Origin of the sequence: Ciceribacter thiooxidans, from assembly GCF_014126615.1 — a bacterium.
GTDB lineage: Bacteria > Pseudomonadota > Alphaproteobacteria > Rhizobiales > Rhizobiaceae > Allorhizobium > Allorhizobium thiooxidans.
In genome coordinates, this window is the sequence record NZ_CP059896.1 from 57,672 (window position 1) to 114,377 (window position 56,706).

Annotated in this window: 51 protein-coding genes and 4 pseudogenes (2 of these 55 running past the window's edge); 40 read left to right on the plus strand and 15 right to left on the minus strand. The window is 61.6% G+C overall.

Going from position 1 to position 56,706, the window contains the following annotated elements; all coding sequences use genetic code 11:
- From rlmN to H4I97_RS00220, 4 genes are all read left to right on the plus strand, one after another.
- On the plus strand, positions 1-1,084 hold the 3' portion of the coding sequence (rlmN, locus tag H4I97_RS00205) for a dual-specificity RNA methyltransferase RlmN (protein ID WP_378143165.1). The gene continues 116 nt to the left of window position 1, outside the view; only the last 1,084 of its 1,200 coding nucleotides appear in the window; its start codon lies off the left edge, out of view; its stop codon occupies positions 1,082-1,084.
- 135 nt (positions 1,085-1,219) lie between these two features.
- Positions 1,220-2,173, plus strand: coding sequence for an ABC transporter substrate-binding protein (locus H4I97_RS00210; RefSeq protein ID WP_182305989.1), 954 nt, complete (start codon positions 1,220-1,222; stop codon positions 2,171-2,173).
- Positions 2,174-2,255: 82 nt separating this feature from the next.
- Positions 2,256-3,137, plus strand: coding sequence for an ABC transporter permease (locus tag H4I97_RS00215; protein WP_182305990.1), 882 nt, complete (start codon positions 2,256-2,258; stop codon positions 3,135-3,137).
- Positions 3,134-3,928 carry an ABC transporter ATP-binding protein gene (locus tag H4I97_RS00220; protein ID WP_182305991.1) on the plus strand — a complete coding sequence of 265 codons (795 nt, stop codon included), beginning with the start codon at positions 3,134-3,136 and terminating at the stop codon, positions 3,926-3,928. Before H4I97_RS00215 ends, H4I97_RS00220 begins: the two co-directional genes overlap by 4 nt.
- A 68-nt stretch (positions 3,929-3,996) precedes the next feature.
- Here the strand turns inward: H4I97_RS00220 and H4I97_RS00225 are convergent, their stop codons facing one another.
- Together H4I97_RS00225 and H4I97_RS00230 are read right to left on the minus strand one after the other, a co-directional pair.
- On the minus strand, positions 3,997-4,638 hold the full coding sequence (locus tag H4I97_RS00225) for a LysE family translocator (RefSeq protein WP_182305992.1): 642 nt from the start codon (positions 4,636-4,638) through the stop codon (positions 3,997-3,999).
- Between the two features lie 77 nt (positions 4,639-4,715).
- Positions 4,716-5,579: an SDR family NAD(P)-dependent oxidoreductase gene (locus tag H4I97_RS00230; RefSeq protein WP_182305993.1), complete on the minus strand. Its 864-nt coding sequence runs from the start codon at positions 5,577-5,579 to the stop codon at positions 4,716-4,718.
- A 203-nt stretch (positions 5,580-5,782) separates the two neighbouring features.
- Here H4I97_RS00230 and H4I97_RS00235 point away from each other — a divergent pair, with 203 nt between their 5' ends.
- Positions 5,783-7,006: an argininosuccinate synthase gene (locus tag H4I97_RS00235; protein WP_182305994.1), complete on the plus strand. Its 1,224-nt coding sequence runs from the start codon at positions 5,783-5,785 to the stop codon at positions 7,004-7,006.
- Positions 7,007-7,058: 52 nt separating this feature from the next.
- Here the strand turns inward: H4I97_RS00235 and H4I97_RS00240 are convergent, their stop codons facing one another.
- Positions 7,059-8,252: a multidrug effflux MFS transporter gene (locus H4I97_RS00240; protein WP_182305995.1), complete on the minus strand. Its 1,194-nt coding sequence runs from the start codon at positions 8,250-8,252 to the stop codon at positions 7,059-7,061.
- A 262-nt stretch (positions 8,253-8,514) separates the two neighbouring features.
- Here H4I97_RS00240 and H4I97_RS00245 point away from each other — a divergent pair, with 262 nt between their 5' ends.
- The 4 genes from H4I97_RS00245 to H4I97_RS00260 all read left to right on the plus strand — a co-directional run bounded on the left by H4I97_RS00245 (position 8,515) and on the right by H4I97_RS00260 (position 15,039).
- Positions 8,515-10,602, plus strand: coding sequence for a M3 family metallopeptidase (locus H4I97_RS00245; RefSeq protein ID WP_182305996.1), 2,088 nt, complete (start codon positions 8,515-8,517; stop codon positions 10,600-10,602).
- Positions 10,603-10,729: 127 nt separating this feature from the next.
- Complete coding sequence (locus H4I97_RS00250) at positions 10,730-12,310, plus strand: alkaline phosphatase D family protein (protein ID WP_182305997.1); 1,581 nt, start codon at positions 10,730-10,732, stop codon at positions 12,308-12,310.
- Between the two features lie 187 nt (positions 12,311-12,497).
- A complete protein-coding gene (gene typA / locus H4I97_RS00255) occupies positions 12,498-14,330 on the plus strand; it encodes a translational GTPase TypA (RefSeq protein WP_182305998.1) in 1,833 nt (610 codons plus the stop codon).
- Between the two features lie 202 nt (positions 14,331-14,532).
- Entirely contained in the window at positions 14,533-15,039 is a 507-nt protein-coding gene (locus H4I97_RS00260) for a GNAT family N-acetyltransferase (RefSeq protein WP_182305999.1), read from the plus strand.
- Positions 15,040-15,058: 19 nt separating this feature from the next.
- On the opposite strand, the gene H4I97_RS00265 is transcribed toward H4I97_RS00260, so the two are convergent.
- Entirely contained in the window at positions 15,059-15,679 is a 621-nt protein-coding gene (locus H4I97_RS00265) for a hypothetical protein (RefSeq protein WP_182306000.1), read from the minus strand.
- 188 nt (positions 15,680-15,867) lie between these two features.
- Here H4I97_RS00265 and ppa point away from each other — a divergent pair, with 188 nt between their 5' ends.
- The gene (gene ppa, locus H4I97_RS00270; protein WP_182306001.1) at positions 15,868-16,401 is read left to right on the plus strand and encodes an inorganic diphosphatase; all 534 of its coding nucleotides are present in this window, start codon (positions 15,868-15,870) and stop codon (positions 16,399-16,401) included.
- 4 nt (positions 16,402-16,405) lie between these two features.
- On the opposite strand, the gene H4I97_RS00275 is transcribed toward ppa, so the two are convergent.
- Positions 16,406-16,720 (minus strand): DUF167 domain-containing protein, encoded by a 315-nt coding sequence (locus H4I97_RS00275; RefSeq protein ID WP_182306002.1) that lies wholly within the window; start codon positions 16,718-16,720, stop codon positions 16,406-16,408.
- Entirely contained in the window at positions 16,717-17,007 is a 291-nt protein-coding gene (locus tag H4I97_RS00280) for a YggT family protein (RefSeq protein ID WP_129333917.1), read from the minus strand. Before H4I97_RS00280 ends, H4I97_RS00275 begins: the two co-directional genes overlap by 4 nt.
- Before the next feature lie 147 nt (positions 17,008-17,154).
- Here H4I97_RS00280 and H4I97_RS00285 point away from each other — a divergent pair, with 147 nt between their 5' ends.
- Entirely contained in the window at positions 17,155-18,402 is a 1,248-nt protein-coding gene (locus tag H4I97_RS00285) for an MFS transporter (RefSeq protein ID WP_182306003.1), read from the plus strand.
- On the opposite strand, the pseudogene H4I97_RS00290 reads toward H4I97_RS00285, so the two are convergent.
- The 6 genes and pseudogenes from H4I97_RS00290 to hemC form a co-directional block, all read right to left on the minus strand.
- Positions 18,387-19,117: pseudogene (locus H4I97_RS00290) on the minus strand (glutamine amidotransferase). The gene H4I97_RS00285 and the pseudogene H4I97_RS00290 overlap by 16 nt on opposite strands.
- Positions 19,107-19,583 carry a tellurite resistance TerB family protein gene (locus H4I97_RS00295; RefSeq protein ID WP_182306004.1) on the minus strand — a complete coding sequence of 159 codons (477 nt, stop codon included), beginning with the start codon at positions 19,581-19,583 and terminating at the stop codon, positions 19,107-19,109. The pseudogene H4I97_RS00290 and the gene H4I97_RS00295 overlap by 11 nt, the downstream one beginning before the upstream one ends.
- 10 nt (positions 19,584-19,593) lie before the next feature.
- Positions 19,594-21,162, minus strand: coding sequence for a heme biosynthesis protein HemY (locus H4I97_RS00300; protein WP_182306005.1), 1,569 nt, complete (start codon positions 21,160-21,162; stop codon positions 19,594-19,596).
- A gap of 10 nt (positions 21,163-21,172) precedes the next feature.
- Positions 21,173-22,404, minus strand: a pseudogene (locus tag H4I97_RS00305) (COG4223 family protein).
- Between the two features lie 79 nt (positions 22,405-22,483).
- Entirely contained in the window at positions 22,484-23,218 is a 735-nt protein-coding gene (locus tag H4I97_RS00310; protein ID WP_182306006.1) for a uroporphyrinogen-III synthase, read from the minus strand.
- A gap of 4 nt (positions 23,219-23,222) precedes the next feature.
- A complete protein-coding gene (hemC, locus tag H4I97_RS00315) occupies positions 23,223-24,152 on the minus strand; it encodes a hydroxymethylbilane synthase (RefSeq protein ID WP_182306007.1) in 930 nt (309 codons plus the stop codon).
- A gap of 72 nt (positions 24,153-24,224) precedes the next feature.
- On the opposite strand from hemC, the gene tsaD reads away from it, so the two are divergent.
- Genes tsaD through H4I97_RS00340 form a run of 5 tightly spaced genes read left to right on the plus strand, consistent with a single transcriptional unit; the run spans position 24,225 to position 27,723 of the window.
- A complete protein-coding gene (gene tsaD, locus H4I97_RS00320) occupies positions 24,225-25,322 on the plus strand; it encodes a tRNA (adenosine(37)-N6)-threonylcarbamoyltransferase complex transferase subunit TsaD (protein ID WP_182306008.1) in 1,098 nt (365 codons plus the stop codon).
- Entirely contained in the window at positions 25,319-26,308 is a 990-nt protein-coding gene (locus tag H4I97_RS00325; RefSeq protein WP_182306009.1) for an NAD(P)H-dependent glycerol-3-phosphate dehydrogenase, read from the plus strand. The genes tsaD and H4I97_RS00325 overlap by 4 nt, the downstream gene beginning before the upstream one ends.
- Before the next feature lie 27 nt (positions 26,309-26,335).
- Positions 26,336-26,629 (plus strand): YciI-like protein, encoded by a 294-nt coding sequence (locus H4I97_RS00330; protein ID WP_182306010.1) that lies wholly within the window; start codon positions 26,336-26,338, stop codon positions 26,627-26,629.
- A gap of 6 nt (positions 26,630-26,635) precedes the next feature.
- Entirely contained in the window at positions 26,636-27,067 is a 432-nt protein-coding gene (locus H4I97_RS00335) for an EVE domain-containing protein (RefSeq protein WP_182306011.1), read from the plus strand.
- Positions 27,068-27,075: 8 nt separating this feature from the next.
- Complete coding sequence (locus H4I97_RS00340) at positions 27,076-27,723, plus strand: class I SAM-dependent methyltransferase (protein ID WP_182306012.1); 648 nt, start codon at positions 27,076-27,078, stop codon at positions 27,721-27,723.
- A gap of 17 nt (positions 27,724-27,740) precedes the next feature.
- Here the strand turns inward: H4I97_RS00340 and H4I97_RS00345 are convergent, their stop codons facing one another.
- Positions 27,741-28,091 carry a hypothetical protein gene (locus H4I97_RS00345; protein ID WP_182306013.1) on the minus strand — a complete coding sequence of 117 codons (351 nt, stop codon included), beginning with the start codon at positions 28,089-28,091 and terminating at the stop codon, positions 27,741-27,743.
- Positions 28,092-28,391: 300 nt separating this feature from the next.
- On the opposite strand from H4I97_RS00345, the gene sdhC reads away from it, so the two are divergent.
- From sdhC to H4I97_RS00430, 17 genes and pseudogenes are all read left to right on the plus strand, one after another.
- The gene (gene sdhC, locus H4I97_RS00350) at positions 28,392-28,787 is read left to right on the plus strand and encodes a succinate dehydrogenase, cytochrome b556 subunit (RefSeq protein WP_182306014.1); all 396 of its coding nucleotides are present in this window, start codon (positions 28,392-28,394) and stop codon (positions 28,785-28,787) included.
- Positions 28,788-28,797: 10 nt separating this feature from the next.
- Complete coding sequence (gene sdhD, locus H4I97_RS00355; protein WP_182306015.1) at positions 28,798-29,178, plus strand: succinate dehydrogenase, hydrophobic membrane anchor protein; 381 nt, start codon at positions 28,798-28,800, stop codon at positions 29,176-29,178.
- A 6-nt stretch (positions 29,179-29,184) separates the two neighbouring features.
- A complete protein-coding gene (gene sdhA, locus H4I97_RS00360; RefSeq protein WP_182306016.1) occupies positions 29,185-31,029 on the plus strand; it encodes a succinate dehydrogenase flavoprotein subunit in 1,845 nt (614 codons plus the stop codon).
- 17 nt (positions 31,030-31,046) lie between these two features.
- A complete protein-coding gene (locus tag H4I97_RS00365; RefSeq protein ID WP_182306017.1) occupies positions 31,047-31,826 on the plus strand; it encodes a succinate dehydrogenase iron-sulfur subunit in 780 nt (259 codons plus the stop codon).
- A gap of 203 nt (positions 31,827-32,029) precedes the next feature.
- The gene (locus H4I97_RS00370; RefSeq protein WP_182306018.1) at positions 32,030-32,551 is read left to right on the plus strand and encodes a protease inhibitor Inh/omp19 family protein; all 522 of its coding nucleotides are present in this window, start codon (positions 32,030-32,032) and stop codon (positions 32,549-32,551) included.
- A 50-nt stretch (positions 32,552-32,601) separates the two neighbouring features.
- A pseudogene (zapE, locus tag H4I97_RS00375) lies at positions 32,602-33,764 on the plus strand (cell division protein ZapE).
- 178 nt (positions 33,765-33,942) lie between these two features.
- Positions 33,943-34,905: a malate dehydrogenase gene (mdh, locus tag H4I97_RS00380; RefSeq protein WP_182306019.1), complete on the plus strand. Its 963-nt coding sequence runs from the start codon at positions 33,943-33,945 to the stop codon at positions 34,903-34,905.
- A 31-nt stretch (positions 34,906-34,936) separates the two neighbouring features.
- Positions 34,937-36,130 carry an ADP-forming succinate--CoA ligase subunit beta gene (gene sucC, locus H4I97_RS00385; protein ID WP_182306020.1) on the plus strand — a complete coding sequence of 398 codons (1,194 nt, stop codon included), beginning with the start codon at positions 34,937-34,939 and terminating at the stop codon, positions 36,128-36,130.
- Between the two features lie 17 nt (positions 36,131-36,147).
- Entirely contained in the window at positions 36,148-37,050 is a 903-nt protein-coding gene (gene sucD, locus H4I97_RS00390) for a succinate--CoA ligase subunit alpha (RefSeq protein WP_182306021.1), read from the plus strand.
- Positions 37,051-37,214: 164 nt separating this feature from the next.
- Positions 37,215-40,244 (plus strand): 2-oxoglutarate dehydrogenase E1 component, encoded by a 3,030-nt coding sequence (locus tag H4I97_RS00395; RefSeq protein ID WP_182306022.1) that lies wholly within the window; start codon positions 37,215-37,217, stop codon positions 40,242-40,244.
- Between the two features lie 16 nt (positions 40,245-40,260).
- Positions 40,261-41,490, plus strand: a complete 1,230-nt coding sequence (gene odhB, locus H4I97_RS00400) for a 2-oxoglutarate dehydrogenase complex dihydrolipoyllysine-residue succinyltransferase (RefSeq protein ID WP_182306023.1) — start codon at positions 40,261-40,263, stop codon at positions 41,488-41,490.
- 167 nt (positions 41,491-41,657) lie between these two features.
- A complete protein-coding gene (locus tag H4I97_RS00405; RefSeq protein ID WP_182307495.1) occupies positions 41,658-42,299 on the plus strand; it encodes a LysE family transporter in 642 nt (213 codons plus the stop codon).
- Between the two features lies 1 nt (position 42,300).
- On the plus strand, positions 42,301-42,795 hold the full coding sequence (locus H4I97_RS00410) for a hypothetical protein (protein ID WP_182306024.1): 495 nt from the start codon (positions 42,301-42,303) through the stop codon (positions 42,793-42,795).
- Positions 42,792-43,544: an SDR family oxidoreductase gene (locus H4I97_RS00415; protein WP_182306025.1), complete on the plus strand. Its 753-nt coding sequence runs from the start codon at positions 42,792-42,794 to the stop codon at positions 43,542-43,544. The genes H4I97_RS00410 and H4I97_RS00415 overlap by 4 nt, the downstream gene beginning before the upstream one ends.
- A 24-nt stretch (positions 43,545-43,568) precedes the next feature.
- Positions 43,569-44,975, plus strand: a complete 1,407-nt coding sequence (gene lpdA, locus H4I97_RS00420; protein ID WP_182306026.1) for a dihydrolipoyl dehydrogenase — start codon at positions 43,569-43,571, stop codon at positions 44,973-44,975.
- 113 nt (positions 44,976-45,088) lie between these two features.
- Positions 45,089-45,589, plus strand: a complete 501-nt coding sequence (locus H4I97_RS00425) for a cytochrome b (RefSeq protein WP_182307496.1) — start codon at positions 45,089-45,091, stop codon at positions 45,587-45,589.
- A 143-nt stretch (positions 45,590-45,732) separates the two neighbouring features.
- Positions 45,733-46,124, plus strand: a pseudogene (locus H4I97_RS00430) (DUF2867 domain-containing protein).
- Here the strand turns inward: H4I97_RS00430 and H4I97_RS00435 are convergent.
- Together H4I97_RS00435 and H4I97_RS00440 are read right to left on the minus strand one after the other, a co-directional pair.
- Positions 46,114-47,208 carry a TraB/GumN family protein gene (locus H4I97_RS00435; protein ID WP_182306027.1) on the minus strand — a complete coding sequence of 365 codons (1,095 nt, stop codon included), beginning with the start codon at positions 47,206-47,208 and terminating at the stop codon, positions 46,114-46,116. The pseudogene H4I97_RS00430 and the gene H4I97_RS00435 sit on opposite strands and share 11 nt — an antisense overlap.
- A gap of 80 nt (positions 47,209-47,288) precedes the next feature.
- Positions 47,289-48,224, minus strand: coding sequence for a tyrosine recombinase XerC (locus H4I97_RS00440; protein ID WP_182306028.1), 936 nt, complete (start codon positions 48,222-48,224; stop codon positions 47,289-47,291).
- A 136-nt stretch (positions 48,225-48,360) separates the two neighbouring features.
- On the opposite strand from H4I97_RS00440, the gene H4I97_RS00445 reads away from it, so the two are divergent.
- The 7 genes from H4I97_RS00445 to atpD form a co-directional block, all read left to right on the plus strand.
- Positions 48,361-49,257 carry a GNAT family N-acetyltransferase gene (locus tag H4I97_RS00445; RefSeq protein ID WP_182306029.1) on the plus strand — a complete coding sequence of 299 codons (897 nt, stop codon included), beginning with the start codon at positions 48,361-48,363 and terminating at the stop codon, positions 49,255-49,257.
- A gap of 73 nt (positions 49,258-49,330) precedes the next feature.
- Positions 49,331-51,532 (plus strand): primosomal protein N', encoded by a 2,202-nt coding sequence (locus H4I97_RS00450; RefSeq protein WP_182306030.1) that lies wholly within the window; start codon positions 49,331-49,333, stop codon positions 51,530-51,532.
- Between the two features lie 111 nt (positions 51,533-51,643).
- Entirely contained in the window at positions 51,644-52,027 is a 384-nt protein-coding gene (locus H4I97_RS00455) for an AGROH133_08824 family phage infection protein (protein ID WP_182306031.1), read from the plus strand.
- A gap of 259 nt (positions 52,028-52,286) precedes the next feature.
- Entirely contained in the window at positions 52,287-52,853 is a 567-nt protein-coding gene (locus tag H4I97_RS00460) for a F0F1 ATP synthase subunit delta (RefSeq protein WP_182306032.1), read from the plus strand.
- Positions 52,853-54,382: a F0F1 ATP synthase subunit alpha gene (gene atpA, locus H4I97_RS00465; RefSeq protein ID WP_112686481.1), complete on the plus strand. Its 1,530-nt coding sequence runs from the start codon at positions 52,853-52,855 to the stop codon at positions 54,380-54,382. Before H4I97_RS00460 ends, atpA begins: the two co-directional genes overlap by 1 nt.
- A gap of 29 nt (positions 54,383-54,411) precedes the next feature.
- Complete coding sequence (locus H4I97_RS00470) at positions 54,412-55,290, plus strand: F0F1 ATP synthase subunit gamma (protein ID WP_182306033.1); 879 nt, start codon at positions 54,412-54,414, stop codon at positions 55,288-55,290.
- Positions 55,291-55,388: 98 nt separating this feature from the next.
- Positions 55,389-56,706: the 5' portion of a F0F1 ATP synthase subunit beta gene (atpD, locus tag H4I97_RS00475; protein ID WP_182307497.1), read on the plus strand. Its footprint extends 71 nt past the window's final position; only the first 1,318 of its 1,389 coding nucleotides appear in the window; the start codon lies at positions 55,389-55,391; its stop codon lies off the right edge, out of view.

The window sequence follows — 56,706 nt, forward strand, 5'->3', positions numbered from 1 at the left end:
GATGCGCGTCGCGCAGATCTGGAACTGGATCTACGTCCGCGGAATCTCCGACTTTGACGCCATGAGCAATGTCGCGAAGGACATGCGCGAAATGCTGAAGGCGAACTTCACCGTAGCCCGGCCGGAAATCGTCGAGGAGCAGGTCTCGAACGACGGCACCCGCAAATGGCTGCTGCGCTTTCCGCCACGTGGAGCTGGTCGCCCCGTCGAAGTTGAAACCGTCTATATTCCCGAAGAGGGCCGCGGGACACTCTGTATCTCGAGCCAGGTTGGGTGCTCGCTTACCTGTTCTTTCTGCCACACCGGAACGCAGAAACTGGTCCGAAATCTCACCTCCGAAGAAATCCTTTCGCAATTGTTGCTCGCGCGGGATCGTCTTGGCGATTTTCCCGATCGTGACGTGCCCGTCGGTGCCATGGTGCCTTCCAGTGATCGCAAGATCACCAACGTGGTCATGATGGGCATGGGCGAGCCGCTCTACAACTTCGAAGAGGTCAAGCGTGCGCTGCTGATCGCTTCCGACGGTGATGGCCTCTCGCTTTCCAAACGGCGCATCACGCTTTCCACTTCCGGCGTGGTGCCGGAAATCTATCGCACGGGCGAGGAGATCGGCGTCATGCTCGCGATCTCGCTGCACGCCGTGCGCGACGAACTTCGCGATATGCTGGTTCCGATCAACAAGAAGTATCCTTTGAAGGAGCTGATCGCCGCCTGCCGTGCTTACCCGGGTCTTTCGAACGCACGCCGCATTACCTTCGAATACGTGATGCTTAAGGACGTCAACGACAGCCTCGAGGACGCGAAGGGACTGGTGCAGCTGCTGAAAGGCGTCCCGGCCAAGATCAACCTGATTCCGTTCAATCCGTGGCCTGGCACGAACTACCAGTGTTCCGACTGGGCGCAGATCGAAAAATTCGCCGATTTCATAAATCAGGCAGGTTACGCCTCGCCGATCCGCACGCCACGTGGCCGTGACATTCTCGCTGCCTGCGGTCAGCTCAAGTCCGAGTCTGAGCGCATGCGCAAGACCGATCGACTGGCGTTCGAGGCGATGATGATCGCCAATCACGGCGAAGACGACTAAAAAACGCTCCGGCAGAACGGAAAGCCCGCGTTTTGGTGCTTGATTCCGTATTCCGCCGCTTGGATCGCGATTGATTTCATCCGATCATCTGCCTAAGAAGGCCGCCAGTAAGCGACAGAGATTGGAGATGAACTCATGCGCGCTCTCGTACTTGCCCTCGTAGCTGCCACGGCCCTTGCCATGCCGGTCCGTGCAGATGAAGTGACGGTTGCCGTCACGGCCATCGTCGAGCACCCGGCGCTTGACGCCGCACGCGACGGTGTCAAGGAAGCCCTGGCGGAAGCCGGCTTCAAAGAGGGAGAGAACCTCAAGTTCCTCTATGAGTCGGCGCAGGGTAATCCGGGCACTGCCGCCCAGATCGCTCGGCAGTTCATCGGCGAAAGCCCGAACGTGATCGTTCCGATCTCCACCCCTTCGGCACAGGCCGTCGTGGCCGCCACCCGTGACATTCCCGTCGTCTTCACGGCGGTGTCCGATCCGCTCGGCGCACAGCTGGTCAAGGACATGCAGAAGCCCGGCGGCAACGTGACTGGTCTCTCCGACATGTCCCCCGTCGCCGATCACGTTGCGCTGATCAAGGAAATCACGCCCAACGCCAAGACCATCGGGTTCGTCTACAATTCTGCGGAAGCCAACTCCGTCTCGACGCTTGCCGCACTCAAGGCGGAAGCCGAGAAGGCAGGCCTCGAAGTCGTCGAATCGGTGGCTACCAAGTCGGCGGAAGTGCAGGGGGCGACACGCGCGCTCGTCGGCCGCGCCGACGTCATCTACATCCCGACTGACAACACCATCGTTTCGGCTTTCGAGGCTGCCGTCGGTGTCGCCGTCGAAGCAAAGATCCCGCTCTACGCCGGCGATACGGATTCGGTTGCCCGCGGCGCAGTTGCTGCTCTCGGCTTCAACTATTTCGATGTCGGCAAGCAGACCGGTGAGATCGTCGCACGCGTCCTCAAGGGCGAGGCTCCCGGCGACATTCCGGTTCGCGTCGCGGCCGGCACGGATCTCGTCATCAACAAGTCCGCCGCCGTCAAGATGGGTGTCGAGCTTCCGGAAAGCATCGTGAAGCGGGCGACGAAGGTCATCGAATAACTCAATCATTGCGAGGCCGCCGCAAAGGCGGCCTTGCTCATTGCCCGTGCACAGGTGCCGGGTTGAACAAGGACTGTCCGCCGTGAGCCAAATCGCCTTCTGGGGTGCCGTCGAGCTCGGCCTGGTCTTCGCCTTTGTTGCCATCGGCGTATATCTGGCCTTCCGCGTCCTCGATTTTCCTGACCTCACCGTCGATGGGTCGTTTCCCCTCGGAGCAGCTGTAGCCGCCGTTCTCATCATCGCAGGGCTCAATGCGTGGCTTGCAACGGCCGTTGCGATGGCTGCCGGTTCTGTCGCCGGATTGGTCACCGCGGTGCTCAACGTTCGCTTCAAGATCCTCAACCTGCTGGCCTCGATCCTGACGATGATCGCGCTGTTCTCGGTCAATCTGCGGGTCATGGGCAAGCCGAACGTTGCGTTGCTCAACCAGGACACGATGCTCACGCCCTTCTACGGGCATGGACTTGCCGACTATTACGTCCGGCCGCTGTTTCTCTTTGTGCTTGTCGGCGTTGCGGTTCTTCTCGTTTGGCGCTTTCTGGAAAGCGACGCCGGACTCGCGATGCGGGCGACCGGCGCCAATTCCCGCATGGCTCGTGCGCAGGGTGTGCAAACCGGTAACCAGATCTATCTCGGCATGGCGATATCCAACGCGCTCGTCGCGCTCGGTGGGGCGTTGTTTGCGCAGACCAACGGCTTTGCCGACGTCACCGCCGGTGTCGGCACCATCGTGGTGGGCCTCGCCGCCGTCATTATTGGCGAAACCCTGTTCGGGAACCGTGGTCTGCTGATAGCGCTCATCGGCTGCATTGTCGGTTCGATCGCTTACCGCCTCGCCATTCAGCTCGCGCTGTCCTCCGACGTGCTCGGTCTGAAGGCGTCCGACCTCAACTTCGTCACTGCTGTTCTCGTGGCCGTCGCGCTTGTTCTTCCGAGACTGCGTCGCGGAGGAGCCTCGTCATGATCTCGCTCGAAAACATCCAGGTCGTTTTCGGCCGCGGTACGCCGCTTCAGAAGCAGGCGCTTTCGGGCGTCAGCCTCGCCATCGAAACAGGCTCGTTCGTCACCGTCATCGGCTCCAACGGCGCTGGCAAGTCGACACTGCTCGGAGTATTGGCCGGAGATGTTCTTCCGACCGGTGGTCGCGTCACCATCGGCAACGCCGATGTGACCCGGAAGACGACAGCGCAGCGCGCTGGACTGGTCGCACGCGTCTTTCAGGACCCGCTGGCCGGAAGTTGTGGTGCGCTCCGCATCGCCGAGAACCTCGCTCTTGCGGCCATGCGCGGCAGGCGGCGCGGACTGGCAGACGCTCTCGGTGGTAATCGCCGGGCAGAGTTCAGAGATCGCATCGCTGCACTCAATCTCGGCTTGGAAAGCCGCATGGGCGACCGCATGGATCTGCTCTCCGGCGGACAGCGGCAGGCCGTGTCGCTAGTCATGGCGACGCTTGCCGGCTCGGAAGTCCTGCTGCTCGACGAGCATACGGCGGCGCTCGATCCGGGCATGGCCGAGTTTATCATGGAACTCACCCAGTCGATCGTCGCGGAGCGCAAGCTGACGACCCTGATGGTCACGCACTCCATGCGCCAAGCACTGGACTACGGCACCCGCACGATCATGCTGCACGCCGGTGAGATTGTGCTCGACGTGTCCGGTGACAGCCGCAAGGACCTGCAGGTCGAGGACCTCATCGCCATGTTCCGCAAGATTCGCGGGCAGACGCTGGATGACGACGAGCTGCTGATCGGCTGATTTCGCCCGGCGGTGGTCTTTTCGAGAATGGCACCTGGCTTCAGCCCGGCGCCATTTTCATTTGGCCTTCAACGTGCCTGGGTAAAGAAGATCTTCACGGCGAAGATCGAAAAGACGCCGGCGAAGGTGTAGTCAATGGCACGCAGTACCTTTCGGTTCGTCTGCAGCCATGCCGACAGTCCGTCTGCCATGAAGATGATCGCAAGCCCGATCGGCAGTGACAGGATGATCGACCATATGCCGAGGAAAAGAAGTTTGCCGGTGACATGCGGGTCGCTGGCGCTGACGAACTGCGGCAGGAAGGTCATGAAAAAGATGATGACCTTGGGGTTCAGCAGATTGACCCATAGGCCGTTCAGGAACGCCTTTACCGGAGCCGACTGGCGGTCGCCGTCGGCGCGAACGACGAAATTCGAACCATGGCGCACCGCCTGGATGGCAAGCCACAGCAGATAGCCCGCGCCGCCGGTCTTCAGGATGGTGAACGCCATCGGCGAGGCGACGATCAGTGCTGAAATGCCGAAGGCGACCAGTATCGTGTGAATGGAAATCCCGAAGCTCGTGCCGGCGAGCGTCATTAGCCCTGTCGCGCGACCGTCTCGCAGCGAACGGCTGATCCACAGCGTCATGTCGGGCCCGGGCGTGATCGCAAGCAGGAAGATCGCAAGGCTGAAGGCGAGGATGGTGGCAAAGCTCGGAATGAAGTCCATCAGAAGGTCCGCAATGAGGAAAGCCCGGAAGGCGACGCTATCGCATCATCCATACCGGGCCCGGGATCGCTTGCCAATCAGCTTTGCTTCTCGACGAGATGGGCCTTGAAACTGTCTGCGTAATCGGCGTGCCAGCGGGAGAGGGGCGGGCGGTTCTCCACGATGTCTCCTGCCGCCCAGAGCATGCGTATTTCGTCGGTGCGGCGATCAACCTCGTTGTCCGGGCACAGAATGTAGAAATCGCCCTTCGAGAGGCTGTCCATCATGAAGTCGACCGTCTGTTCCGGCGTCCAGGCGCCGGCCGGCTTTTCAGTCCGCCCGTTTGCAGTGAGTGGCGTGAAGACGAAGCCGGGGACGAGCAGATGAGCCGAGACATGGCAACCTTGCGTATTTCGCAGCTCGTGCTGCAGCGCTTCGGTGAAAACTTTCACGCCTGCCTTAGAGACGTTGTAGGCCGGATCTCCGGGCGGCGTGGTGATGCCCTGCTTCGAACCGGTGTTGATGATGAGTGCCGGTTCTCCGTGGGAGATCATGCCGGGCCCGAAGGTGCGGCTGCCATTGACGACACCCATCAGGTTGACGGCGAGCACATTGTCCCAGTTGGCCTGCGGCCCGAAGATGGCGCTGCCCGGCTGGATCCCCGCGTTGTTCATCAGCACGTGGACTCGACCGAAACGCTGAACCACGGTGCGCTCCAGCGCCTCGAGTTCCTCCCGCTTCGACACGTCTGTCGGAATGGCAACCACGTCGGTCGCTCCGCTATGGGAGAGCGCTGCGACTGCGGCTTCAGCTTCGGCCAGTCGCTCGCCGACGAGATCGGCGATTACCACGCACATGCCGAGGCGTGCAAAGTACTTGGCAGCGGCCAAACCGATCCCCGACGCCCCGCCGGTGACCACAGCGAGATTCCCCTTCTTGAACGCCGCGTGAAGTCTTGTCATGCAAATCTCCTCAGCTCTTCGGGTGAAGGGGTGATATGGCCTATGGCGACCGGAAGGTCAAATCTCCAATTTGACGCGTGCTCCGTTCAACGCCAGTCGCTCTTGTCAGGCGTCGGTTCCCCTTGCACGTGGCGATAATCTCGCTAAAAGTGCCGCCAAATACGCACTCTGCTCACTGCTATCCGATACAAGTGGAACTCGACATGGCACTTCCGAAAGACGTCAAGAAGGTCGTTCTCGCCTATTCCGGCGGCCTCGACACATCCATCATCCTGAAATGGCTGCAGACCGAACTCGGCGCTGAAGTCGTCACTTTCACTGCCGATCTCGGTCAGGGGGAGGAACTGGAACCGGCGCGCAAGAAGGCCGAGATGCTGGGCATCAAGGAGATATTCATCGAGGACGTCCGCGAGGAATTCGTCCGCGATTTCGTCTTCCCGATGTTCCGTGCCAATGCCGTCTATGAAGGCGTCTACCTGCTCGGCACGTCGATTGCTCGCCCGCTGATCTCGAAGCATCTGATCGAGATCGCAAAGAAGACCGGCGCGGATGCCATCGCCCATGGCGCCACCGGCAAGGGTAACGACCAGGTTCGCTTCGAACTCTCGGCCTATGCGCTGAACCCCGACATCAAGATCATCGCGCCGTGGCGCGACTGGGCGTTCAAGAGCCGCACGGACCTCCTGAACTTCGCCGAACAGCACCAGATCCCGGTCGCCAAGGACAAGAAGGGCGAGGCTCCCTTCTCGGTCGACGCCAACCTTCTGCACTCCTCCTCCGAAGGCAAGGTTCTGGAAGACCCGGCGCAGGAAGCGCCCGAATACGTGCATATGCGCACGATCTCGCCGGAAGCCGCACCCGACAAGGCCACCGTCATCAAGATCGGCTTCCGCAAGGGCGATGCCTGCTCCATCAACGGTGTCGAGATGAGCCCGGCAACGCTGCTCGCCGAGTTGAACAATTATGGCCGCGACAACGGCATCGGCCGCCTCGACCTCGTCGAGAACCGCTTCGTCGGCATGAAGTCGCGCGGCGTCTACGAAACGCCCGGCGGCACCATCCTTCTGGCTGCGCACCGTGCGATGGAATCCATCACGCTCGACCGTGGCGCCGCCCACCTCAAGGATGAGATCATGCCGCGCTATGCCGAGCTCATCTATTACGGCTTCTGGTTCTCGCCGGAACGCGAAATGCTCCAGGCGCTCATCGACAAGAGCCAGGAACATGTCGAAGGCGAAGTCACGCTGAAGCTCTACAAGGGCAATGTCATGGTCATCGGCCGCGAGAGCGACAAGTCGCTCTATTCCGACAAGCTGGTGACGTTCGAGGACGACCAGGGTGCCTACGACCAGAAGGACGCCGCCGGCTTCATCAAGCTCAATGCGCTGCGCCTGCGCACGCTCGCCAAGCGTAACCTCGGTAACTGACCGATTCCGAACCTGCGAAAAGCCTGCCGCGCGAGAGCGTGGCAGGCTTTTTTCATGCCATTCTGCGGCTTGCGCGGAGAAAGCCGAGATAGGCGAGGATTGCGATAAACTCCATTGCCGGAATGACGATCCCGAACGCCCGCAGCGGATCGCCGATCAGCGCTCCTGCAAGACCACCGAGAAAGCCGGAGCCCATCTGCACGAAGCCGATCAGGGCCGCGGCCGAACCGGCGATCGCCGGATGCGGCTGCAGCCCCGCGGTCGTGATGTAGGGAATCACGAAGGCCATGCCAAAGGCGCAGATGGCGACCGGTACCATGATGGAAAGGAAGCTCGGGTCGACAAAAGCGACCGAAAGGGCAATGCATGCACCTCCGGTTCCGGCGAGTGCCAAGCCGGTCAGAAGCGCTCGTCGCTCACCGAGGCGTGGTGAGAGAATCCGGAGCGCGACAGATCCGAAAAAGAAGGAGCCGGTTTGCATCAGCATTCCAAATCCGAATTCGGCCGGACTCAGACCGACTCTCTTGATCAGGATGAAGGGCAGCATCGTCGCCTGCGCGTAGAGGGCGCCCACCGTGCCGGCGAGCACGAAGGCTGCGAGAAGCACCCGCATGTCTGTAACGAGCGTGGCATATGCGCCGAGAAGACGGGACGGCTTGATAAGTGCACGATCTGCAGTCGTCGTCTCGCGCATCAGGAAGGCAACGACGAGCCAGCTGAGGATGCCGAAGCCCACCATCAGGAAGAACACGGCCTGCCATCCGGAAAGGGCGAGGGCGAGGCCGCCAAGGGTCGGACCGGCCGCCGGGCCGATCGCCAGCATGATGCCGATCATGTTGAGGATGCGTGCGGCCTCCGGGCCGGTGAACTGATCCCGCACGATCGCACGCGAGACCGTGATGCCGACCGATGCCCCGACGCCCTGAACGAGCCGGCCGGCAAGTAGCAGTTCGACGGATAGTGCGAAGGCCGCAAGCAGGCTTCCCAGCAGATAAACGCCGAGAAAGGAGAGCGTGGCGATCCGCCGCCCGAAGGCGTCCGAGACCGGTCCCGCGAGCAGCTGTGCGAAGGCAAACCCAAAGAAATAGAGTGAAAGGCTGAGCTTGATGGCGGCGTCCGATGTGCCGAAGGCATGCACGAGTTCGGGCATGGCCGGCGTATAGATCGCCATCGAAACGGGGCCGATGGTCGTCAGCAGCGCGCCGATCAACGACGTTCGGCTTTCGCTCATTCGCTTTGGTGCCATTGCTCTCTGACCGGTGAACACGTTGCGCGGGAGGAGCGCCGCTGGAAAAAGGCGCAAGTGTGCGGACCATAAGCCTCCCGCCCAGATTTGACGAGAGGCAAATGACAGGGCCTCGCGCGCCTCCGGCTGGTTCGGAAGAACCGCCTACCGTGACGGGTTTTGTGCCTGCCGGTCCTTGCCAAGGCAGCGCTCGCCGCCCCATATCGGTAGACATGTCCAACCCGCCGGTCGGCCGCGAGCGACCAGATGAAGGGAATACGAGATGGCTGCAGCTTCTTCGCTCAATACCGCGCTCACCGAATGGAACGGGTTCCAGGGATTGCCCCGGTTCGAGGCGGTGTCCGACGGCGATTTCGCGCCGGCCTTCGAGGCGGCTTTCCTGGAGCATGATACGGAAATCGAGGCGATTGCCGGCAATCCGGAACCCCCGACGTTTGCAAATACGGTCACGGCGCTGGAGATCGCCGGAGAAAGTCTTTCCCGGATTTCGGCGCTGTTTTGGAATCGCGCGGGAGCCCACACCAACGAAACGATCCAGGCGCTCGAGCGAGAGATCGCGCCAAAGCTGTCGCGTCACTATTCGAAGATCGGGATGAATGTTGCGCTCTTCGCGCGCATCGACACGCTTTGGCGGGAGCGCGAGACGCTGGATCTGTCGGTTGAGGAGACGCGTGTCCTCGAGCGGCATTGGAAGGGCTTCGTCAAGTCCGGTGCCTTGCTCGCCAAGCCACAGCAGCAGAGGCTTGCCGAGATCAACGAACGACTGGCGGGCCTGGGGGCCCGGTTTGGGCAGAACGTGCTGGCCGACGAGAAGAACTGGTCGCTGATCTTGTCCTCCGATGCGGAGCTTTCCGGCCTGCCGGATTTCCTGAAGGATGCGATGGCGGCTGCTGCCCGCGAACGTGGGGCGGAGGGCACGTACGCCGTTACTCTTTCTCGCTCGATCATCGAACCGTTCCTCACCTTTTCCGAGCGGCGCGACCTGCGCGAACAGGCCTTCAGGGCCTGGACCGCTCGTGGAATGAACGAGGGTGAAACCGACAATCGCGGCATCGTGCGGGAGACGCTCTCGCTTCGGCAGGAACTGGCCGACCTGCTCGGCTATGCCGACTTCGCCGAGTTCAAGCTGGACAATACGATGGCGAAAACGGCTGGTGCCGTGAACCATCTCCTGATGACGGTTTGGGAGAAGGCTGTCCGCCGTGCCGGAGAAGAGGAGGCGGACATTGTCCGCCTGATCGCCGGAGAGGGGCGCAATCACGAGGTCATGCCCTGGGACTGGCGCCATTACGCAGAAAAGATCCGGGCGCAGAAGTTTGATTTTTCCGAAGCCGAACTGAAGCCCTATCTCCAGCTCGAGAAGATCATTGATGCCTGCTTCGATGTGGCCGGCCGGCTCTTCGGCATCATCGCAGCCGAAAAGAAGGGAATTCCGGCCTACCATCCGGACGTCCGCGTCTTCGAGATCCGCGACCGGAGCGGGACGCTTGTCGCACTCTTCCTCGGCGATTATTTCGCCCGCCCCTCCAAGCGGTCGGGCGCATGGATGAGCGCCTTCCGCTCCCAGCACAAGCTGACGATGAAGAACGGCACCACAGGTGAAATGCCGATCATCTACAATGTCTGCAATTTCGCGAAGCCTGCAGAAGGCAAGCCGGCGCTGCTTTCGCTCGATGACGCACGCACGCTGTTTCACGAATTCGGCCATGCCCTGCATGGCATGCTGTCAAACGTAACCTATCCTTCGGTCGCCGGCACAGGCGTTTCGCGTGACTTTGTGGAGCTGCCGTCGCAGCTCTATGAACACTGGCTGACCGTTCCGGAAATCCTGAAGCGCTACGCTGTCCACTACGAGACCGGCGAGCCGATGCCGAAATCGCTCCTCGACAAGGTGCTGGCGGCCCGTACGTTCAACGCTGGCTTCAACACCGTGGAGTTCACATCCTCTGCCCTGGTCGACATGGCGTTCCACACGCGGACAGCAGTCGACGACCCTATGGCTGTGCAGGAGGACGTCTTGAAGGAGATCGGCATGCCAAGTTCGATCGTGATGCGGCACGCCACGCCGCACTTTCAACACATCTTCGCCGGCGGCTATTCGGCAGGCTACTATTCGTACATGTGGTCGGAAGTTCTCGATGCGGATGCGTTCGCGGCCTTCGAGGAAACCGGTGACGCCTTCGACACGGCGATGGCCAAGAAGTTGAAGGACAACATCTATTCGGTGGGCGGTTCGGTCGATCCGGAGGACGCTTACCGGGCATTCCGGGGCAAATTGCCGGAACCTGACGCGATGCTGCGCAAGAAGGGACTGGCGATGATGGAGGAAATCCACGGCAGCGACGCCTGAACTGCCGCGGGTGTGTCACAGAACGGTGACGTAAGTTTCATCTGCGGATCAAGTGACTGACATGAAACTCTGATTGTTTCCGCCGGCGGGCGATGGTCGCCCGCCAGCCAAAACGAGGAGAGGTTTCATGACGCAGTCACTGAAGGCGCTGTCGCGTCGTTCGTTTCTTCTGTCGGCAGGCGCGACCGGCATCGTCGCCGGGTCGGGCCTGCCACTGCCGTTCTATGCCCGTGCCGCGGAGCGTCCGGTCTTCACGCACGGTGTCCAGTCGGGCGACGTCGACGTCTCTTCGGGTATGATCTGGGGCCGGGTTGATCGTCCCTCGCGGATATTCATGGAGTACGCAACGAACGAGAGCTTCTCCAACGCTGTCAAGCTGGCACCGCTCGATGCACTGCCGGAAAGCGATTTCGCCGTAAAGCGCCTGTTGACGGAACTGCCTTCTGATCAGGACATCTTCTACCGTTTCGTTGCGGCCGACCTGTCTTCGATCAACACACTCTCCGAGCCCGTTACGGGTCGCTTCCGCACAGCGCCGGCCTCGAAGCGCTCCGTGCGTTTTGCCTGGTCGGGAGATACCGCGGGGCAGGGCTGGGGCATCGACGAAACCGGCATGAAGACCTATTCAACGATGGCCAAGTATCAGCCGGACTTCTTCATTCACTCCGGTGACACGATCTATGCAGACGGCGCGATGAAGGACGAGGTCGCGCTCTCCGACGGCAGTCTCTGGAAGAACACCGTGCTGATCGACGAAAAGCGCAAGGTAGCCGAAACGCTGGCCGAGTATCGCGGGCAGTGGAAGTACAACATGCTGGATAGCCACGTCCGTGACTTCAATGCCGTCTGTCCGACGTTCTTCCAGTGGGACGACCACGAGGTCGTCAACAACTGGTCCGCGTCGAAGGATTTGACGAGCGACGATCGGTATACCGAGAAATCCGTTGCCCTTCTCTCTGCCCGCGCGGCGCGCGCTTTCCACGAGATGACGCCGATCCGCTATACACCTGCCGAGCCGGGGCGGGTATACCGCAAGATCGCCTACGGCCCGCTCGTCGACGTTTTCTTCATTGACCTGCGCTCCTACCGCGGCCCCAATCACGACAGCATGGAAAACGAGCTTTCGCCCGAGGCCCGGATCATGGGCGTCGAGCAGGCCAACTGGCTGAAGCGCGAGCTCGCCGCTTCGAAGGCAACCTGGAAGGTGATCGCCTGCGATATGCCGATCGGCGTCATCGTCTGGGACGACTCCAAGAACCGAAAGGGGGCAGAAGCGATCGCGCAGGGTGACCACGGTTCCGCAAAGGGACGTGAGCTCGAGATTGCCGACCTTCTGCGCTACATCAAGACGGCCGGCATCACCAACACCGTGTGGCTGACCGCCGACGTGCATTACACGGCTGCACACTATTACAACCCCGACAAGGCGCAGTTCCAGGATTTCGAACCGTTCTGGGAGTTCGTTTCCGGTCCGCTCCACGCAGGCACGTTCGGACCCAATGACCTCGACATGACGTTCGGGCCGGAACTGAAGTTTGTGAAGGGGCCGACGGCCGAACGGGGCCAAAACCTGCCGCCGTCGATGGGACTGCAGTTCTTTGGCCTCGTCGACATCGACGGGCAGAGCGAGCAGCTGACGGTCCGCCTCATGGATCGTGACGACAACGAGCTCTACAAGGTAACGCTCGATCCGGTCCGCAACGCCTGAGCTCTGCGGCAGGGTCGCCTCGGCGGCCCTGCCTTCCATCTCGATCGACAGTGAGAGGGTTTCCGAGAAAGGCATCAGCCAGGGCCTTTGCCTTTTTTTCTTTCGCAAATGCAAAAAACACGGTATGAGCGCGCCAAACAAACAAGGCGCCCCGTCCATTTCGCGCCCAGCCCCAGAGATACCTGATATGAAACTTCGCAATATCGCCATCATTGCGCACGTCGACCATGGGAAAACGACCCTTGTGGACGAGCTCCTGAAGCAGTCCGGTTCGTTCCGCGAAAACCAGCGCGTCGCCGAACGCGTCATGGATTCGAACGATCTGGAAAAGGAGCGCGGCATCACCATTCTCGCGAAGGCGACTTCGGTTGAATGGAAGAACACCCGTATCAACATCGTCGACACCCCCGGCCACGCCGACTTCGGCGGCGAAGTCGAGCGCATCCTGTCCATGGTGGACGGCGCGATCGTTCTGGTCGACGCTTCGGAAGGTCCGATGCCGCAGACCAAGTTCGTCGTCGGCAAGGCGCTGAAGGTCGGTCTTCGGCCGATTGTCGCGATCAACAAGATCGACCGTCCGGACGGTCGCCACGAAGAAGTCATCAACGAAGTCTTCGACCTGTTCGCCAATCTCGACGCGACCGACGAACAGCTCGACTTCCCGATCCTCTACGGTTCGGGTCGCGACGGCTGGATGAACGTCAACCCAGAAGGCCCGAAGGACCAGGGTCTGGCTCCGCTGCTCGACCTCGTGCTGGAACATGTTCCGGAGCCGAGCGTCGGTGACGAAGACGGTGCCTTCCGCATGATCGGCACGATCCTCGAAGCCAACCCCTTCCTCGGCCGCATCATCACCGGCCGCATCCATTCGGGTTCGATCAAGCCGAACCAGGCCGTCAAGGTTCTCGGCCAGGACGGCAAGACGATCGAAACGGGCCGCATCTCCAAGATCCTCGCCTTCCGCGGCATTGAGCGCCAGCCGATCGAGGAAGCCCATGCAGGCGACATCGTCGCGATCGCCGGCCTGTCCAAGGGCACCGTTGCCGACACCTTCTGCGATCCGTTGATCACCGAGCCGCTCACCGCCCAGCCGATCGATCCGCCGACCGTTACCATGTCCTTCCTAGTCAACGACAGCCCGTTGGCCGGCACCGAAGGCGACAAGGTCACCAGCCGCGTCATTCGCGATCGCCTGTTCAAGGAAGCCGAAGGCAATGTCGCACTGAAGATCGAAGAGGCCGAAGGCAAGGATTCCTTCTTCGTGTCCGGTCGTGGTGAATTGCAGCTGGCCGTCTTGATCGAGACCATGCGCCGCGAAGGCTTTGAACTTGCCGTTTCGCGTCCGCGCGTCGTCATGCACAATGACGAGACGACTGGCCAGCTCATGGAACCGATCGAGGAAGTCGTCATCGACGTCGATGAGGAACATTCCGGTATCGTCGTGCAAAAGATGTCCGAGCGTAAGGCCGAAATGGCCGAGCTTCGGCCTTCCGGTGGCAACCGCGTCCGTCTGGTCTTCTTCGCGCCGACCCGCGGCCTCATCGGCTACCAGTCGGAACTGCTGACCGATACCCGCGGTACGGCGATCATGAACCGCCTGTTCCACGACTATCAGCCCTACAAGGGTCCGATCGCCGGCCGTACCAACGGCGTGCTGCTGTCGAACGGCGCCGGCGAGGCTGTCGCCTATGCCATGTTCAATCTCGAGGACCGCGGTCCGATGATGATCGAGCCGGGCGAGAAGGTCTATGCCGGCATGATCATCGGTATCCACACGCGTGACAACGACCTCGAAGTCAACGTTCTTAAGGGCAAGCAGCTCACCAACATCCGTGCCGCTGGCAAGGATGAAGCGGTCAAGCTGACCCCGCCGATCCGCATGACCCTCGACCGCGCGCTCTCCTGGATCCAGGACGATGAACTGATGGAAGTCACGCCGAAGTCGATCCGCCTGCGCAAGACGTATCTCGACGCCAACGACCGCAAGCGTTTCGAGAAGGCACGTGCCGCACAGGCTTAATGAGCTTTCTCTAATATAAATCATTAACCCCGGTTTAAAAAACCGGGGTTTTTATTTGTGGTTACGAATTCTCCGGTCTTGTCGCAGCGTTTAAAAAAGCGTTAAATTTCTGCCTACGGTCCAGATGACAAGTCTGCCGGCAATGCTGCGTTCGCTCGAAGGGCGGATCGTGAGATTGTCCAGACGGGACGAGAGTGACGTTATGAAGACGTTGTCGATTGATGTTCGGCCTGCGGAACCGCAGGACGCTGCAGCCATCGCGGAGGCGCATCGCCTCTCGTGGCAGCATGCTTATGCCGGCCTCATTCCGCATCGTGCCCTGGCCAAGATGATCGAGCGTCGTGGCGAGACCTGGTGGCGCAAGGCCACGCGTGGTCCGGCGACCATCCTCGTGGTCGATGTTGCGGGCACGATTGCCGGGTACGCGACGGTCGGCCTCAATCGCTCCCGAGCCTTGCCGCAGGAAGGCGAGATCTATGAGATCTACATCCGCCCGGAATACCAGGGGATCGGCCTCGGTTACCTCCTTTTCGGCGAAGCGCGTCGCCTCCTGAAATCGCTCGGCTGCTCAGGTCTCGTCGTCTGGTGCCTCGAGGAGAGCGCCCATGCCTCGCAGTTCTTCCGCTCGAACGGTGGTGTGGACGCCGTCGAGGGCATGGAGGATTTCGGCGACGTGCAGCTGAAGAAGCTGGGTTTCATCTGGCACTAAATCTGGTGGAGGTCGCAGCTTACTGTGCAGTCTCCGGCCAAACGTGTGTCGGTTCACCGCTCTTTTCGCCGCGTTTCCCGAACCATGTGCTTCTATCGCTGCCACAGGTAAATCCCGGCACCTGTTCGTCGGCCACTCGACGGGCGAGTTCGTTGGCCTTCGGATTGGACAGCGCATCCACGTAGCCGACGACGCAGCCGAGGCCGTCGTCCGGCTGGGCGACACGGGAAATGACGAGGACCTGGCCGTTGCTTTCCTTGGTCGGCATTCCGGCTTGATCGTCGATGTTTTCAATGAACCAGCGGAGGATGGTCGCGAAAGGCCTGCCCCCGGTGTCGCGCCTCCATTCGATCTTGCTGCCGACATGGTTGAAAACCGTGAAGGACTCGAAGACTTCGTTCTCCAGTTTCTTGTCGACTGCGCCGTAGAGGGTGCTCTGACGGAGATCGCTCTCGGCGAAGTGCACGTCATATCCGTCATACCCACGACATAGCAGGCTGGCGCCCATCTCGTCCTCTGCGACCGTGCGGCATTTGTCGAGGTCGAGGTCCGTATAGGCGCTGTCGTTGGCCTGTGCCGCATGGGTGATCACCGGCCAGATCAGCGCTGCCGCCAGCAATGTGGAAATAGGTGGTTTCATCGTGCATCCCCCGTTTATGCCGTTATAACAGTCATGCTGCGGTTGGCGCGAGATGCCGTAGAAAAAACAGTGGGCCTGGCAGGCCGCGCGCGGCGACGGCGGATGAGACGTTCTCCCAAAGCCGTGTTGCATTGCGCAATGATTCCCATTAGGACAGCCGGGATTTCAACCTACCCATGGGGTTATACATGCGCATCGATGCAATTGCCGTTGGCAAGAACCCGCCCGACGACATCAACGTCATCGTCGAAGTTCCGGTCGGTGGTCATCCGATCAAGTATGAAATGGACAAGGATGCCGGCGCGCTCATCGTTGATCGCTTCCTCTACACTCCGATGACCTACCCGGGCAATTACGGCTTCGTGCCGCACACATTGTCCGACGACGGCGACCCGATCGACGTGCTGATCTGCAATACCCGCCCGCTGCTGCCCGGCTGCGTCATCAATGTCCGCCCGATCGGCGTGATGATCATGGAAGACAATTCCGGCAAGGACGAGAAGATCATCGCGGTCCCGTCCCACCAGCTGACCCAGCGTTACGACAAGATTGAGAACTATACCGATCTGCCGGAAATCACACTGAAGCAGATCGAGCACTTCTTCGAGCACTACAAGGATCTCGAGCCCGGCAAATGGGTGAAGATCGGCGGCTGGCAGGACGTCAGCGTCGCCAAGCAGCTCATCCTCGAAGCCGTGCAGCGCGCCAAGACCTCCAAGTAAGCGTTCAGCGCGTCAACAGCGCCTCGACCTTCTCTGCCAAGTCCTTCGGATCGCCGTCGATCCGGAGGACTTTTTGTCTGGCGGTATCGCCGGAGATCACCGAAATTGAGGATTTCGGCACACCGACCGCCTTCGCGAGGAGAGCGATGAGGGCTTTGTTGGCCTTTCCTTTTTCCGGAACCGCCGTCACCTTCGCCTTCAGATGCGCTTCGTCGTTGGCATTGACCTCGACGCCGTCCACCTGGTCACGGCCGGCGTTCGGCGTCAGCCGTACGGACAGCCGCAAATGGTCGCTGTGGATGCTATATGGGAGCTTCAAGCGAAGATCGGATAAATGCTCGTCCACATCAGGGACCGGATGAAAAAGATGATCAGCAGGACGATGATCGGCGAAATGTCGATGCCACCCAGATCAGGCAGTACGCGTCGGATAGGGCGCAATGCCGGCTCGGTCACATTGTAGAAGAACGTTCCGAGTGAATTGACGAAACGATTGCTCGAGTTGATCACGTTGAAGGCGTAGAGCCAGGAGAAAATGGCACTCCCGATGAGGACCCAAGTGTAAAGGCTGAGGGCCAAATCGATCGTTTGAAACAACGCCAGCATAATCGTCTCCATTTCAAGGTTGACAGAGATGTAGACATTGGCAGCTTATCGGGCAAGTGCCGCAGGCAGACACAGGGGGAATCATGCTTAATGGTCCCGCTGATTTTTCGGCCGAGTCCCACCTTCCGAAAGGATCGCTTCCCGACCATGTCCGCACATCCGTCCGGCGACCGCTTCGCAGCCTTCAGGCATGCCTCCTATCTCCGCTTCTTCCTCTCGCGGTTCCTCGCGGCCTTCGCGACGCAGATTCTCAGCGTCTCGGTCGGCTGGCAGATGTATGACGAGACGAAAAGCGCCTTCTATCTCGGATTGATCGGTCTTTTCCAGTTTCTGCCAGCGCTGCTTCTCATCCTTGTGACCGGTTCAGTCGCGGACCGTTACAACCGCCGGGCCATCGTCGCGATCTGCATGATCGTCAGCGCCCTTTGCGGCGCGTCTTTTCTTGCAATCACACTGATGGATGCCTTTTCGCCGGTTCTGGTGTTCGCAATCCTGGTCGTCTTCGGCATCGAGCGCGCGTTCAATGCGCCGGCGACGCAATCGCTGGCCCCCAACCTCGTCCCCGAGGAGGATCTGCCGAATGCGGTGGCGTGGAACTCCACGTCCTGGCAGACGGCTTCGATTCTCGGGCCGGTCGCGGGCGGCCTGCTTTACGGCGTGAGCCCCGTGGTCGCCTACTCGGTCGCATTGGCGTTCTTTTCAACAGCAGCGCTTCTTGTCTTCCTGGTCGAGCGACCGGCGCAGAGAATTTCCAACAAGGCAGTGACCTGGACGACCGTGCTTGCGGGATTCCGCTTCATCTGGAGCGAGAAAGTCGTTCTCGGCGCGATTTCGCTCGATCTCTTTGCGGTGCTGCTCGGGGGCGCTGTCGCCCTCATGCCAATCTTTGCGCGTGATATCCTCGTGCTTGGACCGTGGGGACTCGGGCTGCTGCGTGCGGCTCCCGGCATCGGCGCCATTCTCGTCGCGATCGTTCTCGCGGGCTTCCCGATACGCCACAATGCCGGTCTGTTCATGTTCGTAGGCGTCGCACTGTTCGGTGTCGGCACGATCATCTTCGGCCTCTCGGAAACAGCCTGGATTTCCATTTTGGCGCTCATGCTGATGGGGGCCGCCGATATGGCGTCGGTCTATGTCCGCGAGACGCTGATCGCGCTCTGGACGCCCGATGACGTGCGAGGCCGCGTGAATGCGGTCAATATGGTCTTCGTCGGCGCTTCCAACGAGCTGGGTGAGTTCCGTGCCGGCACGATGGCCTCGCTGGTCGGGGCCGTGCCCGCTGTCGTGATTGGTGGACTGGGAACGCTTGCTGTGGCGATCCTTTGGGCTGGCGGTTTCCCGCAACTGCGACGCATCGACAGCCTCGACGCGCCGATGCGTCAGGATACCCGCTGAGGCTTTCGCTCGAAGACGAGCTCGAGGAAATCGGAGAGCCATGCCCTGAGGGGGCATCGAAGATCATGCGGCCTTCGAGATGGTCGCGCCCGGGCTGTGCGTTCGGCATGACGAAGCGATGGGCGCCATGGACGACCCAACGCTGCATCATGGCGCGGGTGAGTTCCGCATGAAACTGCAGGCCCCAGGCATGCTCGCCGTAACGGATCGCCTGATTGCGGTAGAGGTCACCCTCGGCGAGCAGTTCGCATCCATGCGGCAGGTCGAACCCTTCGCGGTGGAAGTGATAGACCATTTGCGGCCAGCGCATGAGCAGGCGGCCGTGCTCGGTTGGACGGATCGGATACCAGCCGATCTCGACCAGACTGTTCCGGTCGGCGGTGACCTTTCCGCCAAGATTGCGGACCATCATCTGTGCGCCGAGACAGATGCCGAGGAACGGCTTCTTCTCCTTCAGCGGAACGGCGATCCAGTCGATTTCATCGCGAATGAACTGGTCAGGATCGTTTGCGCTCATCGGCCCGCCGAAGATGACGGCTCCGGAGTGTCCGGCCAGCGTCTCTGGAAGCGGGTCGCCGAGCGGCGGTCTGCGGATGTCGAGCGGATAACCTTTCTCGAGCAGCATCTGGCCGACCCGGCCCGCGCTCGAGCGCTCCTGATGGAGGACGAGCAGGACCGGTGCCTTCTGCCGTGATCTCAAGGGGTCATGAAGCATCCTTGCTCCCCTGGGTCGAGCGCATGACCGCTTCGCGGCGCTGGCTCACGCGATCACGGTCGGAGACTCCGAGCAGATCGGCGATCCGCCATACGACGTGATCTTCCATTTCGCTTCGGCTGCCATCGGCATAAACGATGTCCCAGAGAATACCGAGCAGCTGAAGCCGCTGCTCCTCGTCCAGATGCCGCTTGATGTCGGACGTGAAGCGATAATAGTCGACGGCTTCGCTCTCGGCCCTCTGGCCCGCCTTCAGCAGAGCTTGGAGTTCCGCGTCGTCCAGCCGGTATTCATCCCTCAGCAACTGTTCGAGTTTCTCCCGCTCCGCCTCGTGGACCACGCCGTCGGCTTCCATAACCTGGAAGCAAAGGGCTGCGACCGCTATCCGCGGGTCGTCGGGAGATATGGCATCATTGCCGCGGCCCTGTGTCAGGTTCTGGAAAAAGGCCTGGAGGCGTTCGAGCATCTGTCTTCCTTCAGAAAAGGCGCAAGCGGTTCTTGTCGTCGGCCGGTCGCTGGCCCTCGCGCACGCCCGGGTCGTCCGGAGGATGGCCGAAGAAGGGCGAGGCCGTTTCGGCCGGCTCCGGCATGCGGACCGGTTCCGCGGGCGTTTTGGGTGACGCCGACACGTCTGTCTTTTCGACTTGTTCGACGACCGCGCGTTTCTCGGTCGAGGACTGAGCCTTCTTCACCGGCGGAAGCGCATTGATTGCGGCGTCCCCACGCGAGACGATGCCCTCCTCGACCGGGCCTTCCAGTTGATCGAAGGGAACCTTCCACTCGAAGGCGTCGAGGCGACCGGACAGGGGCGACACAGGCAGCCATTTCTCCGAAATGTGGCCGTCTGCAATCCAGACCGGGTCACGCGGGGCGCGCAGTGCCTGGGCCATCCAGTAGCGTACGCGTCCCTGGTCACCGGTTTCTGCCTCTTCGATATCGGCGAGCAAGAGATAAACCCGTTCGCGGGCGTCCATGCGGGCCGCCTCTTCCGCCTTTAGACGGGCCTTGGCGAATTCCTGGGCGTCGAGAGCCGCCTCGGCGACAATCAGGAGCCCTTCGACATTGTTGGGGCGCAACGAGTCCAGCCTTTCGGCACGCTTCAGCCGATCGACAGTGCTGTCCCCACCCCGGGCCCGGACATATGTTCTGGCGATGTCCGGATGCGGAGCGACCTTCCATGTCTGCTCGAGAATCGACGACGCCTTCCGCACATTGTCTTCGCGCAAATAGGCCTTCGCCGCAACGACGGCGGCAGGAACGAGATCTTTCGCGAGTTTCAGGGCATGCACGGCGCTGTCGCGGGCGCCGGCAGGATCACCTTCGAGCTGCTCTTCGGCCCTGGCCGTCAGCAGGACCGCCTTCAGGCGGTCAGCCTCCGGCCGGCCGAGAACATGGGCCACGCGCTGCTGGTCGAGCAGGCGGATCGCGTCCTCCCATTGGCCGGACTGACAACGGTATTCAAGGGTGGCCTTGGCTGCCCAAGGCAGATAAGGCGCCTGCTCTGCGGCCGTCTCCGCATATTGCCGTGCGGCCTCATGCGCGCCGAGGCGACTTGCTTCCGCATAGAGACCGTGGAGCCCGAGCTCTCTTGTCTCGGGGTCGTCTGCCATCTGCTGATAGAGCCGACGGGCTTCATCGTGCCTGCCTTCGATCGCTGCCGTCTGCGCTTCGAGAACGAGGATCAGCGGCTCCTGCTCCGCTCGCAGAAGACCGCGAGCACGCGCGCTCATTTTGTGGGCCAGCAATGCGTTGCCGGCACCCGCGGCAATGAGACCGGTGGAGAGTGCCTGATAGCCGCGGTCCCGCTTGCGCGCGCGGAAGAAGCGGCGCGCCGAGTGTGGTGATGTCCAGAGCAGGCGGACGACCCACCAGGCCAGCATCACCGCGACGATCATCGCAAGGACGACGGTCGCGGCAACGGTCAGACTCATCTCGATCAGCTGACCCTGCCAGAGGATCGAGAGGGAGCCTGGCCGCTCGGCGAGCCAGGCAAAGCCGAATCCGAGGGCGAGAACGGTGAGAATGAAAAGAAGTGTCCGGATCATCACGCGTTCCTCAGCCTCGGTTGCCGCCGACGGCGCCGGTCATGGCGGTGCCCACCAGCTTCTCGACCTCGATCCGCGATTTCAGCGCCTTGGCGAAATCAGCCGATGCGGCCTTGCCGGTCTCCGGCAAGGTGTCCCATTCGAGCGAAGCGCCCTGGAGATCGCCGTTTCGAAGCTTGTCCTCCATGCGCGCGACGATCGCTTCCGGCGTGTCGCCTTCCACATTCCCGACCGGACGAACCTTGACGACCGAGAGTGCGCTTGAGAGCAGCCGCTCAGCCAACCCCTGGTTCGGGTCCGGCTGATTGACAGCCGAGAGGATGGCGCTTGCGACATCCTGGAACTGACGTACGAGCTCCGCACGCGAGGGAACTCCCGTGCGCGCATAGTCCCGAAGCGAGCCGATGATCGGGTCGTCGGGTGCAACACCGGCGAGGGTGTCTAGTTCCGTCAGGAACGTGCCTCCGCGATCAACCGCAGCCTTCAGTCCGGCCACGGCGATCGCACGGGCCACTTCGACATCGTCCCGGGGTTCTTCGATCTTCTTCTCGATTTCGGCGATGCGCCCGTCGAGGCTCGTCTCTAGCTCCGAAAGCCTGCCGGTCGTCGCTTCCCCACTCGACCGAAGGGTCTCAAGCGTGCTCTGCAAGCCTGTCAGCTGCTCCCGGACCTGATCGAGCGCGGCGGTATCGATGGCCGGCGTCGGCTGGCTCGCCGCACCTTCAAGGGCCGTCAGACGCTCCTCGATCTTCTTCGTGTCCGGGCCTTGCGAAACAGCGGATCGAAGGCCTTCAACCTCATTTTTCAGAGCGGCGAGCTCGGTCATCTGGTCGGTGGTGGAAGGCCCCGACGCGGGAGATAGGGCGGGTAGATAGCCGGCATATTGCATGCTGCCGGCAGCGGCGAGGGCGACGAGGCCACCAACAATGCCGGCAGCCGCAACGGCTGCCATCGTGGGTGCCCCTTTCGGCTGACGTGGTGCCTCGGGGGGATGGATTCGGATTTCGTGTTGTCCGTCTCGACGGTGTCGGTCACCGGCCCGGCCTCGGTCTCTGTGCGAGTCGCTGTCTCCGCCTCCTCCGGCGCCCGCGCCTCGGCCTCGACGTCGGCCGCATGTTCTTCCGGGTTCTCTGTAGCGGAGGCCGGCGAAGAGGCGTCAGATGCGGTTTCCTCTGCCTGCAGGTCGATGGTGACCGGTTCGTTCGAGGATTTGGAGCGACGTGGCGGCTTTCCGGAAACCATGGATACCTCTTCTTCCGTGCAGTACTTTGAAGTTAGTCAGTGACGGCCTTTATGGAAAGGGCTCATGTCCATTTTGCGCCTAAGGGAGGGGTTCCAGCAACGCCAGAAGCGCCGTTTCATCGGATGATGCCGCCACGGATGCCTTTTCACGGAACTCGGCCGGAACAGCGGTGAATACGTTGCTGCTCATGCAAAAAAAGCGGATGTCCCGGAGCACCCCGTCAGTGTCGGAGGCTTCCACTGCGGCAAAAAAACGCTTCGCCGTCTCAGCCGAATAGAGAAGTACGACGTCGATCCGCTCGGTCTCGAAGATGTGCCGGAGCGCGGTCGACGCGCCCTCGACGGGTGTCATCTCGTAGCATTCCGCGACCGTGACATGGACGCCGTACTCCGCAAGACGTGCTTCGAAAACGGGTGACCGTGGAGATCCTGCTAGATAGAGGAGCGCACCGCCCTGCCTCGTCTCGCCAAAGTGAGCGCTGACACAACTGGCGAGAGTGGCCCCATCTCCACCGGCGGCGATGACATTTGCGAAACCCAACCTCCGTGCAGCGTCAGCGGAAGACGGTCCGACGGCGAAAACCGTGTCGGCGAGGAAAGGCGCCAGGCAGTCTGTGAGCGCCGAGAGTGTTCGGATCGCCTCCGCGCTGGTGATGGCGATTGCCGCATGCGGAAGGGCAAGCGCTGAAAGCGCCGCCTCCGGATGGCGGATTGGCGCAGTCAATGGCAGGAGGACAGGCTCGTGACCCCGCGTCCGCAGCTTTGCGGCCGTCTTTTCTCCTGCCTCCGGCGGCCGGGTCACGAGGACGCGCATTGGGTCAGGTCCAGTCGGCGAAAAAGCCGATGCCCGCTCTGCTCCGGATCGTCTCGCCGGCGGTGCGTCCGATGGCGGCGGCTTCACTTGCCTTGCCTTCGGCGCGGATTTCATGGAAGCGCGATCCATCCGGCGTCAGAATCATGCCGTGGAAGGCGACATGTCCGCCTTCGACTTTTGCCAGCCCGGCGATGGGTGTCCGGCAGGAACCGTCAAGGGTTGCAAGGAAGCCGCGTTCACAGGTGACGGCCGTCCATGTGACCGGGTCGTTGATAGCGGAAATCAGGTCGTCCGTCCGCTTGTCGCCAAGCCGGCTTTCGATGCAGATCGCGCCTTGTGCGGGAGCCGGCGGGAAACTCTCCGGGTCGAGGACCTCGGTTGCGACATCGGTCTTGCCGAGCCGGTTCAATCCGGCCATGGCAAGCAGTGTCGCGTCCGCTTCGCCTTCGGCGAGCTTGCGCAGACGCGTGTCGACCTGGCCACGAAAGATGGTGACGTTGAGATCGGGACGCAGGCGACGGATCAGCGCCTGACGTCGGAGCGAGGCCGATCCGACCACCGCGCCTGATGGAAGACCCATGAGAGTCGGGGCGATCTTGCCGACGAACGCGTCGCGCACGTCCTCGCGCGGCAGGAAGGCCGAGATATGGAGACCCTGCGGCAGCAGGGTCGGCATGTCCTTCGACGAATGCACTGCGAAATCGAGCCGACCGTCGGCGAGCTGTTCTTCAAGTTCTGCAGTGAAGAGGCCCTTGCCGCCGATGGCTGCCAGAGCGCGGTCCTGAATCCTGTCACCCTGTGTCGAGAGGATGACGATCTCGAACATTTCCTCCGGCAGGCCATGCGCTTCCATCAATCGTTTGCGAGTTTCATGGGCCTGAGCGAGCGCAAGCGGACTGCCCCGGGTTCCGATTCGGAAAGGTTTTGTTTGCATCCGATTTCATCCGTTGTTACCGACGTTCCTCGTAAACGGGTTTCCCGGCCACCGCAATTAACGATCAGTTTCATGGGTTCCTTTCTTCGCATCCTCGGCATCGAAACCAGCTGTGACGAGACGGCGGCGTCCATCGTTCTGCGTCACGACGACGGGCGTGGCGAGATTGCCGCCGACGTCGTGCTGAGCCAACTCGACGAACACAGCGCCTATGGCGGTGTCGTGCCGGAGATCGCTGCGCGTGCGCATGTCGAAGCGCTCGATACGTTGATCGAGGAGGCCCTGGCGCGCACCGGCACCGCTCTCGGCGACATCGACGCCGTTGCGGCAACCGCCGGTCCCGGCCTCATCGGCGGCCTGATCGTCGGCCTCATGACCGGCAAGGCGATTGCAAGGGCACTATCGAAGCCGCTCTATGCCATCAACCACCTCGAAGGTCATGCACTGACCGCAAGGCTGACCGACGGGCTTTCCTTTCCCTATCTGATGCTGCTGGTATCGGGAGGGCATACCCAGCTCGTCCTGGTGCGCGGCGTCGGACAGTACGAGCGATGGGGCACGACGATCGACGACGCGCTGGGGGAAGCCTTTGACAAGACGGCGAAACTGCTTGGCCTTCCTTATCCCGGCGGGCCCGCCGTGGAGCAGGCGGCGGCGGCCGGCGATCCCAAGCGGTTTGATTTTCCTCGGCCGCTGGTCGGCGAGAGGCGGCTCGATTTCTCCTTTTCCGGCCTGAAGACGGCCGTGCGCCAGGCTGCGGAAGCAATCGCACCTGTTGCCGAGCAAGACATTTCGGATATCTGTGCCTCGTTCCAGCGGGCCATCTCGCGCACACTCGATGATCGCATCGGTCGCGGCCTTGCGCGCTTTTCCGCTGAATTTCCGGCTCTCGGCCACCCACCTGCGCTTGTCGTCGCAGGCGGGGTCGCGGCAAACCAGGAACTACGCCGCACGTTGCAGACCCTTTGCGAGCGGCACGGCTTCCGCTTCGTGGCACCTCCGCTTCGGCTCTGTACCGACAACGCCGCGATGATCGCGTGGGCCGGGCTCGAACGCATGGCTGCCGGCTTTGCCGCTGATCCGCTGGATGTGCAGCCGCGGTCGCGTTGGCCGCTCGACAGCAGCGCAGAGGTGCGGATCGGCCATGGAAAGCGTGGGGCAAAGGCATGAGTGACGTGCACCGGATCGTCGTCGTCGGAGCGGGAGCGTTCGGAACCGCACTTGCTGCGGTCATCGCGCTCGAAGGAAGATCTGAGGTAACGCTCCTCGGACGCGATCCGTCCCTGATGGCGGATCTGCGTGCCGACGGTATGCACAACGCGGCTTTGCCCGGCATCCATCTGCCCGATGCACTCCAATACTCGGCTGAACCTGAGATCCTCGCGGGAGCCGAAACCGTACTCTTCGCGATGCCGTCGCAGGCGCAGGCTGATGCTGCCGCCCAATACGGGCCCTATCTTGCTCCCGAATCAGCGGTGGTGACCTGCGCCAAGGGTATCGACCGCGCCACGTCACGGTTGCTCACCGAGGTGCTGGAAGCGGTTCTGCCGCATCATCCGGTTGCGGTTCTCTCAGGTCCGGGTTTTGCCGCCGATATCGCCCGGGGGCTGCCGACGGCTATGGCGATCGCCGCGGCGGATCTTGCCGATGCAGAGCGGTTGGCTTACGCCATTTCCGGGCGAACCTTTCGGCTATACGCATCTTCCGACCGAACAGGGGTTCAGCTTGGCGGGGCGCTCAAGAACGTACTCGCCATTGCTTGTGGCATCGTCGAAGGGATGGGGCTCGGTGACTCCGCCCGCGCGGCATTGATTGCGCGGGGGCTCGCTGAAATGTCGCGCCTCGTAGAGGCGCTCGGTGGCCGCGGCAGCACCGTCCAGGGGCTTTCGGGCCTCGGCGATCTCGTGTTGACTGCCACCAGTCATCAGTCGCGCAACCTGCGTTTCGGCATATCCCTCGGTAAGGGAGAACCGCCGGATTTTGCGCGAGGTGATCTTGTCGAAGGTGCGTTTGCGGCGGCTGTCGCTGCCCGCCTCGCCGAAGGGCATGGAATCAGCATGCCGATCACCACGGCGGTTGCCGAAATCATCGAGGGCAAGCTCGATATTCCGTCCGCCATCGAACAACTGATGACCCGTCCGATCACCACCGAATAGAACCTGTCCCCCAAGAAGGAGTAGTCGATGCTTTTTGCTGTTCTTTGCCGCGACAAGCCCAACCACCTCAATGTCCGCATGGAAACGCGCCCCGCGCATCTTGAATGGCTGAACGGACTGAATGCCGAAGGTGTTCTGAAGATTGGCGGACCTTTCCTGGATGACAATGGCAAGCCGTGCGGCTCCATGCTGCTCCTGGCGGCGGATGACGTGACAAGCGCGAAAAACATTGCCGCACAGGACCCCTATGCTGCGGCGGGCCTCTTTGAAACCGTCGAGATCAAGGCCTACAACTGGGTCTTCAACAATCCGGAGGCATAACGGCGGATGGCTTACTGGCTCTTCAAATCCGAGCCCTTCAAGTGGTCGTGGGACATGCAGAAGGCCAAGGGCGAGATCGGTGAAGAATGGACCGGTGTGCGCAACTATCTGGCACGCAACAACATGCGTGCCATGAAGATCGGCGACAAGGGGTTCTTCTACCACTCGAACGAGGGGCTCGAGGTCGTCGGCATCGTCGAGGTGTGTGCTCTCTCGCACCCCGATTCGACGGCTGAAGGCGATCCCCGCTGGGATTGCGTCGACATCCGCGCCGTCACCGACATGCCGAAGCCGGTTTCGCTGAAGGACATCAAGGCAAACGAAAAACTCTCGAAGATGTCGCTGGTGACGTCGATGCGTCTTTCCGTCCAACCGGTGACCGAGGAGGAATACCTCGAAGTCTGCCGGATGGGCGAACTCGACGACCCGCCGCGCTGAGGCTTTCGTTGAAAACTGACCCGGAGCGCTTCATCCGCGCCAACACGTCGCTGATGGCGCCGCCACACGTGCCCGAAGTCCGACTGCGACTTGCGAGCGAGGTCCACGACCTTTGGCTCAAAACCGAGGAGGAGCTCGAAGAGATCGGCCTGCCGCCGCCCTTCTGGGCCTTTGCCTGGGCGGGAGGGCAGGGGCTTGCCCGTTACGTGCTGGACCATCCGCAAACCGTCGCCGGGAAACGCGTCCTCGACTCTGCAAGTGGGTCGGGGCTTGTGGCGATCGCCGCCAAGCTCGCCGGCGCGAGAAGTGTCGTCGCGGCCGATATCGATCCCTGGGCGGAAACAGCGATCCGCCTGAACGCGGAAGCAAACGGCGTCGCGATCGAATTCTGCGGAAGGAACCTGATCGGCGAGACGCTGGAGACTGACGTCGTCCTTGCCGGCGACGTCTTCTATGACAGCGGCTTTGCGGCGGCGCTAATTCCCTGGTTCGATCGCCTTGCAGGGGAGGGTGTCGAGGTGCTGGTCGGAGATCCCGGGCGAAGCTACCTGCCAAAGGAGCGGTTGGCGGCGCTTGCCTCGTACCGGGTGCCGGTGACGAGGGCGCTCGAAGACAGCGAGATCAAGAACACGACAGTCTGGCGATTTACGTCCTGAGGGCGAGCGTGTGCTGCTCAGGGTCTGATCACGCAGACGCCGGCTTCATAACGACAGGCGCTTTCCAAGGACTTGTTGTCCGCGGTGACCTTCGCGTTCACGTCGATGATGAGCGCTTTCGGAGCGAGACGGAGCGGGACCGGCCTATAGGTCGAGTGCCCGACCATGAAGTAAATTCCGTTTCCACGGATGCGCAGCGCGGAAACATCCCCCGCATATGTTCCGATGCCGGGCAATACCGATGGAAGGCCGGAGCCGGCGACGACGCCCGGGTTTGGCTGGTGTCGGTCGTGCGCCTCAAGTTCTCCCGCCGAAAAGGCAAGCATCGCCGTCGCGACAATGGCGCCCGTTCCCTTCAGCGTCTTCATGGTGTTCTCCGGTGACTCGAGGCGTTAAGAAATGCTTAACGGCACCATGGCGCAAAATCGTACCAAAGTCATCCCTCACCCTGCTTTTCACTCTTTGAGAGAACGTGTCGACGTTCGTGCGACCAAGGTCTAAGTTCTCGTTCGTCCGAATCGATTAAAATCCATGCAGGCCGCAATTGTGCTTGTCGTGCCGCCCTCTGGTGAGTAAACGTCGCCCTGACGCAATGCACTGCAGCAGCCGGTTGCATGGCGCTGGGGACAGTCCTGATCAGGACCGCATTAGAACGCCGCGAGGTTCAGATGGCGAATGTGACAAACAAGCGGCCGTTGTCGCCGCATCTGCAAATCTACAAGCCGATTCCGACCATGGTGATGTCGATCCTGCATCGTATCACCGGTGGTGCACTCTATTTCGGCACACTCCTCGTCGCTTGGTGGCTGATTGCAGCCTCTTCCGGCGCAACATACTTCGAGTGGGTGAGCTGGTTCATGGGTACGCTCCTCGGTCGCCTGATCCTGTTCGGCTACACCTGGGCGCTCGTTCATCACATGCTCGGCGGTCTTCGCCACCTGCTCTGGGACATGGGCTATGGTTTCGAAAAGAGTTTTTCGACCAAACTCGCCAAGGCAAATCTCATCGGCTCGATCCTTCTCACCCTCGTGATCTGGGTCATCGGCTACATGGTCCGCTTCTGAGGTGAACGACATGGATATGCGCACTCCACTCAGCAAGGTTCGGGGCCTCGGCTCCGCGAAGGACGGAACCACGCATTTCTGGCGCCAGCGCCTGACGTCGGTTGCCGGAATTCCGCTCCTTGTTTTCTTCATCCTCTTCCTCGTCGCCTATAACGGGGCTCCCTATGCCGAAGTCGTCGGCGCACTGTCGAACCCCGTCGTTGCGGTGATCATGGCTTTGACGGTGATCAACAGTCTCATCCACATGCGGCTGGGCATGCAGGTGATCATCGAGGACTATGTCCACGCTGAAGGCATGAAAATCATCCTTCTGATGCTCAACACGTTTTTTGCGGTTTTCGTCGGCGGCCTCTGTCTTTTCGCCATCTTGAAGATCGCATTCGTAGGATAATTCATCATGGCACCGAACAGTTCTCCCGCCCAAGGCGGCAAGGCATACAAGTACGTCGATCATTCCTATGACGTGATCGTTGTCGGCGCCGGCGGCGCCGGTCTTCGCGCGACGCTCGGCATGGCGGAACAGGGCTTCAAGACCGCTTGCATCACCAAGGTCTTCCCGACCCGCTCGCATACGGTCGCAGCGCAGGGTGGCATTGCTGCCTCGCTGACCAACATGACGCCCGATTGCTGGCAGTGGCATCTCTACGACACCGTCAAGGGATCCGACTGGCTCGGCGACGTCGACGCCATGCAGTATCTCGCCATGGAAGCGCCGAAGGCCGTCTATGAACTCGAGCACTACGGCGTGCCCTTCTCGCGCAACGAGGAAGGCAAAATCTACCAGCGCCCGTTCGGTGGCCACATGCAGAACTACGGCGAAGGCCCGCCGGTGCAGCGCACCTGTGCGGCCGCAGACCGTACCGGCCACGCCATCCTGCACACCCTTTACGGGCAGTCGCTGCGCAACAATGCGGAATTCTTCATCGAGTACTTCGCCCTCGACCTCATCATGTCCGATGACGGCCGTTGCACGGGCGTGGTCGCCTGGAACCTCGATGACGGTACCATTCACCGCTTTGCCGCCAAGATGGTCGTACTGGCCACCGGCGGTTACGGCCGCGCCTATTTCTCGGCAACGTCCGCACATACCTGCACGGGCGACGGCGGCGGTATGATCGCACGCGCTGGCCTGCCGCTCCAGGACATGGAGTTCGTACAATTCCACCCGACCGGTATCTACGGCGCGGGCTGCCTGATCACGGAAGGTGCGCGCGGTGAAGGCGGTTACCTCGTCAACTCCGAGGGCGAGCGCTTCATGGAGCGTTATGCGCCGTCGGCGAAGGACCTTGCCTCCCGCGACGTCGTCTCCCGCTGCATGACGCTGGAAATCCGCGAAGGCCGCGGCGTGGGCAAGAACAAGGACCACATCTACCTGCATCTTGACCATCTCGATCCGGCCGTTCTGCACGAGCGCCTGCCGGGCATTTCCGAGAGCGCGAAAATCTTCGCCGGCGTCGACGTGACCCGCGAGCCGATCCCGGTCCTGCCGACCGTTCACTATAACATGGGCGGCATTCCGACGAATTATTGGGGCGAAGTCCTGAACGCTGACAGCCAGAACCCGGAACGTGTCGCGCCCGGCCTGATGGCCGTTGGCGAAGCGGGCTGTGCCTCGGTTCACGGCGCGAACCGCCTCGGCTCGAACTCGCTGATCGACCTCGTGGTCTTCGGCCGTGCGGCCGCGATCCGCGCCGGTCAGGTCATCGACAAGTCCGAGCCGGTCCCGGCCCTCAATACCGCCGCCTGCGACAAGATCATGGAGCGCTTCGACCGCGTTCGCTTCGCCTCCGGCGCTACGCCGACGGCGGTCGCTCGCGACAAGATGCAGCGCGCCATGCAGGAAGACGCCGCCGTGTTCCGCACGCAGGAAGCACTGGAATCCGGTTGCCGCCGCATCTCGGCGATCTGGAAGGGCGAGTTGCAGGACATCAAGGTCACCGACCGCTCCATGGTCTGGAACTCCGATCTGGTCGAAACGCTGGAACTCCACAATCTGATGGCCAATGCGATCACGACCGTCCACGGCGCCGAAGCGCGCAAGGAGAGCCGTGGTTCGCACGCTCGCGAGGACTATGCGACCGGTCCGCTCGGCGGACGTGACGATGTCAACTGGCGCAAACATACGCTGGCATGGGTGAGCGAAGCGGGCGACGTCAAGCTGGATTACCGTCCGGTGCACACCGACCTCATCGCCGATGGCATCGATCCGCAGAAGATCGCGCCGAAGGCGCGCGTCTACTGATCTGAGAGGAACAGGACATGGTTGAACTCGCTCTTCCCAAGAACTCGCAGATCACTGAAGGCAAAGTCTGGCCGAAGCCGGAGGGCGCCAAGAACCTGCGGGAGTATCGAATCTACCGCTGGAATCCGGACGACGGAGAAAACCCGCGCATCGATACCTACTATATCGACGTCGATAACTGCGGCCCGATGGTTCTCGATGGTCTGCTGTACATCAAGAACAACATCGATCCGACGCTGACGCTCCGCCGCTCCTGCCGCGAAGGCATCTGCGGCTCGTGCGCGATGAACATCGACGGCACCAACACCCTTGCCTGCACAAAGGGCATGGATGAGATCGGCGGCACGGTGAAGGTTTATCCGCTGCCGCACATGCCGGTCGTCAAGGACCTCGTGCCGGATCTGACCAACTTCTATGCCCAGCATCGCTCGATCGAGCCTTGGCTGAAGACCGTCTCGCCTCCGCCGGCGAAGGAGTGGAGGCAGAGCCACGAAGACCGCCTGAAGCTCGATGGTCTCTACGAGTGCATTCTGTGCGCCTGCTGCTCGACCTCCTGTCCGAGCTACTGGTGGAACGGGGACCGTTATCTCGGTCCGGCCGTCCTCCTGCAGGCCTATCGCTGGCTGATCGACAGCCGCGATGAAGCGACCGGCGAGCGTCTCGACAACCTGGAAGATCCCTTCCGGCTCTATCGCTGTCACACGATCATGAATTGTGCGCAGACCTGCCCGAAGGGGCTCAATCCGGCGAAGGCAATCGCCGAGATCAAGAAGATGATGGTCGAGCGCCGCGTCTGATCGGTGCCGATATATGTGCTTTGAACGGGTCGCAGCCGACAGGATGCGGCCCGTTCACGTATTCGGCATCGGCCGACGCCCGGTTGCAGAAGTGAATGGATCGTAATATTTGAGTGCCAACTTGATTTGAAAGGTTCGTTGGCGATAATTCCGCCGTGTTCCTGCGCGATTGACCCAATGAAGCGGATGAACGGAGTATCGATATGAAATTCAAATATGCCGCGACGGGTGTTGCTGTCGTGCTTTCGCTGGCTGGCTGCCAGCGGACCTCTTACAGCGGCCTCGATAGCTCGTCATCGCTGCCACCGTTGCAGGCCCAGCCGGTGCCGTCGGTACAGTCGGGGCAGCTTCCGCCGCCCGGCGGGGCAACCGATCCTTCGCAGTTCCCCGCAGCCCCCGCCGGCGCGCCGACGTCGGTCGCTGCTGCGGCGCCCGCGACCGCTCTCGACGTCACCAAGGAATCGATGGTTGGCAACTGGCGCGTTACGAATGCGGGCGCATCTTGCGACATGTTCCTGACGCTCACCAATCTCGGTTCGGGTTCGCGCGGAGGAACCCGAGGCTGCGCAGGTCCGTTGACGACGATGGGATCCTGGGAGGTTGAAGGCAAGCAGGTCGTTCTTAAGGATCGCAGCGGCAATGTGATCGGACGTCTCTACAAGACGGCGGATACCCGTTTCGACGGAACGACGAACAACGGTCAGCCGGTCAGCCTCAGCCGTTAGTCCTAATCTGGAGCGGGTCCAGCCTTCCTCGTTCCCGCTCGGAGCTTCCGATGCAGCCCATTCCCGATTATGCGCACAGTGTCTGCGAGCACCTGCGCTCGCAGGCCGCCGCCGGCTTGTTACAGGCCGACTCCGCCCAGATGGAAGTTGCGCAGTCTCTCGACAACATCCTGTTCGACCTGAGGCAACAGCGCCCTGCGGCAAAGTCGAGCGCGCTCGGCTGGATGTTCGCCCGCAAGAAGAAGCCCGTCGGCATGCGGCGCGGTCTTTACGTCCATGGGAGCGTCGGGCGCGGCAAGACGATGCTCATGGACCTCTTCTTCAAGTTTGCCCCTTTGGAGAAGAAGCGTCGCGCGCATTTTCACGAGTTCATGGCCGACGTCCACGCACGTATCCATGCGCATCGCGTGAAACTGAAGAACGGAGAGACGCGGCAGGCCGATCCGGTTCCTCCGGTGGCGGCCGCGTTGCGCGAGGAAGCGGAACTGCTCTGCTTCGATGAGTTCACCGTCACCGATATCGCGGATGCGATGATCCTGTCGCGGCTTTTCACTGAGCTCTTCTCGCGGGGCTGCATCCTTGTGGCCACCTCGAACGTTGAGCCGGACAACCTCTACCGGGACGGGCTCAACCGCGGTCTCTTCCTTCCCTTCGTCGCACTCCTCAAACGACATGTCGATGTCGTCAGCCTGGACTCGCCGACCGACTACCGGATGGAAAAGAACCAGCACCTGCCGGTCTACCTGACGCCGCTCGACGAGCGTGCCGATCTCGCCATGAACGCGGCCTGGCACAGCCTCGCTATAGGCACATCCGAGGGACCGGCGGTAATCGAGAGAAACGGGCGCTCGATCCACATCCCTTGTGCCGCCGGCAGGATGGCTCGGTTCACCTTTGCCGACCTTTGTGAAAAGCCGCTCGGCGCGTCGGACTATCTCGAGATTGCGAGGAGGTTTGACACCCTCTTCCTCGAGCATGTTCCGCTTCTCGGTCCGGAGAAACGGAACGAAACAAAGCGCTTCATCATTTTAATTGACGCTCTCTACGATCAGTCGGTGCGATTGTTCGTGTCTGCCGCGGCCGCCCCGAGGAGCTTCTGCCAGTGCGAAAGGGGACAGAAGGTTTTGAGTTCGACCGCACTGTTTCACGACTTTTCGAAATGCGGAGCGCCGACTACCTTGCGCTGCACAAGCGTCAGCGCCAGGGAATGTGACGATTGTAGGTCGAAAATTCTTACGTTTACGTAAGAAAATAATGATCTAACCGATTGAAAATCCTGTCTCCAAAATAATCGGTTGCGGTTTTTATCCGTTTTGTCTATGCGATCTGACGCAACGGTCGGCATAAAGCCAATGTCTGCCCGGGTTTTGGATCTAGAAGGAAGCTCTTCAATGGCGCGCAAAAAGATCGCACTTATCGGTTCTGGAATGATCGGTGGCACGCTGGCGCATCTCGCCGGCCTCAAGGAACTGGGCGATATCGTCCTGTTCGACATTGCCGACGGTGTTCCTCAGGGCAAGGGGCTGGACATTGCGGAGTCCGCGCCGGTTGAGGGCTTCAATGCCAAGCTCACGGGTGCCAGCGATTACGCCGCGATTGAAGGTGCGGACGTCTGCATCGTGACCGCAGGCGTCGCCCGCAAGCCGGGCATGAGCCGCGACGATCTGCTCGGTATCAACCTGAAGGTCATGGAGCAGGTCGGGGCAGGCATCAAGAAGTACGCGCCGAACGCCTTCGTCATCTGCATCACCAACCCGCTCGATGCCATGGTCTGGGCTCTGCAGAAGTTCTCGGGCCTGCCGAAGAACATGGTCGTCGGCATGGCCGGCGTGCTCGACAGCGCGCGCTTCCGCCACTTCCTCTCCGAAGAATTCAACGTTTCGGTCCAGGACGTCACCGCCTTTGTTCTCGGTGGCCACGGCGACAGCATGGTGCCGCTCGCCCGCTACTCGACCGTTGCCGGCATTCCGCTCACCGATCTCGTCAAGATGGGCTGGGTCACCAAGGAGCGCCTCGAAGAAATCATCCAGCGCACCCGTGACGGCGGCGCCGAAATCGTCGGCCTGCTGAAGACCGGTTCTGCCTATTATGCACCGGCCGCTTCGGCGATCGAAATGGCCGAGTCCTACCTCAAGGACAAGAAGCGCGTTCTGCCTTGCGCGGCTCATCTCTCCGGCCAGTACGGCGTCAAGGACATGTATGTCGGCGTGCCGACCGTCATCGGTGCAGGTGGCGTCGAGCGCGTCATCGAGATCGACCTCAACAAGGCGGAAGAGGAAGCCTTCCAGAAGTCCGTCGGCGCCGTCGCCGGTCTCTGCGAAGCCTGCATCAATATCGCCCCGGCGCTGAAGTAACCGCCGCGACCCATCAAACAGGGACAAGACGATGAACATTCATGAATATCAGGCCAAGGCTCTTCTGAAGGGCTACGGCGCACCGGTTGCCGAAGGCGTTGCGATCTTCTCTGCGGAAGAAGCCGAGGCCGCAGCAAAGCAGCTTCCCGGCCCGCTCTACGTGGTCAAGAGCCAGATCCATGCGGGTGGCCGCGGCAAGGGCAAGTTCAAGGAACTTGGCCCTGATGCCAAGGGCGGCGTTCGCCTCGCCTTCTCGATCGACGAAGCCAAGGCGCATGCCAAGGAAATGTTCGGCAACACGCTGGTGACAGCCCAGACAGGCGAAGCCGGCAAGCAGGTCAACCGCCTCTATATCGAGGACGGCGCCGATATTGCCCGCGAGCTCTACTGCTCGCTGCTGGTCGACCGTTCGGTCGGCCGCGTCGCCTTCGTCGTGTCGACCGAAGGCGGCATGGACATCGAGGCGGTTGCACACGACACGCCGGAGAAGATCCACACGATCGCGATCGACCCGGAAGCCGGCGTAACGGCCGATGACATCGCCAAGATCTGCAAGGCGCTCGAACTCGAAGGTGCTGCCGCCGAAGACGCCAAGTCGCTGTTCCCGGCGCTCTACAAGGCCTTCGACGAGAAGGACATGTCTCTCCTCGAGATCAACCCGCTGATCGTCATGAAGAACGGCCACCTGCGCGTCCTCGACGCCAAGGTCTCCTTCGACGGCAACGCGCTGTTCCGTCATGACGACGTCCGCGCCCTGCGCGACGAAACCGAGGAAGATGCGAAGGAAATCGAGGCCTCCAAGTGGGATCTCGCCTACGTTGCGCTCGACGGCAACATCGGCTGCATGGTCAACGGTGCCGGTCTCGCCATGGCGACGATGGACATCATCAAGCTCTACGGCGCCGAGCCCGCCAATTTCTGCGACGTCGGCGGCGGTGCCGGCAAGGAGAAGGTGGCAGCCGCTTTCAAGATCATCACAGCCGACCCGAAGGTCGAGGGCATCCTCGTCAACATCTTCGGCGGCATCATGAAGTGCGACGTCATCGCTGAAGGCGTGATCGCCGCAGTGAAGGAAGTCGGCCTGAAGGTACCGCTCGTCGTGCGCCTCGAAGGCACCAATGTCGAACTTGGCAAGAAGCTCCTGAACGAATCCGGCCTCGCGATCACCGCAGCCGACGATCTGGACGACGCTGCCAAGAAGATCGTCGCGGCGATCAACGGCTAATTGAAGGACCGGAACATATGTCCATTCTCGTAAACAAGAACACCAAGGTCCTCGTACAGGGCCTGACCGGCAAGACCGGTACCTTCCACACCGAACAGGCGCTGGCGTATTACGGCACGCAGATGGTCGGCGGTATCCATCCGAAGAAGGGTGGAGAAACCTGGACCGGTTCCAAGGGCGAAACGCTGCCGATCTTCGCGACCGTTGCCGAAGGTAAGGAAAAGACCGGCGCTGACGCGACCGTGATCTACGTTCCGCCGGCAGGCGCCGCCGACGCGATCATCGAGGCGATCGACGCCGAGGTCCCGTTCATCACCTGCATCACCGAGGGTATCCCGGTCATGGACATGGTGCGGGTCAAGGCTAGGCTCGACAAGTCGAAGTCGCGCCTGCTCGGTCCCAACTGCCCGGGCATCCTGACCCCGGAAGAGTGCAAGATCGGCATCATGCCGGGCTCGATCTTCCGCAAGGGTTCGGTCGGTATCGTTTCGCGCTCCGGCACGCTGACCTATGAGGCCGTGTTCCAGACCTCCAACGAAGGTCTCGGCCAGACGACGGCTGTCGGCATCGGCGGCGATCCGGTCAAGGGCACCGAGTTCATCGATGTCCTGGAAATGTTCCTCGCCGACGAGGCCACGACGTCGATCATCATGATCGGTGAAATCGGCGGCTCAGCCGAAGAGGATGCCGCCCAGTTCCTGATCGACGAAGCCAAGAAGGGTCGCAAGAAGCCGATGGCAGGCTTCATCGCCGGCCGGACGGCGCCGAAGGGCCGCACCATGGGCCACGCCGGTGCGGTTGTTTCCGGCGGCAAGGGTGACGCGGAATCGAAGATCGCCGCTATGGAAGCTGCGGGCATCAAGGTGTCGCCGTCGCCGGCACGTCTTGGCAAGACTCTGGTCGAAGTCCTGAAGGGCTGACCTATCTAAGACAATAGGCCGGGCAAAGGGAGAGCTAGGAATCCCTTGCCCGGATCCTGCATTTCGGTCACTGCGCGTGCGGATCGCATCGGGAGTGGCAAGCAGCGGGCCGGTTTCCGGCCATCACCACAAGTGGGAGGCGGGTGCGAAAGCCCGCGAACAGTATGGCAAGGCAAGAAGCCAACGAGCAGTTTCTGATCACGTCGTTCCTTGACGGATCGAATGCAGCCTATATTGAGCAGCTCTATGCGCGTTACGAGGACGATCCGGCCTCTGTGCCGGCCGAATGGCAGTCCTTCTTCAAGGCGCTGGACGACAAGCCCGAGGACGTGAAGAAGGCCGCAGCCGGGGCCTCCTGGCAGCGCAAGAATTGGCCGATCTCTGCGAACGGCGAACTCGTATCCGCACTCGACGGCAATTGGGGCCTTGCCGAGAAGGCCATCGAAACCAAGGTCAAGGCGAAGGCTGCAGCCTCCGGAACGCCGCTCAGCGAAGCCGAAATCATGCAGGCGACACGGGATTCCGTTCGTGCCATCATGATGATCCGCGCCTACCGCATGCGCGGCCACCTCCACGCGAACCTCGATCCGCTCGGCCTTGCAGCTCCGGTTGACGACTATAACGAACTTTCGCCAGCAGCCTACGGCTTTACGGAAGCCGATTACAGCCGGAAGATCTTCATCGACAACGTCCTGGGTCTGGAATACGCCACGATCCCGGAAATGCTCGATATCCTGAAGCGGACCTATTGCTCGACGCTCGGCGTCGAATTCATGCACATCTCCAATCCGGAAGAGAAGGCGTGGATCCAGGAGCGCATCGAGGGCCCGAACAAGGGCGTCGAGTTCACGGAAAACGGCAAGAAGGCTATCCTTTCCAAGCTGATCGAGGCGGAAGGCTTCGAACAGTTCATCGACGTCAAATACAAGGGCACGAAGCGTTTCGGCCTCGACGGCGGCGAGTCCCTCATTCCGGCGCTTGAGCAGATCATCAAGCGAGGCGGACAGGACGGGCTCGAGGAAATCGTTTTCGGCATGGCCCACCGCGGCCGCCTGAACGTTCTCACCAACGTGATGGGCAAGCCGCACCGCGCGGTCTTCCACGAATTCAAGGGCGGCTCGTTCAAGCCCGACGAAGTCGAAGGCTCCGGCGACGTGAAGTATCACCTCGGCGCGTCTTCCGACCGTGAGTTCGACGGCAACAAGGTGCACCTGTCGCTGACCGCCAACCCGTCGCATCTCGAGATCGTCAACCCGGTCGTTATGGGCAAGGCCCGCGCCAAGCAGGATCAGCTCGCCAAGGTCTGGGAGGGCGACATCATCCCGCTCAGGGAGCGGTCAAAGGTTCTTCCGTTGTTGCTGCACGGCGACGCGGCCTTCGCCGGCCAGGGCGTCGTCGCGGAAATCCTCGGTCTTTCCGGCCTGCGTGGTCACCGCGTCGCCGGTACCATGCACTTCATCATCAACAACCAGATCGGCTTTACGACCAACCCGGCCTTCTCGCGATCGTCGCCGTATCCGTCCGACGTCGCCAAGATGATCGAGGCGCCGATCTTCCACGTGAACGGCGACGATCCGGAAGCGGTGGTCTATGCGGCAAAGGTCGCTACCGAATTCCGCATGAAGTTCCACAAGCCGGTCGTGGTCGACATGTTCTGTTACCGCCGCTTCGGTCACAACGAAGGCGACGAGCCGGCGTTCACCCAGCCGAAGATGTACAAGGCGATCCGGGCCCACAAGACGGTCGTACAGCTCTACGCAGAGCGACTGATCGCGGAAGGGCTTATCACCGAAGGCGAATTCGAGAAGATGAAAGCCGACTGGCGCGCGCATCTCGAACAGGAGTTCGAGGCGGGCCAGGCCTACAAGCCGAACAAGGCCGACTGGCTGGACGGTGTCTGGTCGGGCCTGAGGACGGCTGACAACGCCGACGAACAGCGCCGCGGCAAGACCTCGGTTCCGATGAAGGCGCTGAAGGAGCTCGGGCGCAAGCTTTCGACGATCCCGGAAGGTTTCAAGGCGCATCGCACCATCCAGCGCTTCATGGACAACCGGGCGCAGATGGTCGAAACCGGCGAAGGGATCGACTGGGCGATGGCCGAAGCGTTCGCCTTCGGGTCGCTCTGCCTCGACGGGCACAAGATCCGTCTCTCGGGCCAGGACTGCGAACGCGGAACGTTCTCGCAACGTCATTCGGTGCTCTACGATCAGGAGACGGAAGAACGTTACATTCCGCTCGCCAATCTGTCGCCGACCCAGGCACGTTACGAAGTCATCAACTCGATGCTTTCGGAAGAGGCGGTGCTCGGCTTCGAATACGGCTACTCGCTTGCCCGCCCGAATGCTCTGACGCTCTGGGAAGCGCAGTTCGGCGACTTCGCCAACGGCGCCCAGGTCGTCTTCGACCAGTTCATCTCCTCCGGCGAACGCAAGTGGCTCCGCATGTCCGGCCTCGTCTGCCTTCTGCCGCATGGCTACGAAGGGCAGGGGCCGGAACATTCGTCCGCCCGTCTGGAACGTTTCCTGCAGCTTTGTGCGGAAGACAACATGCAGGTCGCCAACTGCACGACGCCGGCGAACTACTTCCACATCCTGCGCCGTCAGATGAAGCGCGACTTCCGCAAGCCGCTGATCCTGATGACGCCGAAGTCGTTGCTGCGCCACAAGCGTGCGGTTTCGTCGCTGTCGGAAATGGCTGGCGAGTCGTCGTTCCACCGTCTGCTGTGGGACGATGCGGAAGTCGTCAAGGACGGCCCGATCAAGCTGCAGAAGGACAACAAGGTCCGGCGGGTCGTCATGTGCACGGGCAAGGTCTACTACGACCTGCTCGAAGAGCGCGAGAAGCGCGGCATCGACGACATCTATCTTCTGCGCGTCGAGCAGCTCTATCCATTCCCGGCCAAGGCTCTCATCAACGAGTTGTCGCGCTTCCGGAACGCGGAAATGGTCTGGTGCCAGGAAGAGCCGAAAAACATGGGTGCGTGGTCGTTCATCGATCCGTATCTGGAATGGGTGCTTGCTCATATCGACGCCAAGTACCAGCGTGTCCGCTACACCGGGCGCCCTGCAGCTGCCTCGCCGGCGACCGGCCTCATGTCGAAGCACCTGGCACAGCTCGAAGCATTCCTCGAGGACGCGCTGGGGGCTAACGCTCCCCAGGCTCAACCGACCCATTCGACAGAAACCGATAACTGATCAACGGAATTAAATCATGGCCACAGAAATCCGAGTCCCCACCCTGGGCGAATCCGTCAGTGAAGCCACGGTCGGCACCTGGTTCAAGAAGGTTGGCGATACCGTGAAGGCCGACGAGCCGCTCGTCGAACTCGAAACCGACAAGGTAACCGTCGAAGTGCCGGCTCCGGCGTCCGGCGTCCTCACGGAGATCGTCGCTGCCAACGGCGAAACGGTTGGTCTCGGCGCACTTCTCGGGCAGATCGCCGAAGGTGCTGCTGGTGCAGCTCCCGCTGCTTCCGCTCCGGCCGCTGCCCCCGCTGCAGCGTCGAGCGCTGCTCCGGCCGCTGCCGCTCCTGCGGCCTCGGTCTCCTCGATGCCGGCGGCACCGGCTGCCGCCAAGATGCTCGCCGAAAGTAATCTCTCGGCTGACCAGGTCGAAGGCAGCGGCAAGCGCGGCCAGATCCTGAAGGGCGATGTCATCGCCGCGGTCGCGAAGGGCGTTTCCGCTCCTGCCGCCGCTTCGACCCCGGCAGCCCCGCGTGCCCCGTCGGCTGCGGAAGATGCCGGCCGTGAGGAACGCGTCAAGATGACCCGCCTGCGCCAGACCATCGCGCGCCGCCTGAAAGATGCGCAGAACACCGCAGCCATGCTCACCACCTACAACGAGGTGGACATGAAGGCGGTGATGGACCTGCGCAATCGCTACAAGGACATCTTCGAGAAGAAGCATGGCGTGAAGCTCGGCTTCATGGGCTTCTTCACCAAGGCCGTCACGCACGCGCTCAAGGAGTTGCCGGCGGTCAATGCCGAGATCGACGGCACTGACATCATCTACAAGAATTACGCCCATATCGGCGTCGCCGTCGGCACAGACAAGGGCCTCGTCGTGCCGATCGTGCGCGACGCCGACCAGATGTCAATCGCCGAAATCGAGAAGGAAATCGGCCGCCTCGGCAAGGCCGCGCGTGATGGCGCGCTCTCCATGGCCGACATGCAGGGCGGCACCTTCACGATCTCCAACGGTGGCGTCTACGGCTCACTGATGTCCTCGCCGATCCTGAATGCGCCGCAGTCGGGCATTCTCGGCATGCACAAGATCCAGGAGCGTCCGGTCGCCATCGGCGGTCAGGTCGTCATCCGCCCGATGATGTATCTGGCGCTTTCCTACGATCACCGCATCGTCGATGGCAAGGAAGCGGTGACCTTCCTCGTCCGCGTCAAGGAAAGCCTGGAGGATCCGGAGCGCCTCGTTCTCGATCTCTAAAGATTCAAACGGGGCGCCGGCGGCGCCCCGTTGTTTCCATGGGTGGCCGCCCTGCTTCGCAGCCAGTTCGGCGGAGTGACGTAACGATCTTCAGCCGGGGTGTCGCAGTGGATCGCCTGTTGCTAGAGTCGCAGTGACGTTTTCCAGATGCGGAGTTCCTTTCGATGATGCAGCACTACGTTCTAGAGCTCCTCTCGCTGATGGCGATCTTCTCCTTTGCCATCGTCTCTCCGGGTGCGGACCTCGCGATGGTGATCCGCCAGTCGTTGGTACATGGCCGGCGGGCGGCCATCATCACCAGCTTCGGCATCGGCGTATCTCTGATGTTCCACGTCACCTACACGATCCTCGGCCTCGGCCTGATCATTTCCAAATCCATTCTGCTCTTCAACATCATCAAGTGGTGCGGCGTCGCCTATCTCGTCTATATCGGCGTGCAGGCCCTGCGCGCCGGCGAGGCGAGTGTCGGCCCGGCAGAGGCGACGGAGGCGGACACCGAAAGGCGGCAGTCGAGAATAAAGGCGTTCGGTCTCGGCTTCATGGCAAACGCGCTCAATCCGAAGGCCGTGTTCTTCTTTCTTTCGATCTTTTCGGCGGTCGTCAGCCACGAGACGCCGGGGCTGGTGAAGTTCGGCTACGGCTTCGTCATGGCGGCCTGCCTGATCGCCTGGTTCGTCGGCGTCTCCTTCTTCATGACCACACCGCGGATACGCGCAGCGTTTTCCCGGGCGAGCAAATGGATCAATAGAGCCTCGGGCCTTGTCTTCATCGCCTTCGGGCTGAAGCTTGCGGCAGCGAAGGCGAGCTGAGATGCCGGGCGTGAGGTCTGCCGCGGTTGTTGCCTTCTTGCTGTTGGGAGTGCGATCGCTCGCGGCTGCCGAATGTCCGATCGAGAAGGCGATCTACGTCGAACCGGAGGCGCGCGCCGAGCTTCGGTTTGCCCGCACGGACGGGGAAAATTCGCCGCTCAGTCATCGCTTCTCTCTTGTCCTCGGTGGCAAGAGCTTCGATGGGCATGTGATGTACGATCCCGAGATAGAGCGACCGGTTGCTATGATCCTGAACAATTGTCCCGAGGGAGACGTTACGGGTGCCGATATTGCCGCTTGCACCGTGTGGCGCGGCATCATCTACGCCGGCGACGAACTGAAAGGCGGCATAGGCCTGCTGCCGTCCGAAGGAGAGAAGGCGCCGCGGGCGATTTTGCTTCCGGGTTTCGGGCCGGCATGGACAGCGTCGTCCGCTGGCAAGTCTAGCGAAAAAACGCCATGGGATGTCTTTTCCCTGCAAGGATGCGACCAATGAGTGACGGACCGGTTCTTCTGATCACAGGTGCGAGCCGCGGCATCGGAGCAGCCGTGGCACGCAAGGCCGCCGGGCTCGGCTGGCAGGTGTTGATCAACTACGTCTCGCAGGAGACTGCCGCCACGGCACTTGCTGCCGAGATCGCGACCGCCGGCGGTGTTGCCGATGTCGTGCGGGGCGATACGGGGACAGAAGAAGGCATTTCGGCGATTTACGCGAAACTCGATGCACGGTTTGGCCGCCTCGACGGACTGGTCAACAATGCCGGTATCGTCGACGTGTCCGCCCGCGTCGAGTACTTCAGCCGTGAGAGGCTCGAGCGCATGTTCGCCATCAACGTGATCGGCAAGATTCGTTGCGCCGCCGAAGCGGTGAAGCGCATGTCGACGAACAATGGCGGCCGAGGCGGTGCCATCGTCAACGTCTCGTCGATGGCGGCGGTTCTCGGCAGTGCGGGTCAATACGTGGACTATGCCGCATCGAAGGGTGCGGTCGACGCCTTCACTGTCGGCCTCGCGCGCGAAGTGGCCGGTGAGGGCATTCGCGTCAATGCCGTCCGGCCGGGCATCATCGACACCGATATCCATGCATCCGGGGGCATTCCGGATCGGGCAAGCGCACTTGCCCCGACGATTCCCATGCAGCGCCCCGGCAAGCCGGACGAGGTCGCCGATGCGATCCTTTATCTTCTCTCCAGCCAGGCATCTTATGTGACTGGCTCCATCTTGAATGTCAGCGGCGGACGATAGTCGCCGAATACGAAGGAAGCAGTCATGTCTTATGATGTCATCATTATCGGATCCGGCCCCGGCGGTTATGTGTGTGCGGTCAAGGCGGCACAACTCGGCCTAAAGGTCGCCGTCGTCGAGAAGCGCGCGACCTACGGCGGCACCTGCCTCAATGTCGGCTGCATTCCCTCGAAAGCGCTCCTGCACGCATCGGAAATGTATCACCACGCCGCCCACGGCATGGACGCGCTCGGCGTTGAGCTCGCAGCTCCCAAGCTCAATCTCGCAAAGATGATGGCGCACAAGGATGCGACGGTGAAGTCGAACGTCGAGGGCGTCTCGTTCCTCTTCAAGAAGAACAAGATCGACGGAATCCAGGGTACGGGCAAGATTCTCGCTGCCGGCAAGGTCGAGGTCACCAACGACAAGGGCGAGACGCAGGTTCTCGAGACCAAGAACATCATCATCGCGACCGGATCTGAAGTTGCGGGCATTCCGGGCGTAAAGGTCGACATCGACGAGAAGGTGATCGTTTCGTCGACCGGTGGCATTGCCCTCGACAAGGTACCCGGCAGGATGATCGTCGTCGGTGGGGGCGTCATCGGCCTCGAGCTCGGTTCGGTCTGGTCGCGTCTCGGTGCGAAGGTGACTGTCGTTGAGTACCTGGACAACATTCTCGGCGGTATGGACGGCGAAGTGTCGAAACAGTTCCAGCGCATGCTCGCCAAGCAGGGCATGGAATTCAATCTCGGTGCCAAGGTTACGGGCGTCGAGAAGACCGGCAAGGGTGCGAAGGTCACCTTCGAACCGGTCAAGGGCGGAGAGGCCCAGACGCTCGAAGCGGATGTCGTACTGGTTGCCACCGGCCGCAAGCCATACACGGCAGGTCTTGGACTGGAAGAAGCCGGCGTGGCGCTCGACAATCGCGGACGCGTCGAGATCGACGGCCACTTCCGCACCAACATCGCCGGAATCTACGCGATCGGCGACGTCGTCCGCGGTCCGATGCTCGCCCACAAGGCCGAAGACGAAGGCGTGGCGCTGGCGGAAATTCTCGCCGGCCAGCATGGTCACGTGAACTATGACGTCATTCCGGGTGTCGTCTACACGCAGCCGGAAGTCGCCTCGGTCGGCAAGACAGAAGAGGAATTGAAGGCCGCCGGCGTCGCCTACAAGGTCGGCAAGTTCCCCTTCAGCGCCAACGGCCGTGCTCGCGCGATGCTGACAACCGACGGGTTCGTTAAGGTGCTGGCGGACGCCGCGACTGACCGTGTTCTCGGCGTGCACATTATAGGTTTCGGTGCCGGCGAGATGATCCACGAAGCTGCCGTTCTGATGGAGTTCGGCGGCTCGTCGGAGGATCTCGGACGGACCTGCCATGCGCACCCGACGATGTCGGAAGCGGTGAAGGAGGCTGCGCTCGCGACCTTCTTCAAGCCGATCCACATGTAACGGCCTGCTTCGATTAAATCTTCTTCATGGTAGAAGCCGCGGCTTGCCAAACGGGCCGCGGCTTTTATCATCCGGACGTAATTGCCCTGAAACTTTTGATAAAAGGCAAGAAGATGGCATCCTCCCTTGTAGTCTCTTATTCCCTATCCCAGCGGCTGATCCACTGGATCATGGCCGCACTGATCCTGTTCAACCTCCTGTTCACCGAGGGCATGGAGGAATTCACAGAAGCGGCAGAGGAAGGTCAGGCTGTAACGCCCGACATGATTGCTTCCGCCAACATCCATGCCTATGTCGGGATTGCGGTGCTCTGTCTCGCCGTCATCCGGCTGATCCTGCGCTTCACCCAAGGCGCGCCGGCGGCCCCCGCCGATGAGCCACCGTTGGCGCAGATGGCTTCGAAGGTTACTCACGCCACCTTCTATCTGCTGTTCTTCGCGCTGCCGATCGCCGGCATTGCCGCCTATTACTTTAACATAGAGACAGCCGGCTCTCTCCACGCCGGTCCGCTGAAGCTGTTGATGTGGGTGCTGATCGTTCTCCACGTCGGCGCGATTCTCGTTCACCAGTTCTTCTGGAAGACGCCCGTCGCGCAGCGGATGATCCGAGGCTGAACGCTGCAGCCCAGCCGTAGCATAAGACAAGAATAGGAAGCGCCGTGACGCATGTCTTTTCTGAAGAGCCGGCGCTTCCACATCCCGCGTTGATAGAGGCAGACTGGGCCGATCGATATGCGGTGATCAGTCCGGAACGGGCGATGCCGGCGATCCGTGCGGCCCACTGGGCGCTTGGCCAATCACCTGTCTGGGTGCGTGGTCTGCTCGACATTCGCAATCGCGTCGTTGCGCCGTTTGGCCTGAAGGCTGCGGAGACGAAGCCGGGGAGGCGGGTTTTGTCGGCGCCTTTGCCATCGTCAGTGAACGAGACGATCAGGTCGTGCTGGGCTTCGACGACAAGCATCTGGATTTCCGCATCGTGATTGAAGTGGCTTCTGCCGGACCGGCCGGCAGCAAGGTCTCCGTCACGACGCTGGTCAACAGGCATAATACCTTCGGCCGGCTCTACATTCTTGCGGTTACGCCGTTTCACAGGCTGATTGTGAGAACCACGCTCGGCCGTCTTGCAGGTCGGCCAGTCGTCAGCCGCTGACTGCCGTTACGCTATAGCCGCGTGCGCGCAACAGTTCCACGAGCCCTTCCTTGCCCGGCAGGTGCAGGGCTCCGACCGCAATGAAAATACCGCCCTTTTCGAGAAGAGGCATCGCCCGCTCGGCCATTGTCTTGTTGCGGTCGAGAACGATCCGACGTTCGAAGGCGACGTAACCACTATCCTCCTTACCGCCCTCGCCCGGTGCGACCTTCTGCAGCATCGGCATGGTCATGCCGATCTCGCCAGTCGTGTAGAGCCTGATCATCGTCTCGACGACGTCATTCGTCCGGTCACCCAGGGCAAGCGTTTCAATCAGGGCCTGAAGGTGAAAGTCGACGGGGAGAGAGGACACGGCTTCGAGTTGCTCGGCAAACGTCTCGAGGCCGACCACCGGCTTGCCGGCCTTCACCGCTTCCTCGGCAATGTGCTTGTCGAGGAAGGAAGCGCCTTTCGCCTTGCGAGCGACCTCGCAGCCGGGAAGGGCAACGAAGCTCGAGATGATCCAAGGCTTCATACGCAGGACGGTCGCGAGCGGAATTCCGCGTTTCTCCAGTCCCGCCTTCAGCCGGGTCGTATCCTCAGGCGAGAGGCGGTCGGTGATCGACGTGCCATCGGTAAACATCGTAAGATCAGGCCGGAGCAGAAGAGCCGCGGCCGCCTTCTTGTCGTCGAGGATCTCGTCGGATTCGACGACGATGGTCGAAGAGGTTGTGAGTGCTTCGGGTGCGCCTTTCGGCATCTTGAGGACGCGGGGATCGGTCACATGCATGGTGCCGAGCAGATAGGATGGGGGGAGGCCATCCTTCTCGATCTTCCAAAAGATGCCTTTGCCGTTCGGCGTCTCCGCCGCCTCCCGGAGAACCGTCTCGTAGGTGCCGGGATCCGTCCTCTTCAAGTCCGAAAGAAGATCGATACCCGGGCATTCGCTATCGCCTTCCGCGCGGGCAGGCGAGAGGGAGGTCAGGATGAGGAGAAATGAGAGGGCGACGGCCACATGGAGGATGGCGAGGAACCAAAGAACCGCATCCCCCGCACGTGCGAGGGAGTGATGCGATCCGTTTCGGTTGAAGAGGCTGGCGAGCATCGAAGCGTTCCGGTTGCAATCGTAGGAGACTACTGTGGCCGTTGCTCACGTTTCTTTAACGTCTTTGGTTAACGTGCGGATCAGGCGCGCGGGTGCGCCTTCTCGTAGACGTCGAGAAGCCTCGCCGCATCCACGGCGGTGTAGACCTGCGTGGTTGAGAGGCTCGCATGTCCCAGCAGTTCCTGGATCGTACGCAGATCTCCGCCGCCGCTCAGAAGGTGGGTGGCAAAGGAGTGGCGGAGCGCATGGGGTGTGGCGGAATCCGGCAGTCCGAGCGCCGAGCGCAGCCGCTGCATCTCGCGCTGGATGATCGCCGGTTGCAACCTGGCACCCCGCGCGCCGCGGAACAGGGGACCGTCCGCTTCGAGGTGGTAGGGACAAAGTCGTATATAGCTCTCGACGGTCTCGTTCACGACGGGCAATAGCGGAACGATGCGCGTTTTGCGGCCCTTGCCTGTGACTCGTAACGTGCTGCTCTTGCCGTCGAACGCCTTTGGCGTCAGATCGAGTGCTTCGGAAATACGCAAGCCGCAGCCGTAGAGCAGGGTCAGGACAGCGGCGTTGCGCGCGGCGATCCAGGGCTCGTCGCTCAGCTGCGAGTCCGCCTGCACGACGGATATCGCCTGGTTTCCGGTCAGCGGCTTCGGCAGCGACTTCGGCTGTTTCGGCGACCGAATGGCGCCGGCGCCGGCGGCGTTGACGAGCCCCTTTCGTTCCAAATAACGCAGGAACGAGCGAAGCCCGGCTAGATGCCGGCCGAGCGAGCGTGCGCCCGAACCTTCCCGTCTGCGGGCGGCCAGGAAGGCTCTGAGGTCCGCCGGCCGGAGCTCGGCGATGTCGCCGACGTCGGGCGGAGCACCAAGATGGGTGGTGAGAAAGCCGAGGAATTGGCGGGTGTCCCGCTCATAGGCTTCGAGCGTATTGTCAGCGAGACGCCTCTCGCCTGCGAGGCTCTCAAGCCATTGCTGGCGTTCCTTTATGAGGTCGGGTGCGGCGATGACGAGCAGTACGTTCAAGCGTACGAACCTTTACTTTGGGAGACTGCTGAACCAACATGCCCGGCATGTGTTAGTGAAGAGCTAACATACGGATTCGTCACGCTTCCATCACATTGAGCTGCGATGACGCAGATCGACAGAACCGGGGTATTCCATGGCTCGCCGTGATTCGACGATGTTGGGACAGTTCGCAGAGGCAGTCGCCCTGGTATCGCAAGGTCAGCCCGGACACATCGTCGATACGCTGATTGCCGAACGGGGCGAGAAGATCGTCAAACATCCGCTCTGGCCGGTGATGCGGCCCTTTCTCTATACGCTTCTGCGTTATGACAAGGCCATCGAATTTGCGGATGATGTCGCCAACGTGCCGGGATTCCAGGCCTTCGAATATCTGAGCAACGTACTGCGGCTCGAAATTCAGGCGCGCTATCCCGAGCGCATTCCCTCCTCGGGCGGCTTCATCCTGGTGAGCAACCATCCGACGGGCATCGCCGACGGGGTGGCAGTCTTCGACCTGTTGAAGGAACGACGACCGGACATGATGTTCTTCGCCAACCGGGACGCCGTGCGTGTGAACCCGCGATTGGTGGAGATGGTCATTCCGGTCGAGTGGCGGGAGGAGTACAAGAGCAAGCTGAAAGCGCGCGAAACGCTGCAGCTCACCAACCGTGCGGTGGCCGAGCAGAAGGCGACGGTCCTCTTTCCCTCCGGGCGGATCGCTTACTGGGCGAACGGACGACTCAACGAACGGCCATGGAAGACCTCGGCGATCGGCCTTGCCCGCAAATACAATCTGCCGATCTTGCCGGTCCACATGAAGGCGCGCAATTCCGGACTGTTCTACTGGTTTGCCAAGTGGTCGACGGAGCTGCGCGACATGACGGTCTTTTACGAGCTTCTCAACAAGAAGGGCGATCGTTTCGAATTCACCATCGGGCAGATGATCCCACCGGAACAGCTCGAAGGCGATGCTGTGGAAGTGACCGCCGCGCTCGAGCGGCACACGGTTCACCACCTTGCGACGGACGGGGACGCGTCGTTTTCGTGGTGAATGGCCGGATCCGGAATGGCCGTATTGCTTTTGCGGTTTCCTTTCGGGCACGCGAGAGTCAATTTGCAGGCCGATGAAAGACGATTCGCCCGAACTCTTCGCCGCTCCGAAATCCCGCGTAGTCCCGGTTCTGGTTCCCATGCCGGCGCCGGTTCCCTATTCGTACGTGGTGCCGGAAGGTATGGCAGTCGAGGCGGGTTCGATTGTGCAGGTGCCACTCGGCCCACGTCAGGTGATCGGCGTCGTCTGGGACGGACCGGAAGGCGGCGAGGTCGATCCGCGCAAGCTGCGCCCGATCGAGAAGGTCTTCGACTGTCCGCCGATCGACAAGAACATGCGCAGCTTTCTGGACTGGGTGGCCGCTTACACCCTCTCGCCACCGGGACTCGTCGCCCGCATGGCGCTTCGGGCGCCTGCGGCATTTGATCCGGATCCCATGGTCGAAGGGCTACGCTTTTCCGGCATCGTGCCGGAGCGCATGACATCCGCACGGCGCAAGGTGCTCGATCTTGCGGGTGATGGACTATCGTGGACGAAGAGCGGTCTTGCCCACGCGGGCGGCGTGTCAGCGAGCGTGATTGATGGGCTTGCGGCCCAGGGCGTGTTCGAGACCGTCTTCTTGCCACCGCCGCCCCTGGTCGCAAAGCCGGACGCCGACTACGCGCCGGCGCGCCTGGAGGGTCCGCAGGAGGAAGCGGCGGAGGATATCCTCGAAGGCATCCGGAGCAGCGGGTTTTCGGTCGCTTTGATCGATGGTGTTACCGGCTCCGGCAAGACAGAAGTCTATTTCGAGGCAATTGCGGAAACCATCCGACAGGGTCGGCAGGTATTGATCTTGCTGCCGGAAATTGCCCTCACGGCAAACTTCCTGGAGCGTTTCCATGATCGCTTCGGATCGAAACCGGCGGAATGGCATTCCGATCTCGCCACCCGCACACGCGAAAAGGTCTGGCGGCAGGCCGCCACCGGCGAAGTCCGCGTCGTCGCGGGTGCGCGATCGGCCCTGTTTCTCCCCTTCGAAGATCTCGGCCTGATCATTGTCGATGAGGAGCACGACCCGGCGTTCAAACAGGAGGACCGAGTTTTCTACAATGCCCGCGACATGGCGGTGGTTCGTGCCAGGATCGGGGACTTTCCGGTCGTTCTGGTCTCCGCGACGCCTTCAGTCGAAAGCCAGGTCAACTGCCTTGCCGGGCGCTACCGGCGCATTCATCTGCCGACGCGATTTGCGGGTGCTGCGCTACCGGACCTTCATCTCATCGATATGCGGCGATCTCCGCCGGAACGCGGTGGCTTCCTTTCCCCCGTTTTGCTCAAAGCCGTCGGCAAGACGGTGGAGCGTGGCGAACAGGCACTGCTCTTTCTCAATCGTCGCGGCTATGCGCCCCTGACGCTCTGCCGGGTCTGCGGCCATCGCTTCCAGTGTCCGCAATGTTCCAGCTGGCTGGTGGAGCATCGCTTCCGTGGCCAGATCCAGTGTCATCAGTGCGGTTATGCCGAGCCGACGCCGCAAGCCTGTCCGGAATGCGGGACGCTTGATCACCTGGTCGCCTGCGGCCCCGGCGTCGAGCGCATCGCCGAGGAGGTGGAGCGGCATTTTCCGGATGCGAGAACGCTGGTGCTCTCCTCGGACTTGGGAGGCGTCAAACGTCTGCGGCTCGAACTGGAAGCGATTGCAAACGGGGAAGCGGACATCGTGATCGGCACGCAGCTCGTCGCGAAGGGCCACAACTTTCCCCTGATGACGCTCGTCGGGATTGTCGACGCGGATATCGGCCTTGCGAACGGTGATCCGCGTGCGGCCGAACGGACCTTCCAATTGCTTTCGCAGGTCACCGGTCGTGCCGGACGAACGGGGCGCAAGAGCCACGGTCTCATCCAGACGTTCCAGCCACAGCATCCGGTGATGCAGGCGCTTGTCTCCGGCGATGCCGCAGCGTTTTACGAGCGCGAGATATCCGAGCGCGAGCGGGCCGGTCTTCCGCCCTTCGGACGCCTTGTGTCTATCATCGTCTCTGCCGATACGCGCGGGGAGGCGGAAACGCATGCGCGACAATTGCGGCATTCAGCACCCATGGTGGAGGGGATCGCGATATTGGGACCGGCAGAAGCGCCTCTTGCCCTGATCCGCGGTCGGCACCGTTTCCGCCTGCTGGTCCACGGCCGGCGCAGCAGCGACATGCAGGCCTTCGTTCGCACCATGCTCGAACGCGGACCGAAAGAGAGGCGCTCCGTCCACGTGCAGGTGGACGTCGATCCGCAGAGCTTTCTCTGAGCCGGCCACGCAGGCACTCTGGAAAATGGCCCGCGTTTCCACTAGGGAGAGAAGCGGAACGCCGACGAACTCCGGCAAGACGAAGGCCGGCCGGCGCATAAGAGGGGCATCATGGAATTCTATTTTCCGACGGAATTTGGCGAGCAACTGGCTTTCGTATCGGCTGCCGTTACGGCATTGATTGGCCTCTTCGTAATGTTCGCCCCGGGGCTGACGTTCAGATTTTGCGGGCTTCAGCCGCGTGAAGGTATGGCCGAAGGTTTCGCGGCCGCACGTTCCTACGGCGGCATGCTTTTCGGCTTCGCGGGCGGCGCATTGCTGCTCGCCCAACCGATGGTCTATCTCGCCTTCGGCGCCGCGCTTGCAATGTCCGTCTTCGGGCGAATACTCTCGGTAATGTCGGATGGCGGCACTTCCCTGCGCGGTATTCTACTTCTGATTGTCTCTGCAGTGCTTGCCTCACTGCCGATAGCCTACGTTTTTGGTCTGACTTAAGCTCCGTCAAGCCAGCGTGCCGGAGGCCTTCGCCCAATTCGGCGCGGCCGGGTACAAAATTGCCGGTTTGGGCTTGTGCTAAAGGCGTAATCGGGCAATACGCGTGTTGCGAGTCCAGAGTTCGTATGCTAGACGGACCGCGAAATTAGGAGAAAGCAGGTCTAAAAGGCTTGCATTTCTGGGGAAAACGTAACGATTTCAAAGCCGTAGCGCTTCCGTACGGAAGTGGTGGCGGTCTTGGGTCATAATCAGGGAATTTTTGCCCGTGGCAGACACATCCCAGCTTATCTCAGGTGTGGCGGAGCGCTATGCTTCCTCGCTTTTCGAGCTTGCGCTCGAAGCCGGCGCCGTCGACACCGTGAGTGCCGATCTTGATCGTTTCCAGGCAATGATCGATGGCAGCGCTGATCTGAAGCGCCTCGTTCAGAGCCCTGTCTTCTCGGCGGAAGACCAGGTCAAGGCCGTTTCGGTGCTCTGCGAGAAGGCGGGCCTCGGCAGCCTCGTTGGCAATTTCATCAAGGTGGTAGCCGGCAACCGTCGGCTTTTTGCCATTTCGGGAATGATCACGGCTTTCCGCCGTATCGCCGCTCGCCATCGTGGTGAGATCACGGCGGAGGTGACCTCCGCCCATGCGCTGACCGGCGAACAGGAAAACGAACTGAAGGCGGCGCTGAAGGGCGTGACCGGAAAGGATGTGGCGGTCTCTGTCACCGTCGATCCCTCCATTCTCGGCGGCCTGATCGTCAAGGTCGGATCCCGCCAGATCGACACGTCTCTTCGCACCAAACTTTCCACCCTTAAGCTTGCACTGAAAGAGGTTGGCTGATGGATATCCGCGCCGCGGAAATTTCCGCAATTCTTAAAGATCAAATCAAAAATTTCGGCAAGGAGGCTGAGGTCTCGGAAGTCGGCCAGGTGCTTTCCGTCGGTGACGGTATCGCCCGCGTTTACGGTCTCGACAATGTCCAGGCCGGCGAAATGGTCGAATTCCCGGGCGGCATCCGCGGCATGGCGCTCAACCTCGAAGCCGACAATGTCGGCGTCGTTATCTTCGGTAACGACCGCGACATCAAGGAAGGCGACACCGTCAAGCGGACCGGCGCCATCGTGGACGTTCCGGTCGGTCCGGAACTGCTCGGCCGCGTCGTCGACGCGCTCGGCAATCCGATCGACGGCAAGGGCCCGATCAACGCTACCCGTCGCGCTCGCGTCGACGTCAAGGCTCCGGGCATCATTCCGCGCAAGTCGGTTCATGAACCGATGTCGACGGGCCTCAAGGCCATCGACGCTCTGATCCCGGTCGGTCGTGGCCAGCGCGAGCTCGTCATCGGCGACCGTCAGACCGGCAAGACCGCCATCATTCTCGATACGATCCTCAACCAGAAGGCCATTCACGACAATGGCCCGGACGGCGACAAGCTGTTCTGCGTCTATGTGGCCATCGGCCAGAAGCGCTCGACCGTTGCCCAGTTCGTGAAGGTTCTCGAAGAGCGCGGCGCCCTTAAGTACTCGATCATCGTCGCTGCGACCGCGTCCGACCCGGCTCCGATGCAGTATCTCGCTCCGTTCGCGGGTTGCGCGATGGGTGAGTACTTCCGTGACAACGGCCAGCACGCCCTCATCGGTTATGACGACCTGTCGAAGCAGGCTGTCGCCTATCGCCAGATGTCGCTGCTGCTGCGCCGTCCGCCGGGCCGCGAAGCTTATCCGGGCGACGTTTTTTACCTGCACTCCCGTCTGCTGGAGCGCGCCGCAAAGCTCTCCGACGAGCGTGGCGCCGGCTCGCTGACCGCTCTGCCGGTCATCGAAACCCAGGGTAACGACGTTTCGGCCTTCATCCCGACCAACGTGATCTCGATCACCGACGGTCAGATCTTCCTTGAAACCGACCTGTTCTACCAGGGCATCCGTCCGGCCGTTAACGTCGGTCTCTCGGTTTCTCGCGTCGGCTCTTCGGCGCAGATCAAGGCGATGAAGCAGGTTGCCGGCTCGATCAAGGGCGAGCTCGCCCAGTATCGTGAAATGGCCGCCTTCGCCCAGTTCGGTTCGGACCTCGACGCCGCAACGCAGCGCCTGCTGAACCGCGGTGCACGTCTGACCGAACTTCTGAAGCAGCCGCAGTTCTCGCCGCTGAAGACGGAAGAACAGGTGGCCGTGATCTTCGCTGGCGTCAACGGTTACCTCGACAAGATCGCCGTCAACCAGGTCGGCAAGTTCGAGCAGGGCCTGCTCTCCTACCTTCGCTCGGAAGGCAAGGCCATTCTCGACACCATCCGTACGGAGAAAGCGATCAGCGACGATACGAAGGGTAAGCTCAAGGCTGCTCTGGATTCGTTCGCCAAGTCGTTCTCGTAATCGGGGCTCAAGCCAAGGACGGATAACGGATGCCTTCACTTAAGGATCTGAAAAACCGGATCGCCTCCGTCAAGGCGACGCAGAAGATCACCAAGGCGATGAAGATGGTCGCCGCGGCGAAGCTGCGTCGTGCGCAGGAGGCGGCCGAGGCCGCTCGTCCCTATTCGCAGCGCATGGGTGCCGTCCTCGCCAATATCGCTCAGGCGGTCGGCAGCGACGACAGTGCACCGCGGCTGATGACCGGGACAGGCAAGGACGATGTGCATCTGCTCATCGTCTGCACCGCCGAGCGCGGCCTTTGCGGTGGTTTCAATTCGCAGATCGCCCGCTTTGCCCGCGACCATGCGCGCAGGCTTCTCGCCGCCGGCAAGACCGTCAAGATCTTCTGCGTCGGCAAGAAGGGCTACGACAGTCTGCGTCGCGAGTTTGCCGCCAACATCGTCGAGCGTACGGACCTTCGCGAAGTCAAGCGCATCAGCTTTGAGAATGCCGACACGATTGGCCGCAAGGTCATCTCGATGTTCGACAAGGGCGAGTTCGACGTTGCGACCTTGTTCTATTCGGAATTCAAGTCCGTGATCAGCCAGGTTCCAACCGCACAGCAGTTGATCCCGGCTGCTGTTCCGGAAGCGGCCGCCCCGACGGGTGCGTCCGCCGTCTATGAATATGAGCCCGATGCCGGTGCGATCCTGACCGATCTCATTCCGCGCAACATCTCGGTGCAGGTCTTCCGGGCTCTGCTCGAAAACGTCGCCGGTGAAATGGGCGCCAAGATGAGCGCAATGGACAATGCGACGCGCAATGCCGGCGAGATGATCAACAAGCTGACGCTCTCATACAATCGACAGCGCCAAGCCCAGATCACCAAGGAACTCATTGAAATCATTTCGGGCGCGGAAGCGCTCTGAGGTTAAGGAAAGAGGGTAAGAAACATGGCTAAGGCAGCTACCCGAAATCTACCGCGGCGAAGGCCGCAACCGGCTCCGCAGGCCGGGTTACCCAGGTCATCGGTGCTGTTGTTGACGTTGCGTTCGACGGCGAGCTGCCTGCGATCCTCAACGCGCTGGAGACCGACAACGGCGGCAATCGCCTCGTTCTCGAAGTTGCCCAGCACCTCGGTGAAAACCAGGTTCGCACGATCGCGATGGACTCGACCGAAGGTCTGGTTCGCGGCCAGCCGGTTATCGATACCGGCGCTCCGATCACCGTTCCGGTCGGTCCCGAGACGCTCGGCCGCATCATGAACGTCATCGGCGAGCCCGTCGATGAAGCCGGCCCGCTGGTCACCTCCGGCAAGCGCGCGATCCACCAGGAAGCTCCGGCCTACATCGAGCAGTCGACGGAAGCCCAGATCCTTGTCACGGGCATCAAGGTCGTCGACCTTCTCGCTCCTTACGCCAAGGGCGGCAAGATCGGCCTGTTCGGCGGCGCCGGTGTCGGCAAGACGGTTCTCATCATGGAACTGATCAACAACGTCGCCAAGGCGCACGGTGGTTACTCGGTATTTGCCGGCGTGGGAGAACGCACCCGCGAAGGCAACGACCTTTACCACGAAATGATCGAGTCCGGCGTGAACAAGCATGGTGGTGGCGAAGGCTCCAAGGCTGCCCTCGTTTACGGCCAGATGAACGAACCGCCGGGCGCCCGCGCTCGCGTCGCTCTGACCGGTCTGACGATCGCTGAAGATTTCCGCGACAAGGGCCAGGACGTTCTGTTCTTCGTCGACAACATCTTCCGCTTCACGCAGGCAGGTTCCGAAGTGTCGGCTCTGCTCGGCCGTATTCCTTCGGCCGTGGGCTATCAGCCGACGCTGGCGACCGACATGGGCGCCATGCAGGAGCGTATCACCACCACGACCAAGGGTTCGATCACCTCGGTTCAGGCCATTTACGTTCCGGCCGACGACTTGACCGACCCGGCACCGGCCACCTCGTTCGCCCACCTGGACGCAACGACCGTTCTGTCGCGCTCGATCGCCGAAAAGGGCATCTACCCGGCCGTCGACCCGCTCGACTCCACCTCGCGCATGCTCGACCCGCTGGTCGTCGGCGAAGAGCACTACGAGGTCGCTCGTAAGGTTCAGTCGACCCTGCAGCGCTACAAGGCTCTCCAGGACATCATCGCCATTCTCGGCATGGACGAACTGTCGGAAGACGACCGCATCGCGGTTGCTCGCGCCCGCAAGATCGAGCGCTTCCTGTCCCAGCCGTTCTTCGTCGCTGAAGTCTTCACCGGTTCGCCGGGCAAGCTGGTTGCTCTCGAAGACACGATCAAGGGCTTCAAGGGCCTGGTCGACGGCGAGTACGACCATCTGCCGGAAGCTG

Coding starts and splice junctions, on each gene's coding strand:
- H4I97_RS00210 (WP_182305989.1), top strand. CDS start 1,220: ATGCGCGCTCTCGTACTTGCCCTCGTAGCTGCCACGGCCCTTGCCATG.
- H4I97_RS00220 (WP_182305991.1), top strand. CDS start 3,134: ATGATCTCGCTCGAAAACATCCAGGTCGTTTTCGGCCGCGGTACGCCG.
- H4I97_RS00225 (WP_182305992.1), bottom strand. CDS start 4,638: ATGGACTTCATTCCGAGCTTTGCCACCATCCTCGCCTTCAGCCTTGCG.
- H4I97_RS00230 (WP_182305993.1), bottom strand. CDS start 5,579: ATGACAAGACTTCACGCGGCGTTCAAGAAGGGGAATCTCGCTGTGGTC.
- H4I97_RS00235 (WP_182305994.1), top strand. CDS start 5,783: ATGGCACTTCCGAAAGACGTCAAGAAGGTCGTTCTCGCCTATTCCGGC.
- H4I97_RS00240 (WP_182305995.1), bottom strand. CDS start 8,252: ATGGCACCAAAGCGAATGAGCGAAAGCCGAACGTCGTTGATCGGCGCG.
- H4I97_RS00245 (WP_182305996.1), top strand. CDS start 8,515: ATGGCTGCAGCTTCTTCGCTCAATACCGCGCTCACCGAATGGAACGGG.
- H4I97_RS00250 (WP_182305997.1), top strand. CDS start 10,730: ATGACGCAGTCACTGAAGGCGCTGTCGCGTCGTTCGTTTCTTCTGTCG.
- typA (WP_182305998.1), top strand. CDS start 12,498: ATGAAACTTCGCAATATCGCCATCATTGCGCACGTCGACCATGGGAAA.
- H4I97_RS00260 (WP_182305999.1), top strand. CDS start 14,533: ATGAAGACGTTGTCGATTGATGTTCGGCCTGCGGAACCGCAGGACGCT.
- H4I97_RS00265 (WP_182306000.1), bottom strand. CDS start 15,679: ATGAAACCACCTATTTCCACATTGCTGGCGGCAGCGCTGATCTGGCCG.
- ppa (WP_182306001.1), top strand. CDS start 15,868: ATGCGCATCGATGCAATTGCCGTTGGCAAGAACCCGCCCGACGACATC.
- H4I97_RS00280 (WP_129333917.1), bottom strand. CDS start 17,007: ATGCTGGCGTTGTTTCAAACGATCGATTTGGCCCTCAGCCTTTACACT.
- H4I97_RS00285 (WP_182306003.1), top strand. CDS start 17,155: ATGTCCGCACATCCGTCCGGCGACCGCTTCGCAGCCTTCAGGCATGCC.
- H4I97_RS00295 (WP_182306004.1), bottom strand. CDS start 19,583: ATGCTCGAACGCCTCCAGGCCTTTTTCCAGAACCTGACACAGGGCCGC.
- H4I97_RS00300 (WP_182306005.1), bottom strand. CDS start 21,162: ATGATCCGGACACTTCTTTTCATTCTCACCGTTCTCGCCCTCGGATTC.
- H4I97_RS00310 (WP_182306006.1), bottom strand. CDS start 23,218: ATGCGCGTCCTCGTGACCCGGCCGCCGGAGGCAGGAGAAAAGACGGCC.
- hemC (WP_182306007.1), bottom strand. CDS start 24,152: ATGCAAACAAAACCTTTCCGAATCGGAACCCGGGGCAGTCCGCTTGCG.
- tsaD (WP_182306008.1), top strand. CDS start 24,225: ATGGGTTCCTTTCTTCGCATCCTCGGCATCGAAACCAGCTGTGACGAG.
- H4I97_RS00325 (WP_182306009.1), top strand. CDS start 25,319: ATGAGTGACGTGCACCGGATCGTCGTCGTCGGAGCGGGAGCGTTCGGA.
- H4I97_RS00330 (WP_182306010.1), top strand. CDS start 26,336: ATGCTTTTTGCTGTTCTTTGCCGCGACAAGCCCAACCACCTCAATGTC.
- H4I97_RS00335 (WP_182306011.1), top strand. CDS start 26,636: ATGGCTTACTGGCTCTTCAAATCCGAGCCCTTCAAGTGGTCGTGGGAC.
- H4I97_RS00345 (WP_182306013.1), bottom strand. CDS start 28,091: ATGAAGACGCTGAAGGGAACGGGCGCCATTGTCGCGACGGCGATGCTT.
- sdhC (WP_182306014.1), top strand. CDS start 28,392: ATGGCGAATGTGACAAACAAGCGGCCGTTGTCGCCGCATCTGCAAATC.
- sdhD (WP_182306015.1), top strand. CDS start 28,798: ATGGATATGCGCACTCCACTCAGCAAGGTTCGGGGCCTCGGCTCCGCG.
- sdhA (WP_182306016.1), top strand. CDS start 29,185: ATGGCACCGAACAGTTCTCCCGCCCAAGGCGGCAAGGCATACAAGTAC.
- H4I97_RS00365 (WP_182306017.1), top strand. CDS start 31,047: ATGGTTGAACTCGCTCTTCCCAAGAACTCGCAGATCACTGAAGGCAAA.
- H4I97_RS00370 (WP_182306018.1), top strand. CDS start 32,030: ATGAAATTCAAATATGCCGCGACGGGTGTTGCTGTCGTGCTTTCGCTG.
- mdh (WP_182306019.1), top strand. CDS start 33,943: ATGGCGCGCAAAAAGATCGCACTTATCGGTTCTGGAATGATCGGTGGC.
- sucC (WP_182306020.1), top strand. CDS start 34,937: ATGAACATTCATGAATATCAGGCCAAGGCTCTTCTGAAGGGCTACGGC.
- sucD (WP_182306021.1), top strand. CDS start 36,148: ATGTCCATTCTCGTAAACAAGAACACCAAGGTCCTCGTACAGGGCCTG.
- H4I97_RS00395 (WP_182306022.1), top strand. CDS start 37,215: ATGGCAAGGCAAGAAGCCAACGAGCAGTTTCTGATCACGTCGTTCCTT.
- odhB (WP_182306023.1), top strand. CDS start 40,261: ATGGCCACAGAAATCCGAGTCCCCACCCTGGGCGAATCCGTCAGTGAA.
- H4I97_RS00405 (WP_182307495.1), top strand. CDS start 41,658: ATGCAGCACTACGTTCTAGAGCTCCTCTCGCTGATGGCGATCTTCTCC.
- H4I97_RS00410 (WP_182306024.1), top strand. CDS start 42,301: ATGCCGGGCGTGAGGTCTGCCGCGGTTGTTGCCTTCTTGCTGTTGGGA.
- H4I97_RS00415 (WP_182306025.1), top strand. CDS start 42,792: ATGAGTGACGGACCGGTTCTTCTGATCACAGGTGCGAGCCGCGGCATC.
- lpdA (WP_182306026.1), top strand. CDS start 43,569: ATGTCTTATGATGTCATCATTATCGGATCCGGCCCCGGCGGTTATGTG.
- H4I97_RS00425 (WP_182307496.1), top strand. CDS start 45,089: ATGGCATCCTCCCTTGTAGTCTCTTATTCCCTATCCCAGCGGCTGATC.
- H4I97_RS00435 (WP_182306027.1), bottom strand. CDS start 47,208: ATGCTCGCCAGCCTCTTCAACCGAAACGGATCGCATCACTCCCTCGCA.
- H4I97_RS00445 (WP_182306029.1), top strand. CDS start 48,361: ATGGCTCGCCGTGATTCGACGATGTTGGGACAGTTCGCAGAGGCAGTC.
- H4I97_RS00450 (WP_182306030.1), top strand. CDS start 49,331: ATGAAAGACGATTCGCCCGAACTCTTCGCCGCTCCGAAATCCCGCGTA.
- H4I97_RS00455 (WP_182306031.1), top strand. CDS start 51,644: ATGGAATTCTATTTTCCGACGGAATTTGGCGAGCAACTGGCTTTCGTA.
- atpA (WP_112686481.1), top strand. CDS start 52,853: ATGGATATCCGCGCCGCGGAAATTTCCGCAATTCTTAAAGATCAAATC.
- H4I97_RS00470 (WP_182306033.1), top strand. CDS start 54,412: ATGCCTTCACTTAAGGATCTGAAAAACCGGATCGCCTCCGTCAAGGCG.